The 55,653-nt window shown below is 46.6% G+C and carries 62 protein-coding genes, 4 tRNA genes and 1 riboswitch (1 of these 67 only partly in view); of the genes, 38 read left to right on the top strand and 28 right to left on the bottom strand.

Annotated elements, in window-relative coordinates:
• The 3 genes from efp to rraA all read left to right on the top strand — a co-directional run.
• Positions 1–467 carry the 3' portion of an elongation factor P gene (efp, locus tag BLS03_RS12070; protein ID WP_093274081.1) on the top strand. The gene continues 100 nt to the left of window position 1, outside the view, so only the last 467 of its 567 coding nucleotides appear in the window; its start codon lies off the left edge, out of view; its stop codon occupies positions 465–467.
• Between the two features lie 108 nt (positions 468–575).
• The gene (locus BLS03_RS12065; RefSeq protein ID WP_093274079.1) at positions 576–1,493 is read left to right on the top strand and encodes a 1,4-dihydroxy-2-naphthoate polyprenyltransferase; all 918 of its coding nucleotides are present in this window, start codon (positions 576–578) and stop codon (positions 1,491–1,493) included.
• A gap of 78 nt (positions 1,494–1,571) precedes the next feature.
• Positions 1,572–2,108 (top strand): ribonuclease E activity regulator RraA, encoded by a 537-nt coding sequence (gene rraA / locus BLS03_RS12060; RefSeq protein ID WP_093274077.1) that lies wholly within the window; start codon positions 1,572–1,574, stop codon positions 2,106–2,108.
• Between the two features lie 51 nt (positions 2,109–2,159).
• On the opposite strand, the gene BLS03_RS12055 is transcribed toward rraA, so the two are convergent.
• Positions 2,160–3,515 (bottom strand): MATE family efflux transporter, encoded by a 1,356-nt coding sequence (locus BLS03_RS12055; RefSeq protein WP_093274075.1) that lies wholly within the window; start codon positions 3,513–3,515, stop codon positions 2,160–2,162.
• A gap of 117 nt (positions 3,516–3,632) precedes the next feature.
• Positions 3,633–4,403 carry a triose-phosphate isomerase gene (gene tpiA, locus BLS03_RS12050; protein WP_093274072.1) on the bottom strand — a complete coding sequence of 257 codons (771 nt, stop codon included), beginning with the start codon at positions 4,401–4,403 and terminating at the stop codon, positions 3,633–3,635.
• 232 nt (positions 4,404–4,635) lie between these two features.
• On the opposite strand from tpiA, the gene BLS03_RS12045 reads away from it, so the two are divergent.
• Both BLS03_RS12045 and BLS03_RS12040 read left to right on the top strand, forming a co-directional pair.
• Positions 4,636–4,983: a 5-carboxymethyl-2-hydroxymuconate Delta-isomerase gene (locus tag BLS03_RS12045; protein WP_093274070.1), complete on the top strand. Its 348-nt coding sequence runs from the start codon at positions 4,636–4,638 to the stop codon at positions 4,981–4,983.
• A gap of 106 nt (positions 4,984–5,089) precedes the next feature.
• A complete protein-coding gene (locus BLS03_RS12040; protein ID WP_093274068.1) occupies positions 5,090–5,518 on the top strand; it encodes a DUF805 domain-containing protein in 429 nt (142 codons plus the stop codon).
• A 30-nt stretch (positions 5,519–5,548) separates the two neighbouring features.
• Here BLS03_RS12040 and coaA read toward each other — a convergent pair whose 3' ends face one another.
• Complete coding sequence (coaA, locus tag BLS03_RS12035; RefSeq protein ID WP_093274270.1) at positions 5,549–6,472, bottom strand: type I pantothenate kinase; 924 nt, start codon at positions 6,470–6,472, stop codon at positions 5,549–5,551.
• A gap of 208 nt (positions 6,473–6,680) precedes the next feature.
• On the opposite strand from coaA, the gene BLS03_RS12030 reads away from it, so the two are divergent.
• The 11 genes from BLS03_RS12030 (at position 6,681) to rplI (ending at position 11,077) form a co-directional block, all read left to right on the top strand.
• A tRNA-Thr gene (locus BLS03_RS12030) sits at positions 6,681–6,756 on the top strand.
• 49 nt (positions 6,757–6,805) lie between these two features.
• Positions 6,806–6,890 (top strand) — tRNA-Tyr (locus tag BLS03_RS12025).
• 34 nt (positions 6,891–6,924) lie between these two features.
• A tRNA-Gly gene (locus BLS03_RS12020) sits at positions 6,925–6,999 on the top strand.
• A 12-nt stretch (positions 7,000–7,011) separates the two neighbouring features.
• Positions 7,012–7,087, top strand: a tRNA-Thr gene (locus tag BLS03_RS12015).
• A 136-nt stretch (positions 7,088–7,223) separates the two neighbouring features.
• The gene (tuf, locus tag BLS03_RS12010) at positions 7,224–8,408 is read left to right on the top strand and encodes an elongation factor Tu (RefSeq protein WP_093274065.1); all 1,185 of its coding nucleotides are present in this window, start codon (positions 7,224–7,226) and stop codon (positions 8,406–8,408) included.
• A gap of 301 nt (positions 8,409–8,709) precedes the next feature.
• Complete coding sequence (locus BLS03_RS12005) at positions 8,710–8,898, top strand: (2Fe-2S)-binding protein (RefSeq protein WP_093274062.1); 189 nt, start codon at positions 8,710–8,712, stop codon at positions 8,896–8,898.
• 85 nt (positions 8,899–8,983) lie between these two features.
• On the top strand, positions 8,984–9,460 hold the full coding sequence (gene bfr / locus BLS03_RS12000) for a bacterioferritin (RefSeq protein ID WP_093274059.1): 477 nt from the start codon (positions 8,984–8,986) through the stop codon (positions 9,458–9,460).
• 197 nt (positions 9,461–9,657) lie between these two features.
• Positions 9,658–10,038, top strand: coding sequence for a 30S ribosomal protein S6 (gene rpsF, locus BLS03_RS11990; RefSeq protein WP_093274048.1), 381 nt, complete (start codon positions 9,658–9,660; stop codon positions 10,036–10,038).
• 8 nt (positions 10,039–10,046) lie between these two features.
• The gene (gene priB / locus BLS03_RS11985) at positions 10,047–10,349 is read left to right on the top strand and encodes a primosomal replication protein N (protein WP_093274045.1); all 303 of its coding nucleotides are present in this window, start codon (positions 10,047–10,049) and stop codon (positions 10,347–10,349) included.
• Positions 10,350–10,363: 14 nt separating this feature from the next.
• On the top strand, positions 10,364–10,591 hold the full coding sequence (gene rpsR, locus BLS03_RS11980) for a 30S ribosomal protein S18 (RefSeq protein WP_000090472.1): 228 nt from the start codon (positions 10,364–10,366) through the stop codon (positions 10,589–10,591).
• A 33-nt stretch (positions 10,592–10,624) separates the two neighbouring features.
• Entirely contained in the window at positions 10,625–11,077 is a 453-nt protein-coding gene (rplI, locus tag BLS03_RS11975) for a 50S ribosomal protein L9 (protein ID WP_093274042.1), read from the top strand.
• 133 nt (positions 11,078–11,210) lie between these two features.
• On the opposite strand, the gene BLS03_RS11970 is transcribed toward rplI, so the two are convergent.
• Complete coding sequence (locus tag BLS03_RS11970) at positions 11,211–11,975, bottom strand: DUF481 domain-containing protein (protein ID WP_176765586.1); 765 nt, start codon at positions 11,973–11,975, stop codon at positions 11,211–11,213.
• 219 nt (positions 11,976–12,194) lie between these two features.
• Here BLS03_RS11970 and BLS03_RS11965 point away from each other — a divergent pair, with 219 nt between their 5' ends.
• Together BLS03_RS11965 and alr are read left to right on the top strand one after the other, a co-directional pair.
• A complete protein-coding gene (locus tag BLS03_RS11965; RefSeq protein WP_483887705.1) occupies positions 12,195–13,571 on the top strand; it encodes a replicative DNA helicase in 1,377 nt (458 codons plus the stop codon).
• A gap of 28 nt (positions 13,572–13,599) precedes the next feature.
• Positions 13,600–14,673: an alanine racemase gene (gene alr / locus BLS03_RS11960; protein ID WP_093274032.1), complete on the top strand. Its 1,074-nt coding sequence runs from the start codon at positions 13,600–13,602 to the stop codon at positions 14,671–14,673.
• A 79-nt stretch (positions 14,674–14,752) separates the two neighbouring features.
• Here alr and BLS03_RS11955 read toward each other — a convergent pair whose 3' ends face one another.
• Complete coding sequence (locus BLS03_RS11955) at positions 14,753–15,172, bottom strand: secondary thiamine-phosphate synthase enzyme YjbQ (protein ID WP_093274029.1); 420 nt, start codon at positions 15,170–15,172, stop codon at positions 14,753–14,755.
• 292 nt (positions 15,173–15,464) lie between these two features.
• Here BLS03_RS11955 and pgi point away from each other — a divergent pair, with 292 nt between their 5' ends.
• A complete protein-coding gene (gene pgi, locus BLS03_RS11950) occupies positions 15,465–17,117 on the top strand; it encodes a glucose-6-phosphate isomerase (RefSeq protein WP_093274268.1) in 1,653 nt (550 codons plus the stop codon).
• Between the two features lie 109 nt (positions 17,118–17,226).
• On the opposite strand, the gene BLS03_RS11945 is transcribed toward pgi, so the two are convergent.
• The 8 genes from BLS03_RS11945 to msrA form a co-directional block, all read right to left on the bottom strand.
• Positions 17,227–18,120 carry a TIGR03899 family protein gene (locus BLS03_RS11945; RefSeq protein WP_093274025.1) on the bottom strand — a complete coding sequence of 298 codons (894 nt, stop codon included), beginning with the start codon at positions 18,118–18,120 and terminating at the stop codon, positions 17,227–17,229.
• Between the two features lie 293 nt (positions 18,121–18,413).
• Positions 18,414–18,923, bottom strand: coding sequence for a DUF3299 domain-containing protein (locus tag BLS03_RS11940; RefSeq protein WP_093274021.1), 510 nt, complete (start codon positions 18,921–18,923; stop codon positions 18,414–18,416).
• A 5-nt stretch (positions 18,924–18,928) separates the two neighbouring features.
• Positions 18,929–20,188 (bottom strand): ABC transporter permease, encoded by a 1,260-nt coding sequence (locus tag BLS03_RS11935; RefSeq protein WP_093274017.1) that lies wholly within the window; start codon positions 20,186–20,188, stop codon positions 18,929–18,931.
• Entirely contained in the window at positions 20,185–20,898 is a 714-nt protein-coding gene (locus BLS03_RS11930; protein ID WP_093274013.1) for an ABC transporter ATP-binding protein, read from the bottom strand. The genes BLS03_RS11935 and BLS03_RS11930 overlap by 4 nt, the downstream gene beginning before the upstream one ends.
• A 55-nt stretch (positions 20,899–20,953) precedes the next feature.
• Entirely contained in the window at positions 20,954–21,622 is a 669-nt protein-coding gene (gene zrgA / locus BLS03_RS11925) for a zinc uptake protein ZrgA (protein ID WP_093274009.1), read from the bottom strand.
• A gap of 50 nt (positions 21,623–21,672) precedes the next feature.
• Positions 21,673–21,951 carry a DUF2607 family protein gene (locus tag BLS03_RS11920; protein ID WP_093274005.1) on the bottom strand — a complete coding sequence of 93 codons (279 nt, stop codon included), beginning with the start codon at positions 21,949–21,951 and terminating at the stop codon, positions 21,673–21,675.
• Between the two features lie 86 nt (positions 21,952–22,037).
• Positions 22,038–22,583 (bottom strand): YtfJ family protein, encoded by a 546-nt coding sequence (locus BLS03_RS11915; protein WP_093274001.1) that lies wholly within the window; start codon positions 22,581–22,583, stop codon positions 22,038–22,040.
• A 164-nt stretch (positions 22,584–22,747) separates the two neighbouring features.
• Positions 22,748–23,377 carry a peptide-methionine (S)-S-oxide reductase MsrA gene (msrA, locus tag BLS03_RS11910; RefSeq protein ID WP_093273997.1) on the bottom strand — a complete coding sequence of 210 codons (630 nt, stop codon included), beginning with the start codon at positions 23,375–23,377 and terminating at the stop codon, positions 22,748–22,750.
• Positions 23,378–23,496: 119 nt separating this feature from the next.
• Between msrA and tamA the strand changes: the two genes are divergently transcribed.
• From tamA to BLS03_RS11890, 4 genes are all read left to right on the top strand, one after another.
• Positions 23,497–25,212, top strand: a complete 1,716-nt coding sequence (tamA, locus tag BLS03_RS11905) for an autotransporter assembly complex protein TamA (RefSeq protein WP_093273995.1) — start codon at positions 23,497–23,499, stop codon at positions 25,210–25,212.
• Positions 25,209–28,991 (top strand): autotransporter assembly complex protein TamB, encoded by a 3,783-nt coding sequence (tamB, locus tag BLS03_RS11900; protein WP_093273991.1) that lies wholly within the window; start codon positions 25,209–25,211, stop codon positions 28,989–28,991. Before tamA ends, tamB begins: the two co-directional genes overlap by 4 nt.
• Positions 28,992–29,035: 44 nt before the next feature.
• A complete protein-coding gene (locus tag BLS03_RS11895; RefSeq protein WP_093273988.1) occupies positions 29,036–29,383 on the top strand; it encodes a gamma-glutamylcyclotransferase family protein in 348 nt (115 codons plus the stop codon).
• A gap of 110 nt (positions 29,384–29,493) precedes the next feature.
• Positions 29,494–29,838: a DUF2799 domain-containing protein gene (locus tag BLS03_RS11890; protein WP_176765585.1), complete on the top strand. Its 345-nt coding sequence runs from the start codon at positions 29,494–29,496 to the stop codon at positions 29,836–29,838.
• A gap of 87 nt (positions 29,839–29,925) precedes the next feature.
• On the opposite strand, the gene ppa is transcribed toward BLS03_RS11890, so the two are convergent.
• Entirely contained in the window at positions 29,926–30,453 is a 528-nt protein-coding gene (ppa, locus tag BLS03_RS11885; RefSeq protein ID WP_093273981.1) for an inorganic diphosphatase, read from the bottom strand.
• A 191-nt stretch (positions 30,454–30,644) separates the two neighbouring features.
• Positions 30,645–31,664 (bottom strand): class 1 fructose-bisphosphatase, encoded by a 1,020-nt coding sequence (gene fbp, locus BLS03_RS11880; protein ID WP_093273978.1) that lies wholly within the window; start codon positions 31,662–31,664, stop codon positions 30,645–30,647.
• Positions 31,665–31,984: 320 nt separating this feature from the next.
• Between fbp and mpl the strand changes: the two genes are divergently transcribed.
• The 5 genes from mpl to thiQ all read left to right on the top strand — a co-directional run bounded on the left by mpl (position 31,985) and on the right by thiQ (position 37,541).
• Positions 31,985–33,340, top strand: a complete 1,356-nt coding sequence (gene mpl / locus BLS03_RS11875) for a UDP-N-acetylmuramate:L-alanyl-gamma-D-glutamyl-meso-diaminopimelate ligase (protein ID WP_093273974.1) — start codon at positions 31,985–31,987, stop codon at positions 33,338–33,340.
• 17 nt (positions 33,341–33,357) lie between these two features.
• Positions 33,358–33,996 (top strand): flavin prenyltransferase UbiX, encoded by a 639-nt coding sequence (locus tag BLS03_RS11870; RefSeq protein WP_093273971.1) that lies wholly within the window; start codon positions 33,358–33,360, stop codon positions 33,994–33,996.
• Between the two features lie 31 nt (positions 33,997–34,027).
• A riboswitch (TPP riboswitch) is annotated at positions 34,028–34,144 on the top strand.
• A gap of 53 nt (positions 34,145–34,197) precedes the next feature.
• On the top strand, positions 34,198–35,205 hold the full coding sequence (gene thiB / locus BLS03_RS11865) for a thiamine ABC transporter substrate binding subunit (protein WP_245696670.1): 1,008 nt from the start codon (positions 34,198–34,200) through the stop codon (positions 35,203–35,205).
• Positions 35,206–35,214: 9 nt separating this feature from the next.
• Positions 35,215–36,837 (top strand): thiamine/thiamine pyrophosphate ABC transporter permease ThiP, encoded by a 1,623-nt coding sequence (gene thiP, locus BLS03_RS11860; RefSeq protein WP_093273965.1) that lies wholly within the window; start codon positions 35,215–35,217, stop codon positions 36,835–36,837.
• Entirely contained in the window at positions 36,831–37,541 is a 711-nt protein-coding gene (thiQ, locus tag BLS03_RS11855; RefSeq protein WP_093273962.1) for a thiamine ABC transporter ATP-binding protein, read from the top strand. Before thiP ends, thiQ begins: the two co-directional genes overlap by 7 nt.
• Before the next feature lie 54 nt (positions 37,542–37,595).
• Here the strand turns inward: thiQ and yjgA are convergent, their stop codons facing one another.
• The gene (gene yjgA, locus BLS03_RS11850) at positions 37,596–38,123 is read right to left on the bottom strand and encodes a ribosome biogenesis factor YjgA (protein WP_093273959.1); all 528 of its coding nucleotides are present in this window, start codon (positions 38,121–38,123) and stop codon (positions 37,596–37,598) included.
• A gap of 111 nt (positions 38,124–38,234) precedes the next feature.
• Here yjgA and pmbA point away from each other — a divergent pair, with 111 nt between their 5' ends.
• Positions 38,235–39,578, top strand: a complete 1,344-nt coding sequence (gene pmbA, locus BLS03_RS11845; RefSeq protein ID WP_093273957.1) for a metalloprotease PmbA — start codon at positions 38,235–38,237, stop codon at positions 39,576–39,578.
• A 59-nt stretch (positions 39,579–39,637) separates the two neighbouring features.
• On the opposite strand, the gene mgtE is transcribed toward pmbA, so the two are convergent.
• From mgtE to BLS03_RS11785, 12 genes are all read right to left on the bottom strand, one after another.
• Positions 39,638–40,993 (bottom strand): magnesium transporter, encoded by a 1,356-nt coding sequence (mgtE, locus tag BLS03_RS11840; protein WP_093273954.1) that lies wholly within the window; start codon positions 40,991–40,993, stop codon positions 39,638–39,640.
• 112 nt (positions 40,994–41,105) lie between these two features.
• On the bottom strand, positions 41,106–41,387 hold the full coding sequence (locus tag BLS03_RS11835; RefSeq protein ID WP_093273952.1) for an HPr family phosphocarrier protein: 282 nt from the start codon (positions 41,385–41,387) through the stop codon (positions 41,106–41,108).
• 3 nt (positions 41,388–41,390) lie between these two features.
• Entirely contained in the window at positions 41,391–42,254 is an 864-nt protein-coding gene (gene rapZ / locus BLS03_RS11830; RefSeq protein ID WP_093273951.1) for an RNase adapter RapZ, read from the bottom strand.
• 10 nt (positions 42,255–42,264) lie between these two features.
• Positions 42,265–42,711 (bottom strand): PTS IIA-like nitrogen regulatory protein PtsN, encoded by a 447-nt coding sequence (ptsN, locus tag BLS03_RS11825; RefSeq protein ID WP_093273948.1) that lies wholly within the window; start codon positions 42,709–42,711, stop codon positions 42,265–42,267.
• A gap of 2 nt (positions 42,712–42,713) precedes the next feature.
• Positions 42,714–43,001: a ribosome hibernation promoting factor gene (gene hpf / locus BLS03_RS11820; RefSeq protein WP_093273946.1), complete on the bottom strand. Its 288-nt coding sequence runs from the start codon at positions 42,999–43,001 to the stop codon at positions 42,714–42,716.
• 25 nt (positions 43,002–43,026) lie between these two features.
• Positions 43,027–44,505, bottom strand: coding sequence for an RNA polymerase factor sigma-54 (locus BLS03_RS11815; protein ID WP_093273943.1), 1,479 nt, complete (start codon positions 44,503–44,505; stop codon positions 43,027–43,029).
• Between the two features lie 49 nt (positions 44,506–44,554).
• Positions 44,555–45,280 (bottom strand): LPS export ABC transporter ATP-binding protein, encoded by a 726-nt coding sequence (gene lptB, locus BLS03_RS11810; RefSeq protein ID WP_093273940.1) that lies wholly within the window; start codon positions 45,278–45,280, stop codon positions 44,555–44,557.
• 2 nt (positions 45,281–45,282) lie between these two features.
• Positions 45,283–45,780 carry a lipopolysaccharide transport periplasmic protein LptA gene (gene lptA / locus BLS03_RS11805; protein ID WP_093273938.1) on the bottom strand — a complete coding sequence of 166 codons (498 nt, stop codon included), beginning with the start codon at positions 45,778–45,780 and terminating at the stop codon, positions 45,283–45,285.
• Entirely contained in the window at positions 45,761–46,324 is a 564-nt protein-coding gene (lptC, locus tag BLS03_RS11800; protein WP_093273935.1) for an LPS export ABC transporter periplasmic protein LptC, read from the bottom strand. Before lptC ends, lptA begins: the two co-directional genes overlap by 20 nt.
• On the bottom strand, positions 46,321–46,878 hold the full coding sequence (gene kdsC, locus BLS03_RS11795) for a 3-deoxy-manno-octulosonate-8-phosphatase KdsC (RefSeq protein ID WP_093273932.1): 558 nt from the start codon (positions 46,876–46,878) through the stop codon (positions 46,321–46,323). Before kdsC ends, lptC begins: the two co-directional genes overlap by 4 nt.
• Complete coding sequence (locus BLS03_RS11790; RefSeq protein WP_093273929.1) at positions 46,878–47,840, bottom strand: KpsF/GutQ family sugar-phosphate isomerase; 963 nt, start codon at positions 47,838–47,840, stop codon at positions 46,878–46,880. The genes kdsC and BLS03_RS11790 overlap by 1 nt, the downstream gene beginning before the upstream one ends.
• A gap of 26 nt (positions 47,841–47,866) precedes the next feature.
• A complete protein-coding gene (locus BLS03_RS11785; RefSeq protein WP_093273928.1) occupies positions 47,867–48,832 on the bottom strand; it encodes a calcium/sodium antiporter in 966 nt (321 codons plus the stop codon).
• A 245-nt stretch (positions 48,833–49,077) separates the two neighbouring features.
• Between BLS03_RS11785 and mlaF the strand changes: the two genes are divergently transcribed.
• From mlaF to BLS03_RS11740, 9 genes are all read left to right on the top strand, one after another.
• Positions 49,078–49,875 carry a phospholipid ABC transporter ATP-binding protein MlaF gene (gene mlaF / locus BLS03_RS11780; RefSeq protein WP_093273926.1) on the top strand — a complete coding sequence of 266 codons (798 nt, stop codon included), beginning with the start codon at positions 49,078–49,080 and terminating at the stop codon, positions 49,873–49,875.
• Complete coding sequence (gene mlaE / locus BLS03_RS11775; RefSeq protein ID WP_093273925.1) at positions 49,872–50,663, top strand: lipid asymmetry maintenance ABC transporter permease subunit MlaE; 792 nt, start codon at positions 49,872–49,874, stop codon at positions 50,661–50,663. The genes mlaF and mlaE overlap by 4 nt, the downstream gene beginning before the upstream one ends.
• Before the next feature lies 1 nt (position 50,664).
• On the top strand, positions 50,665–51,150 hold the full coding sequence (mlaD, locus tag BLS03_RS11770) for an outer membrane lipid asymmetry maintenance protein MlaD (RefSeq protein WP_093273922.1): 486 nt from the start codon (positions 50,665–50,667) through the stop codon (positions 51,148–51,150).
• A 43-nt stretch (positions 51,151–51,193) separates the two neighbouring features.
• Positions 51,194–51,805, top strand: coding sequence for a phospholipid-binding protein MlaC (mlaC, locus tag BLS03_RS11765; protein WP_425445111.1), 612 nt, complete (start codon positions 51,194–51,196; stop codon positions 51,803–51,805).
• The gene (locus BLS03_RS11760; RefSeq protein ID WP_093273921.1) at positions 51,805–52,110 is read left to right on the top strand and encodes an STAS domain-containing protein; all 306 of its coding nucleotides are present in this window, start codon (positions 51,805–51,807) and stop codon (positions 52,108–52,110) included. Before mlaC ends, BLS03_RS11760 begins: the two co-directional genes overlap by 1 nt.
• 15 nt (positions 52,111–52,125) lie before the next feature.
• On the top strand, positions 52,126–52,380 hold the full coding sequence (gene ibaG, locus BLS03_RS11755) for a BolA family iron metabolism protein IbaG (RefSeq protein ID WP_093273919.1): 255 nt from the start codon (positions 52,126–52,128) through the stop codon (positions 52,378–52,380).
• Positions 52,381–52,389: 9 nt separating this feature from the next.
• Complete coding sequence (gene murA, locus BLS03_RS11750) at positions 52,390–53,655, top strand: UDP-N-acetylglucosamine 1-carboxyvinyltransferase (RefSeq protein WP_093273916.1); 1,266 nt, start codon at positions 52,390–52,392, stop codon at positions 53,653–53,655.
• 97 nt (positions 53,656–53,752) lie between these two features.
• The gene (locus BLS03_RS11745; protein WP_093273914.1) at positions 53,753–54,490 is read left to right on the top strand and encodes a 1-acylglycerol-3-phosphate O-acyltransferase; all 738 of its coding nucleotides are present in this window, start codon (positions 53,753–53,755) and stop codon (positions 54,488–54,490) included.
• Positions 54,491–54,643: 153 nt separating this feature from the next.
• Positions 54,644–55,411, top strand: a complete 768-nt coding sequence (locus tag BLS03_RS11740; RefSeq protein WP_093273911.1) for an SDR family NAD(P)-dependent oxidoreductase — start codon at positions 54,644–54,646, stop codon at positions 55,409–55,411.
• The last annotated feature ends 242 nt before the right edge of the window (positions 55,412–55,653 follow it).

Raw genomic sequence — 55,653 nt, 5'->3', positions numbered from 1 at the left:
AAGGTCAAGCGTTCAACCGTGTAAAAATCCGTAAACTGCTTTCTGGTAAAGTATTAGAGAAGACGTTCAAGTCTGGCGAATCTGTGGAAACGGCTGACGTAATGGACATCGATCTTGACTACTTGTACAACGATGGCGAGTTCTACCACTTCATGAATGCTGAAACGTTCGAGCAAATTGCGGCGGACATGAAAGCGATCGGCGATAACGCCAAATGGTTGGTAGAAAACAACACTTGTATGTTGACACTATGGAACGGCAACCCAATCGCGGTTACCCCACCAAACTTCGTTGAACTGGAAGTGGTTGAAACCGATCCTGGTTTGAAAGGCGATACTCAAGGCACGGGTGGTAAGCCTGCGACATTAAGCACTGGTGCTGTTGTACGTGTTCCGCTATTTATTGCAATTGGCGAGGTTATCAAAGTCGATACTCGCAGCGCGGAATATGTGAGCCGTGTGAAGTAATTGAAAGATAGTTAAAAAAGACCACTTCGGTGGTCTTTTTTATTTTTGTGACACAAAATATGATGTGACACAATTCTCATTTATTTATTAGCCGCTACTATTCAGTCTATGAAACAATCAATCCGTATCTGGCTGGAAGCCGCCAGACCGAAAACGCTTCCACTCGCTTTGATTTCCATCTTGACGGGTAGTGTGCTGGCTTTTGCATCTGGGCATTTTTCATGGCCTGTAGCGGGGTTATCGTTTTTAACCGCAACGCTATTGCAAATACTTTCCAATCTCGCCAATGATTATGGTGATTCTGTGCAGGGGACTGACAACGAGTCCCGCATCGGCCCTCGGCGGGCAATGCAAACCGGCATGGTTTCGGCCAAAGTCATGAAACAAGCGATTGCGATTAATATCGTCATGACCATTATTGCTGGTTTGGCGTTAGTTTTTTACGCTCTGGATTCGATGCAGAGCATTCTGGCCTTTATCGGCCTAGGCGTATTAGCGATTGTTGCGGCGATTGCTTATACCATGGGCAGTAAGCCTTATGGTTACGTTGGGCTGGGTGATGTGTCGGTGTTTATCTTCTTTGGCTTACTGGGCGTTGCGGGCACCTACTTTCTGCACACCGGAATCGTCGATTACGCATTAATATTACCAGCGGTGGGTTGCGGCTTATTGGCTGTGGCTGTGCTGAATATTAATAATCTGCGTGATATTGAAAACGATCAAGTGTGTGGCAAACGGACGGTCGCTGTGCGTCTTGGGCAAAAACGCGCTAAGCAATATCACTTTATATTGCTGGTTGGTGCGCTGTTCGCCTTTTCGGACTACCTGTTGTTACAGCCAAGCCCGATGTGGATTTGCCTGCCTTTCTTGTTGAGCATCGTAGTGTTATTTCGCCACGGTAAAGCGGTGTGGATCGCCACGAAACCTGCGCAAATTGCCCCTATGCTGCCTGTGGTTGTAAAGTGTTCTATAGTCACTAACCTGTTGTTTGCAGGGGTGGTTATAGCTCAAACTCTGGTGAGTTAATTGAGTATTGTCATTGCAATGACTTAATGACTCTATATACTCGAAAGTACGTGACGAACGGTAAGAAGAAGAGACGCTATGGAATATAATACCTCAGCTCTGTGTGATATTTATCTTGAGCAAGTCGATGTTGTTGAACCTATGTTTAGTAATTTCGGTGGGTGTGCCTCGTTTGCGGGTCAAATTACCACGCTCAAATGCTTTGAAGATAATGGCTTAATTCGAGAAGTGTTAGAGCAAGACGGTGAGGGCCGAGTGTTGCTTGTCGATGGTGGTGGTTCTCTTCGTCGCGCGTTAATTGATGCTGAGCTGGCAGCTTTAGCTGAAGAAAACGAATGGGAAGGCATCGTGGTGTATGGCTGCGTTCGCGAAGTGGACGAGCTAGAAGACATGAGCTTAGGCATTCAAGCGTTGGCATCCATTCCTGTTGGCGCGACTTCGCAAAGCATCGGTGAAATAGACGTTGCTGTTAACTTTGGCGGTGTGACTTTCTTACCGGAAGACTATCTCTATGCCGACAACACTGGCTTAATCCTTTCGCAAGAGCCATTAGACGTCGATATGAATATTGATGATGAAGTGGAAGATGACGAAGAACAACAAGAGTTGTTATAGTCTTATTTCAATATCAAAAAGCAGCTGGCAACTCGCCGGCTGTTTTTGTATTTAAAGCTTGGCTATATCGAGTGATTGGCAGCGCTGTTTTCTCAGTCGCAGAGCGTATAAATAGCCAAGTAAGCCGCCAATAATATTGCCTACACCAATGCCGACAAACAATCCTTCAATAGCGTAATATTCCCCTCCCAGCCAAGCGCAAGGCAGAGTAAACATAAATAGGCGCATAAAGCTCCATTGAAAAGCGCGCAGCGGTTCGTGAAGCGCATTAAGCGCCGATACTAACATCATTACCACCCCTTGGAATCCATAGCTGATGGGCACCACAAGCAAATAATGCCACAGTAAATCGCGCACACTTTGCTCTTGGGAAAACAGTGCCGAGAGGGGAATGCTCAGAGGCACCATCATGACAAAAATCATCAGTTGAAAGACGATGGCAAACCGCATGCTCAGAAACAGCCCGGCGAAGCTGCGCTGCGGATTCTCAGCGCCGAGGTTTTGCGCCATAAACGGGGTTAAGGCTGAGGTTAGCGACATCAGCACTAAAATTAGAATCGATTCAATTCGCTGCGCGGCGCCATAAGCGGCGACGGCGGCTTTGCCACTATCGGCGATGATCATCATCAGAATGGCGCCCGATAACGGGTTCATGGCATTAGAAAGCGCAGCCGGAGTGCCGATTTTCAGAACCAAAGACCAATCGGCAATCAGGTGGCGAACTTTTGGTAGCGCGAGCAACTTCTCGCGGTAGATGAGTATGTATGCCGAACCGCACAATGCGCCTAGCCAGCTAAACGCGCTGGCAATCGCTGCGCCTTGAATGCCAAGCTCGGGAAATGGGCCGATACCAAATATCAGTAACGGATCCAGAACGCCATTGATTACGCCAGACAGCATCATCATTTGTGCCGGAGTCTTGGTATCTCCGGTTGCGCGAATTGCGCTATTACCGGCCATAGGTAACACAAGGAGTGGAATGGTGAGATACCAAACCTGCATATATTGGTCGATAAGCGGCAGCAGGTTTTGGTCTGCACCGAGCAAAGTAAATAGCGGCTCAATCGTGACAAAACCGATGAATGAGGCGATGGCAACCAGTACCAGTGCGAGCAATAAACCGTGGCTCGCCAGTCGCGCCGCATTTTGCGCTTGGTTTTGGCCAAGTAGCCGACCTATGCTGGTGGATAAACCCACCCCAATTCCCATCGTGATGCAGTTAACTGCAAAGGTAACCGGAAACGTAAAACTGATAGCGGCAAGGGCATCGGTGCCAAGTAAGGAAATGAAAAAAGTATCGACGAGGTTAAACATTAATACCGCGACTAAGCCAAATGTCATTGGAATGGTCATACGGCGTAATACATTAGGAATTGAGCCGCTCAGCAGGCCGTGTTTATCCTTCATAGAGAATGTTTTACTCATCGCAAAAGCGTAAGCATACTCGATCAAAGAAAGGCGGTATAGAGATAACAAAAAGGCCAGCGAATGCTGACCTTTGTTAATATGTGCGTGGTTGGTTAATTACGCTTTTGCTGCTGCCGCTGCTTTAGCAATCGCTGCGAAGCTTTTCGCATCAAGAGATGCACCACCAACTAGAGCACCGTCGATGTCTGGTTGTGAGAAGTAAGCTTCTGCGTTTTCTGGTTTAACGCTGCCACCGTATTGGATGATGACTTGCTCAGCGACTGCTGCGTCTTTTGCTGCGATAAGAGCACGGATAGAAGCGTGAATGCGCTGTGCATCTTCTGCTGTTGCTGCTTTACCAGTACCGATAGCCCAGATTGGTTCGTAAGCGATGATTGCGCCGTTTAGAGCCTCTACGCCGTAAGCGTCGATCACTGCGTTGATTTGACGAGCACAAACTGCTTCAGTTTCGCCAGCTTCGTTTTGCGCTTCAGATTCACCGATACAGAAAACTGGTTTTAGGCCGTTTTCTTTTAGGAAGGCAAATTTCTTCGCTACAAACTCGTCAGATTCGTTGTGGTAATCACGACGCTCTGAGTGACCGATGATGATGTGAGTCGCACCAAAATCTTTCAACATTTCTGGAGACATATCGCCAGTGAATGCACCGCTGTTGTTTAGGTCAGTGTTTTGTGCACCTAGGATAATTTTGTTACCGCCTTCTGCGATAAGACGCTCTGCTAAATCGAGGTAAAGCGCTGGTGGAGCAACTGCAACATCAACACCTGAAACACCTTCAAGTTCTTTATTTAGACCAGTTAGCAGCTCAGTAACCATGGCTTTGCTACCGTTTAGTTTCCAGTTACCCATCACTACAGGACGACGCATAGGAATTTCTCCGTTTCAATAAATGTAAAACAAAAAATGATTGAGAAAGAATATAACAGATTCAAACTGCTAAATCATGATTCTAATCATGTTGGTTTGGAAAGGTAAGATCTCACCATCAGTGATCTCGCAAACAGAATCATAGCATTAGAGCAGTTTTTGATTGCTGATTAGATGCTTAGCAGTAAGACTTTAGCCAAATTGTTCGCATTATTTGCAAGGAAGACACACGATGCCACATTTAATCATGGAGTACTCTAACTCAGTCGAAGAGCGTTTAAATGTTTCCGGGCTTCTTGAAGACTTACATCAAGTGGTGATTGATAGCGGCTTATTTGAGATTGACTCGGTGAAATCGAGAGCGCAGCGCTACCATCATTGGCTGGTCGGAGACGCGGCCGACAGCGTGGATTTCATTCACTTACGTTTGGAGCTTTTAAGTGGGCGAACCGCTGAGCAAAAACGGGGGTTAGCGAAAAGTTTAATCGCGGTCATGAGACAAAGTGCTGGGCAAATCGAGAGTTTAACCGTCGATATACGCGATATGGATAAAGACGCATTTCAACGCATCAGCAGTTAAAAAAACGCTAAGCCGTTAAAAATTAGAAATTAAAAAATGATAAATAATGTGCTACCAAAGACGGGCAGTGACGATGACAAGAATAATCTTTGCAGGGGGAGTTGCGATGGACATAAAGCAGTTAGTGTTTTCTTTTCAAGGGCGAGTTGGGCGCCAGACCTTTTGGCTGTGGAATCTTGCCTATTACGGGATTATTTTCTTGGCGATTTTTCTCAGTAACAAACTGCTGCCAAGTTATGCCCATCTACTTTTGCCGCTGATATTGTTAGCGATGCTATACCCAGACCTCGCAGTGACCGCGAAACGTTGGCATGATCGTGATAAATCCAGTTGGTGGCTACTGCTCAATATTCCTATGTTTTTAGGTCGCATCATGGTTCCGCTGCAAGACCCGAGTATTGAAAATCAAGTCACGACTTGGCAGACCATCGGCTCGTTTAGCGCGCTGTTTTGTGGATTGTGGATATTCATTGAATGCGGTTTTCTAGCAGGTAGTGAAGAAAGCAACCGTTACGGGCCCGCGACGATAGCGTGATTTGTTGTTATCGCGATTGCGAGTTCTAAGTTATTTTCTCAGCAAAACTTCTTCAACCAGATGATTGACGCCTTTCTTAAGGATCAATTGTGCTCGTTCTCTGGTTGGCAAAATATTATGTTGTAAGTTCACGCCGTTGATGGTGCGCCAAATATGGCGTGCTTTTTCGATAGCATCGGGCTCTGCAAGCTTGGTGTAGTGGCTGAAATAAGAACCAGGGCGTTTAAACGCACCTTTTCTGAATTTTAAGAATCGCTCGATATACCACTGTTCGATAATGTCACTTTGTGCATCCACATACAGAGAAAAGTCGAGAAAATCGGAAACAAACACGCGCAATGGATCGTGAGGGTAGTCCATGCCACTTTGCAGGACGTTGAGTCCTTCAATAATTAACACATCCGGACGGTCGACAACCTTTTCCTGATCTGTAATGTCGTAAGTGACGTGAGAGTATAGCGGTACGCTGAGGTTTGGTTTACCAGCTTTTACATCGGATACAAAGCCGACTAGACGGCGAATGTCATAAGACTCTGGAAACCCTTTGCGCTGCATAATGCCGCGCTCATCCAATACCTTTTTCGGGTATAGAAATCCGTCGGTAGTAACCAATTCGACTTTAGGGTGGTTTTCCCAGCGAGACAGCAGGGCTTGCAATAAACGCGCGGTGGTACTTTTACCTACCGCAACACTACCAGCAATACCGATAATAAAAGGCGGCGCCTTTTCTTCATTATGCAAAAACTGCTGCAATACCGAATTGCGGCTTTGTCTTGCTTCTATATACAGATTAAGTAAACGTGCGAGAGGTAAGTAAATCTCTACGGCTTCACTCATCGTGAGTTTTTCATTAACGCCTTGCAGCTCTTTCAGATCTTCTTCAGACAACGTCATGGGTACAGAGTTACGTAACTCTGCCCATTTTGTGCGGCTAAATGAAAGATACGGCGTCATAAATTGCTCACAGTGGTTAGCAAAACTGGAAGCTGCGAACATACATCAAGCGCACTCGATTGCAAATGACAAAGCCGAGATATTTGCGCTAAAAGCGTAATTTTGCGCGAAAAAACAGCAAATAAGCGCAAAATTTTTAAAATTACATTTTTTTTTAAATTAGCTATTGCAAGGGGCAAAATCATTCAATAGAATGCGCACCACTTATGCCGACTTAGCTCAGTAGGTAGAGCAACTGACTTGTAATCAGTAGGTCACCAGTTCGATTCCGGTAGTCGGCACCATTTTCTCCTTTTGGTCTCAGACCTAGCAGTGAAAATGGCTTGTAAATTTGGAGGGGTTCCCGAGTGGCCAAAGGGAGCAGACTGTAAATCTGCCGGCTCCGCCTTCGATGGTTCGAATCCGTCCCCCTCCACCATATTCTAAAGGAAATAGCTCTCAGAGTTACGTGTGCGGGCATCGTATAATGGCTATTACCTCAGCCTTCCAAGCTGATGATGCGGGTTCGATTCCCGCTGCCCGCTCCACTCATTTAGAGTGCTGATATAGCTCAGGTGGTAGAGCGCATCCTTGGTAAGGATGAGGTCGGCAGTTCGAATCTGCCTATCAGCACCAGCTCTAAGCAAAGTTTTCCTTTTGATACTTTCTTTCGACTAAACTAAGTTTAGTGATTGAGAGCAAGTTTATTACCAATAATTTTTGGTTGCGTGGTCATTCAAGCCACCTAAATCCGTACCTAGAGGGACAACTCATGTCTAAAGAAAAATTTGAACGTACGAAACCGCACGTAAACGTTGGTACTATCGGCCACGTTGACCACGGTAAAACAACTCTAACTGCAGCTATCTGTACTACTCTTGCTAAAGTTTACGGCGGTGCTGCTCGTGACTTCGCATCAATCGATAACGCTCCAGAAGAGCGTGAACGCGGTATCACAATCGCGACTTCACACGTTGAGTACGATACTCCAACTCGTCACTACGCGCACGTAGACTGCCCAGGACACGCTGACTATGTTAAAAACATGATCACCGGTGCTGCGCAAATGGACGGTGGTATCCTAGTTGTAGCAGCAACAGATGGTCCAATGCCACAAACTCGTGAGCACATCCTACTAGGCCGTCAGGTTGGTATCCCTTACATCATCGTATTCATGAACAAATGTGACATGGTAGATGACGAAGAGCTACTAGAACTAGTAGAAATGGAAGTACGTGAACTTCTATCTGAGTACGATTTCCCAGGTGATGACCTACCAGTTATCCAAGGTTCAGCTCTAGGCGCTCTAAACGGCGAAGAGCAATGGGAAGCTAAGATTGTAGAACTAGCAGAAGCGCTAGACAACTACATCCCAGAGCCAGAGCGTGCAGTAGACATGCCGTTCCTAATGCCAATCGAAGACGTATTCTCAATCCAAGGTCGTGGTACAGTAGTAACTGGCCGTATCGAGCGCGGTATCCTATCAGTAGGTGATGAAGTAGCAATCGTTGGTATCCACGACACAACTACTACAACTTGTACAGGTGTAGAGATGTTCCGTAAGCTTCTAGACGAAGGTCGTGCGGGTGAGAACGTTGGTGCACTACTACGTGGTACTAAACGTGATGAAGTAGAACGTGGTCAAGTACTAGCGAAACCAGGTTCAATCACACCACACACTAAATTCGAATCAGAAGTATACGTACTGTCTAAAGATGAAGGTGGTCGTCACACCCCATTCTTCAAAGGCTACCGTCCACAGTTCTACTTCCGTACAACTGACGTAACTGGTGATATCTCACTACCAGAAGGCGTAGAAATGGTAATGCCAGGCGACAACATCCAAATGACTGTAGAGCTAATCGCTCCAATCGCAATGGATGAAGGTCTACGTTTCGCAATCCGCGAAGGTGGCCGTACAGTAGGCGCTGGTGTTGTAGCTAAAATCATCGCTTAATTCGTCAAGAATTAATCTTTGTTAGCTATATAGAGAAGGGAAGCTTAGGCTTCCCTTTTTTTGGTTATAAGAGATAGTATCCCTTAAGTTTTTTTCTTTTTTAAAGTTTCATTAGTAAAACAAAGCCTTATATTAGATCTTTATTCGACAGATAAGATCATTTTCTAAATATTGCCCTTCATAACGATTTTTTTATAACCAAATCTTCTTAAATCTATACAATCATGACTGGTAACAAGAATAATTCTTGTTTATATTCGTGGAAAGATTGTTGAGTAATTTTGGTTCGCAAGGTGTGTGTATGTACGTTTGTCTATGTCATGGTGTCTCAGACAAAAAGATCAAGAAATTGATTCTAAATGAAGGAATCACGGACATTCGTGGGATTAAAAAATGCACCGCGCTAGGTTCACAATGTGGAAAATGCGTACGCCAAACCAAAGAAATCATCAATGAAACGCTTGCGGGCGAGTATCGCCAAGCGAGTTAATTAAGGCGAGCGTTTTTTCGCCAATTTTTGACACCTTCTCATTTATCTCTCATATTAAGGGAGAACCAATGAGGAGGGTTTTGTCATGAAAGGCGATCCAATAATAATTCAACATTTGAATAAAATTTTAGGAAATGAGTTGGTTGCGATAAACCAATATTTTCTTCATGCAAGGATGTATAAAGACTGGGGTCTGAAGCATCTGGCTGACAAAGAGTATCACGAGTCTATCGACGAGATGAAACACGCAGATCATCTGATCGAGCGAATTCTGTTCCTTGAAGGGACTCCAAATCTTCAAGATCTCGGTAAGCTGATGATCGGCGAAGACACCAAAGAGATGCTCGAATGCGATCTTAAATTGGAAATGGCGGCGATTCCGGATTTAAAAGACGCCATTGCTTACGCAGAAGACATTCGCGACTACGTTTCTCGAGACTTGTTTCAAGAGATCCTCGAAGACGAAGAAGATCATGTTGACTGGTTAGAAACTCAACTTGGTTTGATTGAAAAAACCGGTATCGAAAATTATCTCCAAGCGCAGTTTGTCGACGAAGAATAATCGGATTTTTAAGGGGTAAACTGTCCAGTTTTCTTTTTGGCCCCTTTCCTTCTCCAGCGCAATAATTCCCCTTGCTTAATCTGCTCCATTTCTGTACTATTCCGCTTCCTTAATTCTCGGTCTACTTTAATCGTTCCTTGCTTCCTCTGGACGACCGAGCCAACTGTGGAAGCTGAATAATCCGTAAGGAGCAACCCATGCGTCATTACGAAATCGTATTCATGGTGCACCCTGATCAAAGCGAGCAAGTTGCTGGCATGATCGAGCGTTACACTGGTTCTATCACTGAAGCTGGCGGTAAAGTTCACCGTCTAGAAGACTGGGGCCGCCGTCAACTGGCTTACCCAATCAACAAGCTTCACAAAGCTCACTACGTTCTAATGAACGTTGAAGCTGACCAAGCTGTTATCGATGAACTAGAAACTGCTTTCCGTTTCAACGATGCAGTTCTACGTAACATGATCATGCGTACTAAAGCGGCTATCACTGAGCCTTCTATCATGCTTAAGCAGAAAGAAGAGCGCGCTCCTCGTCGCGAAGAGCGTTCTGAAGCTAAGCCAGAAGCAGCTGCTGAGTAATTGATCTGATGGCCAACCGAATGGAGCTCAGTGGTATTGTTGCTAAGCCTCCGATTCGAAGCCAAAGCCCGAGTGGCATAGAGCACTGCAGATTTTGGCTTGAGCATCGCTCAACCGTCATTGAAGCAGAGCTTCCAAGACAAGTTTATTGTCGAATGCCAGTCGTGGTGAGTGGCAAAGGCTCACAGTCATTCACTCAAGAATTAGTGCAAGGCAGTAGCATTAAGGTAAGCGGTTTTGTCGCTTATCAAACCGGCCGAAATGGTGTGGGAAAATTAGTGCTGCATGCTGACAACATTACTCATATTTAATCAGGAGATAGCCCATGGCTCGTTTCTTCCGTCGTCGTAAATTCTGCCGTTTTACTGCAGAAGGCGTACAAGAGATTGATTACAAAGACGTAGCAACTCTTAAAAACTACATCACTGAAGCTGGCAAAATCGTACCTAGCCGTATTACTGGCACAAGTGCTAAATACCAGCGTCAACTAGCTCGCGCGATCAAACGTTCTCGCTACCTAGCTCTACTACCGTACACTGATAAACATCAGTAATCGGTTCGTTTTATTAAGAAAGAGGATTAAACAATGCAAGTTATTCTACTTGATAAAATCGGTAACCTAGGTGGTCTTGGCGATTCTGTAAGCGTTAAATCTGGTTATGCTCGTAACTTCCTTATCCCTCAAGGTAAAGCAGTTATGGCAACTAAAGCTAACGTTGAAATGTTCGAAACTCGTCGTGCTGAACTTGAAGCGAAAGTAGCAGAGCAACTTCAAGCTGCTCAAGCTCGCGCTGAAAAAGTTGAAGCACTAGAAGCAGTTGTTATTGCTTCTAAAGCGGGTGATGAAGGTAAACTATTCGGTTCTATCGGTACTCGTGACATCGCTGATGCAATCACTGCAGCTGGCGTTGAAGTAGCGAAAAGCGAAGTTCGTCTTCCAGAAGGCGCTCTACGTACTACTGGCGAATTCGAAATCAGCGTTCAACTTCACTCTGAAGTATTCGCGACAGTTAACCTACAAGTTGTTGCTGCTGACTAATTTCAGTATCAAGACGAATTCTTCTCTGAAGAAATTAAAAACACCAGCCTCGGCTGGTGTTTTTTTTTTGACTTAAATTTGGGGAGGAACCGGAAGTACACGCAAAGACGGCAACCAGAAAATCAGTGAGCGGTTAAAAGACAAATAATAGATTAGCCGCAAACACAGAGTCTGCGTTGTATAGCCCATCTGGAACTCGGTCATGGGAAGTGCGGGAGTAGGTGAGTTTTAGCGCAATATCATCAGTGATATTGTTAATCGTACTTAAATCGATATCGGTTCGAGTGTTGCTTTTACCGGTTACTATGGTCACATTGCTGGTCAGGGTCAGCACTTTGAGTGGTTTCCAAGTAGCCGCTATGTTGCCACGAAAAATGCCTTCCTGCACAGTTTCTGGAAAGACGATATCGTCATCATCAATCTCATCGAGGTTTGGCTCTTGGTAGCGAAAACCAGGACCGGCTTCGACTTCGAGCAAGAACTTTTCAGTATTGGTCACCTGATAACCCAAACCGCCTGATAAGGTGTAATCTTTAAAATAAGCACTGTACCTGGAATCAATGCCTTTAAAGCTGGTATAGAAGTAAGTTTTGGCACTTAACTTGTAGTCGCTTTGCAGGGTGTATGTTGACTGGCGTTTATTTTCTTTGCCGTTCTTGTACAGCAAATAAAATTTCCACTCGCCAGTAAAACGGTGTCTACCTTGAACATACTCGCCGTTGAGGCGCGCGTTTAGAGATTCATTGTCCGTGTTACCGCTGTGAGATTGATAGCCGAATTCGACTTCACTTTCCCACGGTGAAGGTACCTCAATGTCTTCTTCGCTTGGTTGAGTTTCTTGTGCATGTGCGAGTGAAACAAACAGAATACTTGCTCCAACTAGCCAAAGTTTCGACACGAAAATTCCCATGGTATTGATAAGATGAATGCGCGAATGATAAATAACCTAGGCGCTGAAACCGTCAACGGACGGTTAATTCTGCATGTAAAAACACAAAGCAACCACGATGTAATTACAAATCCAATATTCTGGTTATAATGGTGGGTTATTAAGAAGTGATTGAGCAACAAGATGGCAGATACCAGATCAGAGTTTAACAAAGACAATCGACAACGAATGATGAGAGATGCGCAAGTCGAAGCGATTAAAGTGCCTCCCCATTCGCTAGAGGCTGAACAGTCGGTGATCGGGGGGCTGCTACTCGACAATGAACGCTGGGATACCGTTGCTGAACGCGTCAGAGCCAGTGACTTTTACAGTCGCCCGCACCGCTTGGTGTTTGAGGCGGTTCAATCGATTCTGGAAGACAGTAAACCTCTCGATCTGATCACTCTGTCTGAATATCTCGAGCAGCGTGAGCAGCTTGAAGATGTTGGTGGCTTTGCCTATTTGGCGGATTTAGTTAAGAACACGCCAAGTGCGGCGAACATCAATGCATACGCTGATATTGTGGCTGAACGTGCACTGGTACGTCAGTTGATCGGGGTCGCCAATGAAATTGCCGATGCAGGTTATGACCCTCAAGGTCGAGACTCAGAAGATCTACTCGACCTTGCCGAAAGTAAAGTGTTCGCAATTGCGGAATCTCGTACCAATGAGAATGAAGGTCCGCAAAACGTCGACAACATTCTGGAAAAAACCTTAGAACGTATTGAGCTGCTGTATAAGTCGCCACAAGATGGCGTCACGGGTGTGAGCACAGGCTTTACTGACCTCAACAAAAAGACCGCTGGTCTGCAGGGCTCTGACTTAATCATTGTGGCTGCGCGTCCGTCGATGGGTAAAACCACCTTTGCGATGAACTTGTGTGAAAATGCCGCGATGGAGCAAGACAAACCGGTGCTGATTTTCTCACTGGAGATGCCCGCCGAACAGATTATGATGCGTATGTTGGCATCGCTGTCGCGCGTTGACCAAACCAAAATTCGTACCGGTCAGTTGGATGACGAAGATTGGGCACGTATTTCTTCGACCATGGGCATTTTGATGGAGAAGAAGAACATGTACATCGATGATAGCTCAGGTCTTACTCCAACCGAAGTTCGTTCGCGCGCGCGTCGGATCGCACGGGATCATGGCGGATTATCGATGATCATGGTCGACTACCTTCAGCTCATGCGTGTGCCGTCCTTATCTGACAACCGTACATTGGAGATCGCCGAGATCTCTCGCTCGCTCAAAGCTCTGGCGAAAGAGCTTAATGTGCCAGTGGTGGCACTGTCTCAGCTTAACCGTTCTTTGGAGCAACGCGCGGATAAACGTCCTGTCAACTCTGACTTACGTGAATCTGGATCGATAGAGCAGGATGCTGACTTGATCATGTTTATCTATCGCGATGAGGTATACCATCCCGACAGCACCATGAAAGGGACAGCGGAAATCATTCTCGGTAAGCAACGTAACGGTCCTATCGGTTCGGTTCGTCTCACCTTCCAAGGTCAGTATTCAAGATTTGATAATTACGCAGGGCCTGCGTTTGATGACGACGAATAAGGACGAGCAAGTAAGCAGTATGAGTTATATGAAAGCGGCAACAGCGAGTATTGATTTAGATGCCCTTCAATACAATTTGCAGCAAATAAAAAATCAGGCACCAAACAGTAAAATCATCGCCGTGGTTAAAGCCAACGGTTATGGACATGGACTTCGCCATGTCGCCAAGCATGCCAGCGCGGCAGACAGCTTTGGCGTGGCTCGCATCGAAGAAGCGCTGCAATTACGCGCAACAGGAGTGGTAAAGCCAATTCTGCTTCTCGAAGGATTCTATTCACCCAACGATTTACCCGTTTTGGTGACCAACAATATTCAGACCGTTGTGCATTGTGAAGAGCAGCTTGTGGCACTTGAGCAAGCTGAACTTGATGCGCCGGTTGTGGTGTGGGTGAAAATCGACAGTGGTATGCACCGTTTAGGGGTCAGGCCCGAGCAATTTGACCAATTTGTGGCGCGCTTACAAGCTTGTGCCAACGTGGCAAAACCGCTGCGGTTTATGAGCCATTTCGCTTGTGCCGATGAGCTTGAAAGCGATGTGACACCCAAGCAGATTGACCAGTTTCTGGCTTTGACGAAAGGCTGCGTGGGTGAGCGCTCACTGGCCGCTTCTGCAGGCTTGTTAGCTTGGCCAAATAGCCAATTGGAGTGGGTTCGCCCTGGCATCATCATGTACGGTGTATCGCCGTTTAATGATAATACTGCCAGTGACATGGGTTATCGCCCGGTGATGACGTTGAAGTCTCATCTTATCGCGGTTCGTGAGGTGAAAGCGGGTGAAAGCGTTGGTTACGGCGGGATTTGGACCAGTGAGCGCGATACCAAAGTTGGCGTGATTGCGATTGGTTACGGTGATGGCTATCCGAGAACCGCGCCAAACGGTACGCCTGTATTGGTGAATGGCCGCAAGGTACCGATTGCTGGTCGTGTTTCGATGGATATGCTGACGGTTGATTTAGGCCCGAATGCGAGTGATTGCGTTGGCGATGAAGCTATTTTGTGGGGAGCTGAGTTGCCAGTTGAAGAGGTTGCTAAGCATATTGGCACAATAGCTTACGAGTTAGTCACTAAGTTAACGCCGCGTGTTGAGATGCAATATCGTTGATTCAATGCTGGGAAACAAATAAAAAAGAGGCCGGTGGTCTCTTTTTATTTGTGTGTATCTATCTTCAGTTACCTAGGTGTTACTCACCTTGAATCGTGGCGATAATGCGCCTGTTACCGCCGTGGTCACGATGTTCACCCAAATAGATGCCTTGCCAAGTTCCGAGCGCTAAACGGCCATTTTGAATCGGAATTGACACGCTAGTGCCAAGTGTTGAAGCTTTGATGTGTGCGGGCATGTCATCATCACCTTCATAGGTATGCTGGTAATAGGGCGCTCGCTCTGGCACAAAATGATTAAAATGTTTTTCCATATCGGCGCGCACCGTCGGATCTGCATTTTCATTGATGGTTAAACTGGCGGAAGTATGTTGAATAAATAGGTGTAATATTCCCACAGAATAGCTTGAAATCTCGACTAATTGTTGTTCAATTTCATCAGTTACTAAGTGAAAACCGCGAGAACGCGCCCTAAGTTGAATACTTTTCTGCTTCCACATGTTGAATCCTTGATAATCTATTTGGCAAATGAATCGTTACAGGCTATGTTTGGCGTTTTTGCTAACCTTGCTTAGCAAAGCCTATCTAAGTTATCGTGATATATCTCAATGATGGTGCAACACAGCTGAGCCATAATTGCACATTGAAAATTAATTACAAAGTTTTTGCTCGCGCTTGAAAAAAGCAAAAACGAACCAGCTTTTTTATTCTTAAAATCGGGGATTCTACCACCCATAATTATCGGTTATGGTTTGCTTGGAATCAGTCCACTGTAATCTCGGGATGCATATTATGTTGAAAAATATCAATCCAACACAGACACAAGCTTGGAAAGCACTTACTGCCCACTTTGAAACTGCTCAGGACATGGAATTAAAAGACCTGTTCGCACAAAACCCGCAGCGTTTTGACCAATACTCTGCACGTTTTGGCGCTGATATTCTGGTCGACTACTCAAAAAACTTAGTCAATGAAGAAACGCTAAAGCACCTCTTTGCTCTTGCTAAAGAGACTGAGCTGAAATCGGCGATTGAAGCCATGTTTAGCGGTGAAGCGATCAACCAGACTGAAGGTCGCTCAGTTCTGCATACTGCACTGCGTAACCGTAGCAATACGCCAGTGAAAGTGGATGGCGAAGATGTTATGCCGGCAGTTAATGCCGTTCTCGACAAAATTAAATCTTTTACTGACCGTGTGATTGGCGGTGAGTGGAAAGGTTACACAGGCAAAGCGATTACCGATGTGGTTAACATTGGTATCGGTGGTTCAGACCTTGGTCCTTACATGGTGACTGAAGCGCTAGCACCATACACAAACCACCTTAACATGCATTTCGTTTCTAACGTCGACGGTACTCATATCGTTGAAACGTTGAAACCGCTGAATCCTGAAACCACGCTATTCTTGATTGCTTCTAAAACGTTTACCACTCAAGAAACCATGACTAACGCGCATACGGCTCGTGATTGGTTCTTGGCTGAAGCAAGCGACACTGCGCACGTTGCTAAGCACTTTGCGGCGCTTTCAACCAACGCAGCGGCCGTTTCTGAATTCGGTATTGATACTGACAACATGTTTGAATTCTGGGATTGGGTTGGCGGTCGTTACTCATTGTGGTCAGCGATTGGTCTGTCTATCGCTCTTGCCGTTGGTTTTGACAACTTTGTTGAGCTGCTCGACGGTGCTCATGAGATGGATAAGCACTTCTCAACGACAGAGCTTGAAAGCAACATCCCAGTGATTTTGGCGTTGATTGGTCTTTGGTACAACAACTTCCATGGCGCGGAGTCAGAAGCTATTTTGCCGTACGATCAGTACATGCATCGTTTCGCAGCTTACTTCCAACAAGGCAATATGGAATCAAACGGTAAGTATGTTGACCGTAATGGCAACCCAGTAACTTACCAAACCGGTCCAATTATCTGGGGTGAACCAGGGACGAATGGTCAGCACGCGTTTTATCAGTTAATCCACCAAGGAACCAAACTGATTCCGTGTGATTTCATTGCTCCAGCACTCAGCCATAATCCAACCGGCGATCATCATCAAAAACTGATGTCTAACTTCTTTGCTCAAACGGAAGCATTGGCATTTGGTAAATCGGCTGAAACAGTGAAAGCTGAGCTAGAAAAAGCGGGTAAATCGGCTGAAGAAGTCGCAGCGTTAGTACCATTTAAAGTGTTTGAGGGTAACCGCCCAACCAACTCGATTTTGGTTAAGCAAATTACACCACGCACCTTGGGTAACTTGATTGCGATGTATGAACACAAAATCTTTGTTCAAGGCGTTATCTGGAACATCTTCACTTTTGACCAGTGGGGTGTGGAATTGGGTAAACAACTTGCCAACCAAATCCTTCCAGAGCTTGCTGATGACAGCGCGATCAGCAGTCATGACAGCTCAACCAACGGTTTGATTAACGCGTTTAAAGCATTTAAAGCGTAATTGACATCAAATCGAAAATAAAAAAGAGCGCTGCGGCGCTCTTTTTTATTGTCTATGGCTAACTGCTAGCGCCTATTCATTATCAGCGGCTACGGCTCATTATCAACAACTACACGGTGTGATGCATGGTGGATTGCACGTCGGTCTGGACGGCAAATTTCTGATTGAGTAGCGCCACCAATTCGTCGTAATACTGCATGTTGGGCTTATTACCGAGCAATTTACACAGCTCATTACCTGTTGGTGTAAAACGATAATAGAGTAAGTGTACGCCTTTGGCTTGGGCTTGAAGAGACAGATGTTTGCCTTGATAACCCAGTGACAGAGGTGTTTCCATACCAATCTCTCCGGACTCGAGCTCTGTGGCATGCATGATGCCAAGTTCAAACAGAATCAGCAGGCTGGAGTAGTTGAGGTGAAAATGGCCGATATTGAGATTATTGGTCAGCACTCGGCGACTAAAGCTGAAAATGCCGCCCTGCGTTTTCAGGCCAAGCAATAGTTTGCGACTGTTATCCGCGCCAAAGTAACAAGATAAACTGGCGGCACGCTGCAGAATTTGCGCTTCTTTGGGCGTCATATCTTTGAGGATTTTGAGTGCTTTCATTGAAGTGGACCCCGGATTGGTCACTTCACGTTTGAGCACTTGCGCCCACAGCTTTTGCATTGAGGTGTTGTGAATATCTTTGGCTAAATCGAAAAAGCGCTGCAGCCAGTCTTGGTCAGGATCGCCAGCGGTCTCTTTCTTACATGAGGCGTACGCAACTTTGATGATTTGTTCGAGGTTTTTCTGCTGTAATTCTTTGCGTTGGCGCTCACGTACTAAGGCGCGCTCTAGCAATGTTTTCTCAGGAGTTTCGTTTAACAGCAGCGCATTGAGGCCGTAAGTATTCGCGATACTTTGAATTCGGTCACCGCTGTCTTTGATATAACTGGACTTTCTCTCCTGGCGCGGCGCGTCCGATTGCTGATCAATGATCACTGGCTGTTGTTGTTCTGTCATTCCACTTCACTCAACCCTATCTGCGTTATGGTTTTTACTCTAACGCGATAATGACTTACTCGCTACCTAAACCCTGTGACGTGCTTTCGAAAATTAGGCTACCACGAATGATAATAACTTGTTAAAATTGTTATCGTTATTTTAGTGATCGATAAAGTACTCTATGAGCAAAATAAAAAAACACCTGTCGATTGCCTTGTTATTCTTCATGTATGTCGCGGTGCTTATCTACCTTTCTGACTACATTCGATAACGCAGGCCCTCAACAGGCGCTTGTTTGATGAGCCGCTCGGCTACATCGCTTCTCCATCATCGTATTCTTCTATGCGCTCGCCTTCCACCACATATGCAGTGGTGGCAAGGTCAGTGCTGATTGATTCTGTTTTCAGCGTACCAACCACATAGATGACATCCCATAATTCTTGCACCGGGGCGCCTTTAGGGAATTTGACGTAGATGATTTGATTTGGTGGTGGTGGCGGTACGTGAATACAGGCACCGAAATAAGGCACCAATAAAAACTCCGTGACGGTATTTTCATCGCCTTCCAATGGAATGACAAAGCCAGGAATCTTGATTTGGCTTCCGTTCAGTTCACTGCGAGTGCCACCAATGCTGGATTGTTTGGCCGCGCCACCAGAGTGATCGGTCATCGGCATGCCGCTTTCATCAAATTGATTACGTTCATTCTCTGGAATTAAATCAATCCAATTTAAGTTGAGAGTCTCATCTTGCGCGTAGCTTGGTAGCGCGCTGAATAGGCTCAGTAGCATCACGCTCAGCAGCGCGAATCGTTTCAACATAACAGTTAAATCCTAATGGTCATGCCATCGCTAAGCGATTGGCGATAAGCTCTAAAAGCAGGAATAAAGCCGATTAATATTCCAGCGAGTTGGACGAATCCGATCAACATCCATTCGTGTGAGGTAATGCCTGTCATCGCGACTTTGATGCCGTAGTGGTGTTGAATCAACGGATGAACCGCGCCGAGCAGAGCATAAAGCCCAATCACGCCCACCAAAATGCCGACACTGGTAAGTGCGCTGGCTTCAAGCACCAATAGGCTAAATACGTGTTTCGGCCTTGCTCCCATGGCGCGCAAAATTGCCATTTCACGGCGGCGCTCTTGTAAGCTGGTTAATAAGCTGCTGAGCATGCCCAGTAGACCTGAAATCACCACAAACACCGATACTGCCATTAAAGCTTGCTCTGCAACCGACATCATTCCCCACAACTCTTGCAGCGCAACGCCGGGAATAATCGCACTTAGTGGCTCTTTTGGATAGGTGTTGATCTGCCTTTGCAGGGCAAAAGTTTGAATTTTAGACTTCAAGCCGATCAGCATCGCCGTAATCTGGTTAGGCGTGAAATCACGCTTGAGCAGTTGGTCGGCGGAAGGCGTATTGCCTAAGTGGGCGCCCGATTCCCAACCAACGTGAATGGCTTCAATTGCCTCAAGAGATACGTGGACCGTTTTATCCACCGGAGTACCGGTTGGAGCCAAAATACCGACCACTTCAAATGGCAATTTGTCATGGCGACTAAATGCGACATCACTGATGCCATGGGCAATAATGATTTTACTACCGACGTGATAGCCCAGTGATTTTGCGACATCGGAACCGATAACGGTCTGGAACAATCCTTTAAATTCATGGCCTTGGCTAAAGCTTAACGGCTGTTTTTGACCATAGCGAAAATGCTCGAAATAGTTATGGTTGGTACCCATAACGCGAAAGCCTTTGTGTGAGTCACCAAGTGAGATCGGGATCGTCCATTTGACCGCGGGATTATGGGCAAATTCTTGGTAGCTTTTCCAATCGATATTATTAGTGGCATTACCGATGCGAAAGACCGAATAAAGCAGTAAGTTCACTTGGCCAGAGCGTCCGCCGACAATCAGATCGGTGCTGGAAATGGTATTGGCAAAGCTGCTCTTCGCCTGAGTTCGAATACGCTCAACGCCCATCAGCAAAATCACTGAAATCGCGACGGTGAGTATGGTGAGAATTGCGGTGGCTTTGCGGTTGCGAACACTTTTCCACGCCAAATTTAAGATGGTGTTCATTGGCTGCCTCGCGCTTGATTTAACTGAGTTAAGTCGATGCTTTTGTCAAACAGCGGCTCAAGAGTTGGATCATGGCTGACAAACAGCAATGTCGCGTTGGCGTTGTCGATTTGCTCTTGAAGCAGTTCGATAAAAGCACTGCGATTATCGTAATCCAGTGACGAAGTGGGTTCGTCGGCAATAATCAATGCGGGTGCGCCAATTAAAGCACGCGCTGCCGCAACCCGCTGTTGTTGGCCAATGCTGAGGTTGACCACTGGTTTATCAATGCACGACTTAGGCAAATGTAAACGCTCGAGAAGCTGTTTGGCATTTTGCTCCAAACTGCCTTTGACTCGGTGCTTACGCTGTGCGGAAAACTGGCACGGCAGCGTGACGTTTTCCAGCACGTTAAGGTAAGGCAATAAATTAAATTGTTGAAAAATATAGCCGATGTGGTCAGCGCGAAAACGGTCGCGTTGCCGGCTTGAAAGATCACTTAATTGGGTGTCGAGGACCGTGACTTGGCCTTGGTTAGCTTGATTAATCCCGGTCAATAAGCTGAGCAACGTGGATTTTCCACAGCCACTCGGGCCTTTGATAAAGGCGTGTTCGCCTTGATTGATCGTCAGGGAATCGATAACCAGAGTCGGCTCGCTGGAGGATGGCCAGCTAAAGTGCACATTGTTGAGCTCAATGACCGCACGGCTTTGAGTTTGATGACTGCTCATAACTGTCTCTAGATTTGAAGTAACGCCGACCACGCTAAGGTGGTCGGCATACAAGTTATAGCTTGATAACGGCGTTGTCTTTTGACAGTTCCAATGCGGTTTGCACTTTATCGGTCAGCAAGTTGACACCGATGTGCTCAGTATTAGGGAAGTGTAAGAACCACGAAGTATCGATTTGTTCTAATTCTGCAAATGACTGACATTGATAGTGGTATTCAACCGTAAATGAGCCGTGACCTGAGTGATGGTGTTCGTCATGGTCGTGGTCGTCATGGCCTTGGTGATCATGATCATCATGGCTATGTTCTTCATGCTCATGCTCATGCTCATGCTCATGCTCATGCTCATGCTCATGCTCATGCTCGGCTGCATCATGGTCATGATGCTCTTCATCTTCTTCACTTGCCAGGTTTGCCTGCACATCAATATGTTCGATGCTACAGTTGGCGCTTGCGCTGAGTTGAATCACTTTATCAGGTTGGTTTAGCACTTCCAGCGCTTTGGCGAGCACCGCTTTTTGCTGCTCATTTTCCGGCTGGTGTTCAAAGCCCACCACGTCGGCACCAGGTGCGGTGATTTCCATTAATAGTTCATTGCCATCTTGAGCAATATTTAATTCCACGTGTCCGTGAACATGGGCTTCGTGTTGGCGAAATTCTTCTGCCATTGCAGAAGTCGAAAAAGCGAGACCAACGCACAGCGCTAGTTTGGTGTACTGAGACATAAAATTCCCTTATTTGTTTATTTTTAATGCAGTTTTAGCGTATCAATATGTCAAACAAATAACGGTGGGGAGCGCGCACGATAGGTATGTGATTCAGAGCATGGGATCAGCTGCGTGACGGGCTTTTCAATGACATCGGGCAATGAATCATCAAACCAGATGAGTGGTGCGCTGGTCGCGCCATGATGAACCGAAGAGAATAGGTGGCAATCATGATGGGCATGATGCTCGGTGACCACATCTAAACTGTGGTGAACATAAGCAAGGTTGAGCCAAATTGTCATCACTACCGCAAACAGTGCGAGCAGTTTAAGGCGATGAGGGTTCACGAGCCGATATCCACAGCAGAAAAACAAAAGACCAGAAATGTTATACTATAACACGCTGGTCTTAACGACAAAGTTTTTATAAACCGCTATAGGTTTTGCTTCACCAAGGAGATGACTTGACTGATTTCGTTGTGGTTCAGGGCGCCTTCTTTTACAAACAGCACTTTGCCATGTTTGTCTTGGACAATGATCGCCGACGATTCCGGCTGCAGCTGCCAGCGTTTGGCGACGTTGCCGTTTTCATCCAAGACGATTGATGACCAAGCAAACTCTTTTTTGCTGTCTTGCGCTGAAGATTTCACAAACGACCCGGTGCCCCAGATAGCATCATCTTGATTAATGATGGTGGTGGTTTGGTAACTGTCTTTTGGAAAATCTGCTGCGGTAATGGCTTCCATCAGTGGCGCATTCATTTCTTTGGCGCTGCTGCGTCCTGCTATCGCTTGAATGATGCGAACCTTGCCAATCATATTCTGGCTTTGCCAATTTTGATAAGCGGTGTCGTCACCGTTTAGCACCACTTCCCCATATTCGGAGACGGTTGCCGCAGGGACGGTTTGACCTAATTGAATGTTATGCGCCATTGCAGGAGAGCAGGCTGCGAGCAGTGAGACGAATGTGATTATTTTCATTATTAAATTCCTTGTTACTCGGCAAATGCGTTGTTGAGCGAGCAAAGTATAAAGGCTATTGCCAGTGCTGGGGGAATGTCGCGAAGTTATTGTCGGAAGATTGCCAAGCAGCTCAAAAAAAAGAAGCCTTATAAGGCTTCTTTAGGAACCAAAACACTGGGTAATTAAGCCAAGCTTGGCGGGAAGCACACTCCGGTACCGCCTAGGCCGCAGTATCCTTCAGGGTTCTTTGCCAGATATTGCTGGTGGTAGGTTTCTGCGTAGTAGTAATCACCAGCGGGAAGAATCTCGGTGGTGATGATTTTGCCCGCGCCTAGCAAGTTTTGATATTGCTGCTTGGAGGTTAACGCTTGCTGGTATTGCTCATCGCTGTAGACATAAATTACCGAGCGATACTGAGTGCCCAAATCGTTGCCTTGTTGCATGCCTTGGGTTGGGTCATGACGCTCCCAGAAGTGATGCAGTAGTGCTTCTAATGAGATAACTTGCGGGTCAAATACCACGCGTACCACTTCAGCATGAGCCGTTTGACCTGTGCACACTTCTTCGTAAGTCGGGTTTAAGGTAAATCCACCGGCGTATCCAACCGAGGTGCTGACCACGCCATCAAGCTGCCAAAATAGGCGTTCTGCGCCCCAAAAGCAGCCCATACCAAGCAAAATTTCTTGCTGGCCTGCCAGAGGTTTAGCTGTCAAGCTGGATTGATTAACGAAATGGGTATCTTCCACAACTAAAGGCGTAACGCGGCCAGGTAGAGCCTCGGCTGCGGTAATCATGGTTTGTTTTTTGAGCATGTGACTGTCCTTACCTTCTATTCTTAAAACTACAACTTTAATTGACTGTTTTCGTACAGACTTATCATTGGACTAGAGTTATCATTTCATAACGTTCTATGGATAGCCGTTAATTAAGCATGTTCCGAAAGTCATTACCAGTTTTTATCGCCATCTCCTGTCTATCGAATTTGGCTCATGCTAAGGATATTGATCTTATCGTTAATGGCTTAGACGGCAAGCTAAAAGATAACGTTGACGTCTATCTCTCCTCGATTCCTGAAAAAGACTACTCTGCTGACCTGCGTTTTCAGTCCCGCCTTGAAGATAGCATCAATGAAGCTCTCAATGCGCTGGGTTATTACAATGCCGAAATCAGCTTTGATTATGAGAAAGAGTCTCAAGAGTTGAAGGTAAATGTGGTGCCGGGCGAACCTGTCACTGTTGCCGAAGTGGATGTTGAGCTTACCGGCGAAGCCAAATCTGACCCAGACTTTATCAAAGCGGTGCAGAACAGTCGCCTTGAAGTCGGCTCGGTGCTTCATCATAGCGACTATGAAGCGCTTAAATCCAAGCTAAGGAATCTAGCGTTAAAGAAGGGCTATTTTAACGCCAAATATGATGTTAGCCGGCTCGAAGTCTCTCCTGTGCGCAATCAAGCATTTATTCGTCTGCATTATGACAGCGGTCAGCGCTACCACTTTGGTGAAACCACCATCACTGGTAGCCAAATAGAGCTTGATCGGGTGCAGTCGTTACAACCGTACAAGCAAGGGGAACCCTACTTAGTTTCTGAGGTCGGAAAGTTTAATAGCAATCTTTCCAATACCGATTGGTTCTCTTCAGTGGTGGTCGCGCCGGACTTAAGCAAACTCGATAGCCAACGCGAACTGCCGATGAATGTGAGTTTGGCGCCGCAATCGCGTAACCAGCTTGAAACCGGTATTGGCTATTCCACCGACGTTGGTGTGCGCGGCTCGCTGAAATGGAACAAGCCTTGGGTTAACTCGCGCGGTCATAGCTTTGATAGCAGTTTCTCGCTTTCAAAACCTGAGCAGACCATTACTGCGGGTTATCGCATTCCTTTGGACGATGTATTGCATCAGTACTACCGCATTCAATATGGGATGAAAAAAGTCGACAACCGCGATACCAATAGCCTTGAGTCCAATTTGCAGTTTGAGCGCCATTGGCTAGCCGATAAAGGTTGGCATAAAACGGTGTATTTACGCTATCTGATTGAAAACTACGAGCAAGGTTTGCAAGACGATATTGGCCAGTTTGTGATGCCGGGGATTTCATTTAGTCGCACTCGCACTCGCGGCGGTTCGATGCCGTCGTGGGGAGATAAGCAGAGCATCACCTTTGAATACGGTGACAAAAACGTCTTTTCTGAAACCAGCGTGCTGCGCATTATCGGCAGCAGTTCGTGGATTCGTAGCCTTGGCGATAATCATCGTGGTTTGTGGAAGGTCAATGGTGGTGTCAACCTGACCGATGAATTTGACCGTTTGTCGCCGTCGCTGCGTTTCTTTGCCGGTGGTGATAACAGCATTCGCGGTTACGGTTATGAGTCGATTTCGCCAGTCGATTCCAGTAACTCACTTACTGGTGCGAAGTACTTACTGACCAATACGCTCGAATATCAATATCGCTTGACCGGTGATTGGTGGGGCGCACTGTTTTACGATACCGGTGATGCGTTTAATGACACGCCGGATCTCAAAGATGGCGTTGGTTTTGGCGTGCGCTGGGCATCGCCGGTGGGGCCAATCGCATTAGATTTCGCTTGGGGACTTGACTCCGACCCAGGCGATCGTTTCCAGATTCATTTCTCCTTGGGGCCTGAACTATGACCAAACGTTTGTTGAAATGGTCAAAATGGTTTTCCGTTGGCCTGATTTCTGTGTGTGTGGTGTTGGTGTCACTGCTGGGGATTGTGCTGTTTACCAATCCGGGTTTGAAACTGGCACTGTGGGGCGCGCAAAAAGCGCTGCCTGAGCTGCACGTTGGCGAAGTTAAAGGTGCGCTGCTGCCAAGATTTACCCTCAACGATGTCGAATATAAAAGCCAGCCACTCAACTTAGATGCCAAAGTGCAGCACCTTTCTCTGGCGTTGAATTTAAGCTGCTTTACTGAACCATCGGTGTGTGTGGATGATCTCACCGTCCGCGGTTTAGATCTTAAGCTACCGACCTTGCCGCCAAGTTCTGATGCGGATCAAGAGCCGCCAAGCGACGAGCCATTAGCGGCGATCACCGCGCCAGTGCCAATCAGTATTGGCCGCGTTGAACTGTCTGATATTCATGCCAATGTGCTTGGTAACGATGTTCGCTGGCAGCGTTTTACCACCGGCGCTGAGTTTGCTGGTAACCAGCTGCGCTTAAAACCAACGCTGTGGAAAAACATTCAAGTGGCATTAGCGCCAAGCAGCGATGATACGCAAAACACCACTGCCAACCGTCAGGCTAAGCCAAGCATCCATTCCCCTCGCCAAGCGTTAGTCTTGCCTGAGGTGACTTTGCCGCTGCAATTGGAAATTCCAAGTTTTGTGGTCGAATCTTTTACGCTCGACCAAAAGCCGCAAGCGCTTAAAGTCGAGCGCCTGAAATTGGCCGCCAGCGCCAAACGTCATTCCGTCACGGTCAAAACGCTTGAGTTGGCGATGCCGCAAGGCGAGGCCAAGCTCGATGCCAAAGCCACTCTCAAAGGGGATTACCCACTGGCGCTGAATTTGAGCGCCGAAGCCAAAGACCCGATCGCCAAAGGCCAGAAGTTAGCGCTTACTGCCAGAGGTAGTGTGGCTGATTTAGCCTTAAAAGCGAATTTATCTGGGCCCGCAAGCGCCAAATTGAATGCGCACGTACAAGCGCTCAAAGCCGAATTACCGTTTGAGTTAACCCTTAATGATGTGAATGCTCAGTGGCCGCTGGTGGGCGCCAGTGAGTATCAAATCAAGCAAACACACGCCAATATTCAAGGTGATTTAAATGGCTATCAGCTGAGTTTAAATAGTGAGGTCAACGGTCAAGCGATTCCAGAGCTTAAAGCCAAGCTAAGTGGCCAAGGTGACGACAAACACATTGATTTGTCGCAGCTTAGTATTGATACCTTAGGCGGAAACCTGGCTGGTAGCGTGGGTGCCAATTGGGCTGATTTAGCCAGTTGGCAGGCTAATTTGCAGCTCGATAACATTCAGCCGGGGCTGCAATGGCCGCAGGCCGAAGGCAGTATTAGCGGCCATCTTAAAACCACCGGACAACTGACGGCGCAAAACGGTTGGCAAGTGGCGCTGCCTGAGCTCGATATTCAAGGGGTACTGCGTGACTATCCGTTAAATATTAATGGTCAACTCAGCGCGCAAGATTTAACTGGCCAAGGTGATATTGAAGTAAAAACACCGAAGTTAGTGCTTGCCCACGGCCCCAATCAATTAACCGCTCAAGGTGAATTGGACAAACAGTGGCGTATGCAAGTGGCGGTCGATTTTCCCGATTTGGCGAAAACCGTGCCGGATCTTAGTGGTCAAGTGCAGGGCGATATTAAGCTGACCGGCGCGCTTGAGCAGCCCAAAGTCGATGTAAAACTCGATGCCGATACACTCAACTGGCAAAATCAGGCCAAAGTTGCGGCGGTGCATTTAGCCGGGCAAATTCAGCCCTTACCACAGCCACAAGGCAAACTCTCTTTAGCGGTCGATGATGCGCACTACCAAGACGTTGATGTGAGCAGTGTTAAGCTGCGTTTTGATGGTGACCAAAGCCAGCATAAGTTGAGCTTAGATTTGTTGTCGAATTTGGTTTCCACCAGTTTGGCAGTAAAAGGTAAGCTGGCACTGGAGCCCGATTTAGTTTGGTCTGGTGAGCTTTCTCGCGCCAATATTAAATCCGAGCAAGGTGAATGGGTGTTAAATCACGCCACTCCAATCAAATATACCGGTAGCACTCAGAAGGCGTTTGTCGGCCACCATTGCTGGCGTCAGAATGGCTCGTCAGTCTGTCTTGACAAAGATCTTTCCGCTGGCAAATCCGGCGAAGCACACCTCAAAGTGGATCACTTTGACTTTGACCAAATCGCGATGTTCTTACCTCCGGAAACCTCAGTCAAAGGCAGCGTCGATGCCAATATCTGGGCGAAATGGCAAGCACAGGGCGCGCCACAGCTGAAAGCGAAAGTGACGTTACCAGCTGGCAAAGTTACTCAAAAAATGGATAAGCCAGTCACACTTGGTTGGGATGCCATGGAGTTCAACGCCAATCTGCTCAATGACAAACTTAATGCCGATTGGAATATTCAAATCACTGATAACGGTGATTTAAGCGGGCGCTTGGCGATTCCGAATGTCAAAGTGGAAAACAAGCAGCTTGATGGTCACGTTGAGCTTTCGAGCTTTAGTGTGAAGTTCTTAAGCCCGTTACTGGGTCCTTACAGCAAGCTTAATTCGGTGCTCAGCGCCAACGTTGATGTCAACGGTCCGATCATGCAGCCTAAAGTCTCCGGCCAAGTGAAAGTTGATGACATGCTGTTCCAAGGCGATATTGCGCCAGTGGAAGTAACATCAGGTAATGTGCTGTTGGATTTAAAAGGTTATCAAGCCAATCTTAATGCCAAAATTCAAACACCAGATGGCGAACTGAATGTTAATGGTGATGCAGATTGGCGAGACTTGGCGGCGTGGAACACCAAAGTGCATGTGTTTGCTGACGATCTGAAAGTCGACCTGCCGCCGATGGTCAAAGTGCAAGTTCAGCCTGATATGACCATTGCCGTAACCCCGCATCAAGCCAAAATTGATGGTGATATTACTCTGCCGTGGGGGCGAATTACGGTTGAGGAGTTACCACCGAGCGCGGTGAGTGTCTCAAAAGATCAGGTACTGCTTGATGAGCAACTTAAGCCAATCGATGATAGCGACAAGTTACCATTTGATATCGAGACTAACATCGGCATCCATATAGGCGATGACTTTAAGTTGTCGGCGTTTGGACTCAAAGGCGGCCTGAAAGGTGGTTTAAAAGTCGCGCAGAAAGATCGCGGTCCATTTGTGACGGGCGAAGTCAATATCGTCAACGGTACTTATACCTCATTTGGTCAAGACTTGGTGATTAAAGAAGGTAAAGTGTTGATGAATGGCCCAGTCGATCAGCCATATGTGGCGATCACTGCGATTCGTAACCCAGATACCACTCAAGACGATGTTGTGGCTGGGGTGAAGGTCACCGGCCCTGCCGATGAGCCACAAATGACGATTTTCTCTGAGCCATCCATGCCGCAGGCGAATGCGCTATCTTATTTATTACGTGGGCAAGATATTGATGGTGAAGCTGGCGGCAATACCATGACGACCGCACTGATTGGCCTTAGTTTGGCGCAAAGTGGTAAAGTCGTTGGGGAAATTGGCGAAGCATTTGGTGTACAAGATTTGCAATTGGATACCGAAGGCGCTGGCGATGATTCGCAAGTCACCGTCAGTGGGTATATTCTGCCAGGACTGCAAGTGAAATACGGCGTGGGTATCTTTGACTCTGTGGGTGAGTTTACCGTTCGTTATCGCTTGATGCAGGATCTGTACGTGGAAGCCGTATCAGGGCTCGACAGTGCGGTTGACCTGTTGTATCAATTTGAATTCGACTGAGAGGTTGAGCGACGAGAAAGCCGAGTCGGCTCTTAAGGATAGCTATGCAACATTTGGTTTTTGTCTATGGAACATTGCGTCAGGGAGAGAGCAATCACCATCTAATGGCGCGCAGCGAGTTACTGGGAACTCACGAGACGCCACCTGAATATGCCTTGTACGACTTGGGCGCTTATCCCGCTGTCGTGCCCGGTCATCAAACGATTCGTGGTGAGGTGTATCTTATCGATAACGACACCTTGAGCGAGCTGGATATATTAGAAGATGTGCCAGTTGAATATCGGCGCGAGCAGATTGCTACACCCTTTGGTCTAGCTTGGATCTACCTTTATCAAAATGCGAATAATCTCGAAATGCTAATAGATTCAGGTGATTGGTCGCAAAAAGTGTGATTCATTTAAATGATAGGTTGTGTAATTTGCATAGATTTACATAATTTGTGCGGCTCTTTACAGTATCCAACCCTATACTCATTATGGTCTTAATGAGAGAGGGCTCTAAGATGAAAGGACTAATTCTAACCGCCGCAGTATTGGTACTCGCAGGTTGTAGTGCGCAGCAGCACAGCATGCCAATGGCAAATCAAAACTGGCAAGACTTCGGTTATGAACAAGCGATGGATGGCCAAGCAAAACAAATGATGTCTTCGTTATCTATTTCTGATCAAATGTATGCTCAGTATAGCGATGGCTATGAAATGGGGCGTACTAAGTTCTGTGGACAAGATGCGTTTCGAGTTGGTTTCCTAGGTAAAAGCTACCAAGGTATTTGCGACAATATTGACGCCTCTTTTCACGATGAATACCAAGAAGGACTGTGGTGGGATGACGGTGCGAGCCTAGAATAACCGTTGAGTGCCTGTCACCATTTAGCTTGATAGCGAATAATAAAAAAGCCAGTGTAAACACTGGCTTTTATTCTTTTTAAGCAACGCTTATTTTTGCGCGCGCTCGTAAGAAGTAAGAATCTCTTGGCGAGCTGACTCTGCGTTTTCCCAACCGTCAACTTTTACCCACTTACCAGACTCAAGTTCTTTGTAACGCTCAAAGAAGTGAGTGATTTGCGCTTTTAGCAATTCTGGTAGATCGTCAACATCGTTGATGTGATCGTATTCTTTTGACAGTTTAGTGTGTGGTACAGCAACAACTTTTGCATCTTCACCAGATTCATCAGTCATTTTCAGTACGCCAACTGGGCGGCAACGGATAACTGAACCTGGCATTAGAGGGTGCGGAGTTGGAACAAGTACGTCTACTGGGTCACCGTCTAGAGATAGAGTGTGGTTTACGTAACCGTAGTTACATGGGTAGAACATAGGAGCAGACATGAAACGGTCTACGAATACCGCACCAGAGTCTTTGTCGACTTCGTATTTGATAGGATCAGCGTTGGCTGGGATCTCGATTACAACGTAGATATCATCTGGCAGTGACTTACCCGCAGGTACGTTATTTAAGCTCATCGAAGGTTTCCTTTTTAGAAAAATTATATTGGGCTGAAATTACAACCGCACACTTTAGCGGTAAACAGTAGGATGTGTAAATAAAGGATGGCGAGATTTATCTTAACAACTCGACAAAAAGCGCCTAGCCAGGCTAAGCGCAATCAGGGATAAGTTAAAGACCATCCAGCATTTTTTCTAAAGCGGCGCGCTTATTCGCTATCGCTATAGCGCTCTAGGAAATCTTCTACTTTATTTACCATGTTTTTCGAACCGACAAAGAATGGCACACGTTGATGCAGTTCTGTTGGTTCGATATCCATAATTCGCTGTCTGCCATCGGATGCGATACCGCCGGCTTGTTCCATCAAGAACGCCATCGGGTTGCATTCATACAGTAGGCGAAGTTTACCTTGCGGATGGCTTTCAGTACTTGGGTATAAGTAGATGCCACCTTTAAGGAGGTTACGGTGGAAATCAGAAACAAGTGAGCCGATATAGCGTGACGTATATGGGCGACCTTCACTTGGTTGACTTTCCTGACAGTACTTAATGTACTTTTTCACCCCTTGAGGGAAACGAATATAGTTACCTTCGTTGATCGAGTAGATAAAGCCATCTTCAGGGATCATCATGTTTTCATGCGACAAACAGAAGGTGCCAAGGGATGGGTCGTAAGTAAATCCGTTTACGCCATTACCCGTGGTGTACACCAGCATGGTCGAAGAACCGTAAATCACATAGCCTGCGGCGACTTGTTTATTACCTGGCTGGAGGAAGTCTTCTTCAGTTGGCGGAGTACCGATTGGCGAAACACGGCGGTAAATGGAGAAAATTGTACCGACGGAGACGTTAACATCAATATTGGAAGAGCCGTCTAGTGGGTCCATTAGCACCACATATTTGGCATTCTTATTTAACTGCTTATTGAAGGTAACGGCTTCATCTTCTTCTTCACTGGCGACACCACAAACCTGATCTCGAGCTTCAAGTGCAGATTTGAATTTGTCGTTGGCGTATACATCAAGCTTTTGTTGAGCTTCACCTTGGACATTTTCGGTGCCGACGGCGCCAGTAATATCATCAACAAGACCGGCTTTATTAATTTCGCGGTTAACGATCTTTGCTGCGAGACGAATGGACGCTAAAAGGGACGAGAGGTCACCGGTTGCGTGGGGGAAGTCCGCTTGCTTTTCAACAATGAACTCACCAAGGGTGCGCAATCCTGACATGTTTTTTCCTTTCATTAACAATAGTGGGGGTTAGTGAGGAGTAATCTCATCTCTTTATGGATGTTGTGCTGTCCTCTTTAACGATTTTACGGGCGGAATCTTTTTATTGGTAATGAAGTAACCGACTGAGATCTCAGTTTTTATGTTTTATTGAAAAGTTGTTTCATAAAAATTGATTCTAAGCTCAGGCCTGTTATGCCAATGTTGAAGAAGTGTGCAACTTATCTACGAATTACTTATCCGGTGACAAAGCGACTCGCTTTTCTGTTACGTATGAGGATAATGAGCAAGTTATTTAGACATTTCACAGGGTTAAATCTATGCATATTCATATCTTGGGTATTTGTGGCACTTTTATGGGGGGAGCCGCAGTATTGGCACGTCAACTCGGCCATAAAGTGACCGGTTCTGATGCCAACGTTTACCCACCAATGAGTACATTGCTTGAATCTCAAGGTATTGAAATTATAGAGGGTTTTGACCCGTCTCAGCTCGACCCACAGCCAGATTTGGTGGTGATTGGTAATGCGATGACACGTGGTAATCCATGTGTTGAGCATGTACTCAATACCAATATGCGCTACACCTCAGGGCCGCAATGGTTGCAGGAATTTCTGCTCCATGATCGCTGGGTATTGGCTGTGTCGGGTACTCATGGCAAAACCACCACATCCAGTATGCTGGCTTGGATTCTTGAAGCGTGTGATTACCAACCTGGCTTTTTAGTCGGCGGCGTATTGGGGAATTTTGGCGTTTCAGCGCGTTTGGGCGAAAGCATGTTCTTTGTGGTTGAAGCCGATGAATACGACAGTGCTTTTTTTGATAAGCGATCTAAGTTTGTACACTATCATCCTCGCACTCTTGTGACAAATAACCTTGAATTTGATCATGCAGATATCTTCGACGATCTTGAAGCGATCAAGCGACAATTTCACCACTTGGTGCGCACTGTGCCGGGCAACGGACGCATTTTAACGCCGAAAAATGATGCTGCGTTACAAGATGTATTGGCACGTGGTTGCTGGAGTGAAACCGAAACCACTGGCGCAAACGGCGATTGGCGCGCGGAAAAACTCACCAAAGACGGCTCACAGTTTGAGGTTTACTTGCACGATGAGCGAGTTGGTCAGGTCTGCTGGGATTTAGTGGGTGATCATAACGTAGACAACGCTTTGATGGCGATTGCGGCGGCGCGCCATGTCGGCGTAACGCCGGATTTAGCGTGTGAAGCACTCGGACGTTTTATTAATACCAAGCGCCGACTAGAGTTAAAAGGCCAAGTCAATGGCGTGACGGTTTATGACGATTTTGCTCATCATCCGACTGCGATTGAACTGACGCTCGATGGCCTGCGTAACAAAGTGGGTGATAAAAAAATTATCGCTGTACTTGAACCACGCTCAGCCACCATGAAGCGCGGTGTGCACAAAGAGACGTTGGCGGCGTCATTGGCAAAAGCCGACAGTGTGTTTTTGTTCCAACCTAGTAACATTGACTGGTCGGTAAAAGATGTCGCTCAGCAATGTTTGCAACCGGCGTATGTTGGCAGTGATATTGATGCGTTTGTGGCGGATATCGTCAAACATGCCAATCCGGGCGATCAGATTTTGGTCATGAGTAATGGCGGTTTTGAAGGTATTCACGGCAAACTGCTTAAGCAACTAGAAACCAAGTAATTACAGTAAGGTTAACCATGAATCAAACTGCGCAGTCGCCTGATAAAACCATTACGCTCGCTTTTACAGGCGCTTCCGGTGCGCCATATGGCTTGCGCTTATTGGAGTGTTTACTGGCTGCCGATTACACGGTGTATTTACTGATTTCGTCAGCGGCCAGGGTGGTGCTGGCAACCGAACATGGTTTAAAGCTGCCAAGTGGTCCGCAAGCAGCGCATAGCGCACTGGTGGAACACCTTGGTTGCTCGGCGGACAAATTGGTGGTGTGCGGCAAAGAAGATTGGTTTTCTCCAGTGGCGTCGGGCTCTGCTGCGCCAAAACAGATGGTGATTTGCCCGTGTTCGGCGGGCAGTGTCGCCGCGATTGCTCATGGCATGTCTGACAATCTGATTGAACGCGCCGCCGATGTGGTGATCAAAGAGCGCGGTCAATTGCTGCTGGTGGTGCGTGAAACGCCGTTTTCGACCATTCATCTGGAAAACATGCTCAAGCTGTCACAACTTGGAGCGACGATTATGCCTGCCGCGCCCGGTTTTTATCACCAGCCGAGCAGCATCGATGATCTGATTGATTTTATCGTCGCTCGCGTACTTGATCATCTGGGCATCCATCAAGGTTTGATCCCTCGCTGGGGATATGATTCACGTTCGATGTAGCCATGGGCTGAATTTACCACTACAATGCTCGTCACACTCATCGGGGGGCTACTCATTCGTTAAGAATGACGCTGAGATCAAAGCTTGCTTTGGGACCCGTAAACCTGAACCAGATAATGCTGGCGTAGGAATTGGGTCTGGATTACTGCCAAATAACGCATGCCACCTCAAGCCTGTGCCGCTCAACTAAGAGAGCGAGCCGTGAAACACGCAAACCGACTATTTTTATCATCTACCTTTGCCCTTGCCGCAATCATTTCTAGCTCTGCATTTGCCGCAGACAATACTCTCACCGTTTACACTTATGACTCTTTTGCTGCCGATTGGGGCCCTGGGCCTAAAATTAAGCAAGCATTTGAAGCTAAGTGTGGTTGTGATTTGCAGTTCGTTGCGCTTGATGACGGTGTGTCGATTTTAAATCGTCTACGTCTTGAAGGTGACAGTACTAAAGCCGATGTGGTTCTTGGGTTGGATAACAACCTCATTACTGAAGCGAAAGCGACTGGGCTTTTAGCTACGCATAATGTCGATACCCAAGCCGTTACGCTGCCTAATGGCTGGCATGATGATGTGTTTGTGCCCTACGACTACGGTTACTTTGCGTTTGTGTACAACAAAGACAAACTAAAAAATCCGCCCAAGAGTTTGAAAGAATTGGTTGAGCAGCGTGATGATTTAAAAGTGATTTACCAAGATCCGCGCACCTCAACGCCAGGCCAAGGCTTGCTGCTGTGGATGAAAGCGGTCTATGGCGATAAGGCTTCTCAAGCGTGGAAGCAGTTGGCCACTAAAACCGTCACTGTGACCAAAGGTTGGTCTGAGTCTTACTCGATGTTTTTAAACGGCGAGGCGGATATGGTGCTCTCTTACACCACTTCGCCAGCTTATCATTTGATCGCGGAAAATGATGCTCACTACGCGGCTGCCGATTTTAGTGAAGGTCATTACACTCAAGTGGAAGTCGCGGCTAAAGTAAAAACCACCGCACACGGCAAATTAGCCGATGAGTTTATGGCGTTTATCCTAAGTGATGAGTTCCAATCGGTGATGCCAACCGGCAACTGGATGTACCCGGTGACGGATGTCGAGTTACCCAAAGGGTTTGATACGTTAACGATACCAAGTAAAGCGTTAAGTTATAGCCCCGAACAGGTAGCGAATAAGCGCAGTGGCTGGATTCGAGAGTGGCGCAGCGCGTTAACTCAGTAAGGCGTTGTTTTGAATTCTATACCTAAACTCGGTATTGGGGTCGCGATGGCTATCGCGGCCTTAGTTATTGCTGCGTTAGTTGCGCTCCTTAATCATGCGCAGCTGGGCGATGTTTCTTTTTTATGGCAAGACAGCTATTACCGCCACGTTACCCAATTTAGTTTTTACCAAGCATTTTTGTCGATGCTGCTAAGTGTCGTTGGCGCAATCCCGGTTGCTCTGGCACTGTCACGGCGGGATTTTTTTGCCAAAAGTGCGCTGATCAAAATATTTGCGACCACCTTAGTGATGCCGGTGTTGGTTGGCGTGTTTGGTCTGCTCGCTATATATGGCAATAGCGGTCTACTTAGTAGACTGCTTACGACGCTTGGAATCTCGCAACCTTTCTCTATCTATGGCCTTGGCGGCATTTTACTCGCGCATGTGTTTTTCAATTTGCCCTACGCCAGTCGCTTGCTCTATCAGGCATTAGAATCCATTCCTGCTGAGCAGCATAAATTGTGTGCTCACCTTGGCTTGTCGGCATGGGACAAATTCCGTTGGGTCGAATGGCCTAGATTGCGTCAACAATTGCCCGCCGTGTGCGGCTTAGTGTTTATGCTGTGTTTTACCAGTTTTGCTACTGTGATGGCACTTGGTGGCGGGCCGAAATCAACCACCATCGAACTGGCTATCTACCAAGCGATAAAATTCGATTTTGATTTACAAAGTGGCGCGCTACTGGCGATTTGGCAGATGTTACTGTGCGGCAGCTTAGCGCTCACCATTCAAAAGCTTGCCAAACCCTTAGCGACCAGCAGTGGACAAGTCAGTTACGAACGTATTTCTAGCCGCGATTCAAAACTGGCTAAATACAGTGATAGCATGGCGATTATTTTCGCGGCTGTGTTTGTGCTTAGCCCTTTATTAATGGTGCTGCTAAGTGGAATCAATAGTTCGGCGTTGGATGTATTAAGCGATGCACGTTTTTGGTCAGCATTGAAACACTCACTGCTGGTGGCATCATTAGCAAGCATAGTTGCGCTTGGTGCTGGGATTGCGATTCTTCACACCAGTCGCCGATTGCGGGTGCTGGCGATGGGCCGCCGAGCCAATCATATTGAGCTGCTCGGTACCATTATTTTGATTACGCCAGGTTTGGTACTCAGTACCGGGCTATTTTTGCTACTACGCCAATTTAGCGATGTGTTTAGCCTAGCTTGGTTGATCGTGATTATCGTCAATGCGCTGATGGGGTTGCCTTATGTGGTAAAAACGCTGGCGCAGCCGATGCTGCATATTGAGCAACAATATCAATATTTGTGCGCCTCACTTGGCCTGCGTGGCTGGCAACGGTTTCGAATTGTCGAATGGCGCGCGCTGCATAAACCGCTGGCGCAGGCGTTTTCGATTTGCTTTATGTTTGCGATGGGGGATTTGAGCGCGATTGCTCTATTTGGCAGCCAAGACTTTCGTACTCTGCCGCTGTATTTGTATCAACTGCTGGGCAGCTATCAAATGGATGCGGCGGCGGTTGTGTCAGTGACTATGCTGCTGCTGAGCGTGGGTTTATTTTCATTGGTGGAGTGGGCGTTTAAAACGCGTAGTCATCGCTCTGGTTCAAATGCGAAAGCTAAGGAAACCGTATGTTAGCGCTCGAAAATGTGGTGTATGAATATCAAAATGAGACCTTTCGTTTTGATCTCAATGTTGAATCTGGCGCGATGATGGCATTAATTGGCCCAAGTGGTGCGGGTAAGTCGACGTTACTGGCGTTGGTGGCCGGGTTTATTGAACCGATTTCTGGGAGCATTAGTGCCAATCAGCAAAATGTTGTTGGCAAAGCGCCATATCAGCGCCCATTTGCCATGTTGTTTCAGGAGCATAACTTGTTTGCTCACCTGAGTGTGCATGACAACATCGCACTTGGCCTTAACACCAGCTTAAAGCTTTCTTCGCAGCAACAGCAGCAGGTACAGCAAGCCGCCAATCAAGTCGGAGTTGATGGTCTACTCGACCGCCTACCGGAGCATCTGTCTGGTGGTCAAAAGCAACGCGTCGCGTTGGCACGTTGCTTTGTGCAATCTCATCCTATCTGGTTGTTTGATGAACCCTTTTCGGCACTCGATCCATTATTACGTGAAGAGATGTTGGCTTTAGTGCAACGGCTGGTGAAAGAGCGTGGTATCACTTTGTTGATGGTGACGCACCATCTCACTGATGTTAAAGCGCTGGCGAGCGATTTTGCGTTTATCGATCAAGGACGTGTCGCGGTTGTCGATAAAGTGGATAAGCTGGATATTCAGCACTCTCATCCACGGTTGCAAGCCTTTGTTCGCGCAGGATTCAACGCATAAAAAAGCTGGCTAATGCCAGCTTTTTGCTCAATAGAGAGTTCAAATTCAGTCGAATCAAAATTCTTCGTTATTGAGGTTTTTGAGAATTTGAAAAATTTCGCGATACGCTTTCGCCGGTTTACCGGCTTGCTTTTCTTTACTCGCTTGGCGAGCAAGTTGACGCAGACGCTGGCGATCCGCTTGCGGATATAGCTCCATCACTTCGGCAATCGCTTCATCTCCGGTTTCAACCACGCGGTCACGCAGTGTTTCCAGTTTATGTAATACCGCAGTCTGTTGTGAGTGCTTGTTACGTACTTTATCCAATGCCGCTTGAATTGGCTCTGGATCGATATTACGCATTAATTTCCCGATGAACTGCAGCTGACGACGACGCGCTTCGTTTTTAAAACTCTGCGCCTTTTTGATCGCGTCAAACAGATCTTCATCCAGTGGGAATTTTTCCAAGATAGCTGGTTTCAGTTCAACCAGCTCTTCGCCAAGCTTTTGCAGCGCGTCCATGTCGCGCTTCATTTCCGATTTGCTGACCCAGATGATCTCTTCTTCTGGTTCCCATGGCGCTTTTTGATTCTTACGTGCCATTTTTTTGCCTGTGTTGTTTCGAAATAATATTTCCTATTTTAACAAGAATCGTGGGGAGAAAGCGAAATTCTTGTTATTCTATCTGTTCAACACAAAATGAATGAAAGAGATATGGACGTAAAACAGCAAGTCGCTCAGCAACGTGTTGAGCTTGAAGCCGCCGTTTCTAGAGCGTTAGAAATCGCCGCCGAGAAGTCTGATGCCGCAGAAGTGGCCATTACCAAGAGCACCGGGTTGAGTGTGTCTACCCGCATGCGTGAAGTTGAAAACGTGGAATTCAATAGTGATGGCGCGCTGGGAATTACCGTTTATCGCGGCCAGTGCAAGGGCAGCGCCTCAACATCAGACTTGAGCGAAAAAGCCATTCAACAAACGGTATTGGCCGCGTTGGATATTGCTAAATACACCTCTGAAGATCCGTTCGCAGGCCCAGCACCTGCGGAGATGATGGTTAAAGAGATTCCTGATCTGGACCTATTTCACCCAGATACGCCCGATCCTGATTATGCGGCGCAGCAGGCAATTGAAGCCGAGCAGCACGCACTCTCTTTCAGCAGCAAAATTAAACAGAGCGATGGTGCCAGCTACGACAGCCATTACGGCATTAAAGTTTACGGTAACAGTCATGGTTTGATTGCGAGCTACCCATCGAGCCGCCACAGCATTAGCTGCTGCGTGATTGGTCAAGGAGCCAATGGCGAGATGGAACGCGATTACAGCTACAGTGTGGCGCGTCATCGTGATGACCTGTTCAAACCGGAAACGGTTGGTCTACAAGCGGCGGAGAAAACCGTTAATCGTTTGGATGCCAAGCGTTTGGCGACGGGCAAATATCCGGTGATGTTTGCTGCTGATGTGGCGACAGGTTTGATGGGCCACTTAGTGATGGCGATAAGCGGTGGCAATCTTTACCGTAAATCTTCGTTTTTACTCGATAAGCTTGGTGAGCAAATTCTACCGAGCTGGTTTAACGTTTCTGAGCGTCCTCATGTGCTGCGCGGTTTAGCTTCAAGTCCATTTGATAACGAAGGTTTGGCGACTCAAGACCTGGAAATTATTACTGATGGCGCCTTGGCAACTTACCTGTTAACCAGCTATGCGGCGCGTAAAATGAACATGACGCCAACCGGCCATGCAGGCGGTATTCATAACTGGTATGTGAAATCCACAGGCCAAGATTTCAAACAGATGCTCAAAGCTCTGGATACTGGCCTGCTTGTTACTGAAGTCATGGGGCAAGGCGTTAATATCGTTACTGGTGACTACTCACGCGGCGCGGCCGGTTTCTGGGTCGAAAATGGTGAAATTCAATATCCGGTCTCAGAAATTACCATCGCAGGTAGTTTGCCGAATATGTTCAAGCAAATTGTGGCGGTTGGCAGTGATGTTGAAACTCGCTCGCAAATTCAAACCGGTTCAATTTTGCTTGAGTCAATGAAAGTGGCCGGCGAGTAATATTGCGTTGCAACGAAAAAGCCCAGCATCTGCTGGGCTTTTTTATGCATGAATGGACGCTACATTAAAATCGTTGCAAGGCCAAGGAAGACTGACAGACCGATCACGTCGGTGACTGTGGTCAGAGCCATACCGCCAGCGAGCGCTGGGTCGATATTCATCTTCTTTAGCAGTACCGGTATGGTTACTCCGGCAACACCTGCGACAAACAAGTTTGTTAACATTGCGGCTGAAATAATGCCTCCCAGCATCCAGCTGCCTTTCCACAGCATAACAATGCCACCGATAATCACCGCCCATAACACGCCGTTGAGCAAGCCAACCAGCGCTTCTTTCATCAGCAGTTCGCGGCGGTTGGAATCACCGATGTGGCCAAGTGCTAGGCCGCGAATGACCAAGGCGACGGTTTGGTTACCAGCAACCCCGCCCATTGATGGCACTATGGTCATCAGCACGGCAATCGACGCCATTTGCGCCAGAGTATCTTCAAACATGTTTGATACTGATGCAGCGGCGAGAGCGGCAAGAACGTTGGCACCTAACCAGATGCTACGTTTACGCGCCGATTTAACCACTGGGGCAAAGGTATCTTCGTCATCGTCCATACCCGCCATACTCATCATTGAGTGTTCGACGTCTTCACGAATAACGTCGACCACGTCATCGATAGTGATACGACCAACGAGTTGCTGATTTTCATCAATGACCGGAGCTGAAACCCAGTTACGACGTTCAAACAAACTGGCGACGTCGGAGTCACTCATGGTGACTTCAATTGCGTCGCTGCTGCTTTCCATCACTTCATGCACTTTAACGTCTGGCTGAGTGGTGATAAGCGTGGTTAAAGACAGATAACCGATCAGTTTGTTTTCGCTATCAATCACGTAAATCGCATCGGTCGCTTCTGGCAGTTCACCTAAAATTCTTAGATAACGTAAAACCACATCGACGTCGACATCACCACGAATGGTGATGACGTCAGTGTTCATTAAGCTACCTGCAGAATCTTCAGGGTAGGCAAGTGCAGTTTCAACTCGAATACGGTCAGCACTGTCCATTTGTGACAGTACTTCTTGTGACAGATCATCTGGCAAGCTACGCAGAACGTAGGCCATATCATCGGTATCCATCCCTTCTGTGGCTTCAACCAACATTTCGGGATCCATTTTGGATACCAGATCGTCTTTGACGTCCTCGTTTAGTTCATCGAGGATTTCACCATAATCTTCAGGATCGGCAAGTTGCCATAGCACTTCACGACTTTTACGTGGCGATGCTTCCAACAAATGGGCGATATCTTCCGGCTCCATGTCCTGCAACTGACGACGGACATGGACGAAGCGACCATTTTCAAGAGCCTCACTGACTTCTTGGAGGGCTTGGTGAGCTTGATCGAATTCTATTTGCTCGGCCATTGGTTCCCCCTGACTCTCTCTGTTTACAATGCTCTGAATAGTAACTTAATTTTAGAGCTTGTTTAACAAGTTAATATAAAGGGGAACAAATATTTTTTGTGGTAGGAGGTGGTTATTCGCCTTCGTCGAATTTATCTTCGATAAGATGGCAGACGGCTTCAAGGGCTTGCGGTGCATCCTCGCCATGGGCATGAATAGTGACTTTTTCACCTTGAGCCGATTCCAGCATCAATAAGCCCATTACACCATCAGCAGTCGCTTGTTTTCCTTCTCGATTCTCAATGGTTAATACCGATTGGAACGACTGCGCCAATTCAACCAATTTGATGGCGGCACGAGCGTGAAGACCAAGGCGATTTTGAATCAGAACGGTACGGCTTTGCTGCTGGGACATGAATTATTCCTTGGGCTGCTTTTCAAGACCAGTATGGCGAATTTGTACTTGGTGACCAAGCTGAGCAAAGTATTCGCCGATTTGCTGCGCCATATAGACTGAGCGATGTTTACCGCCAGTACAGCCAATGGCAACGGTTAAGTAGCTGCGGTTACTTTTTTGCAGTAGACCCAGCCAGTTTTCGATAAAGGCTTGAATTTGATGCTTTAATTCCAGTACTTCGCTGTAGTTCTCAAGAAAGGCTTTAATCGGAGTATCTAAGCCGGTCATTGGACGCAAGCTTGGATCCCAATGTGGATTGGGAAGAAAGCGCACATCAAACACATAATCGGCATCATTCGGCAGACCATATTTAAAACCAAACGATTCAAATACCATGATCAGCTGTTTTTGCTCGCGGCCTTCAATGCGAACACGTACCGCTTCACTTAACTCATGTAGCGACGTGTTACTGCTGTCGAAGAATAGATCGGCGTGCTCTTTAAGTGGCAAAAGGATCTGTTTTTCTTCTTCGATGGCTTGCTCTAAAGACGGTTTATCTTGGCTTAGAGAAAGAGGATGAACGCGGCGGGTCTCGCTGTAGCGCTTAAGCAGCGTCTCTTTGCTAGCATCAAGGAACAGCACACTCACTTCGGTGTCTTTTTTGAGCTGATCGAGTGTATCGGAAACTAAGTTGGGGTCTTTAGGAAGATTGCGAATATCGATACTAACGGCGACGTTTTGCTTACTTTCTTCAACCGAGTCGATAAATGGGACAAGCAAATTGACGGGAAGGTTATCAACACAGTAGTAACCAAGGTCTTCTAATACTCGCAGTGCGACACTTTTGCCGGCGCCAGATTGCCCACTGACTATGATAAGACGCATGGCTGCGACCTTACTGGCTAACCATAATGTCGTAAAGCTCTTGATCGCTTTTCGCATTACGGAGTTGTTTTAGAACCTGCTTATTGCTCAAACGCTCGGCCATACTTGATAGTGTTTTGAGGTGTTCTTTGCACTGCTCATCAGGAACGAGTAAAGCGAACAACAGATCGACCGGGCGATTATCAACTGAGCCAAATTCGATTGGCTCATCACATTGGAGCAATACCGCAATGGCTTTGGGGCTAGATTGCATACGTGCATGGGGAATGGCGATTCCATTTCCTATGCCAGTACTGCCCATTTTTTCACGGCTCAGCATGCACTCAAACAATTCTGTTGAGCTTAGGCCTGTTTGCTCTGCGACGATTTCACTGATCATTTCTAGAGCGCGTTTTTTGCTCGTGCAATGGACCGCACTCTTGGTGCAGTCCACTGTCAATATTTCATTTAGTTGCATGATTAATGATTGATTAGCTTTTCTTTGTGCTTATTAAGTTGACGAGTCAGCTTATCGACCAGGGAGTCAATGGCTGCATACATATTTTCATCGTCAGCGGAGGCGTGAATTTCGCCCTGACTTACATGAAGGGTAGCTTCGGCGATTTGAGTGACTTTTTCAACACGTAAAACAACATGAACGTTGGTGATGTGATCAAAGAATCGTTCGAGCTTCTGAAACTTATCGTTTACGTAGTCTTGCATTGAATCGGTAAGATCAATGTGATGCCCATTAATGTTGATTTGCATAGACTTTCCTTCTCGGTTGTAGGCCTTAAAGTAGGCGTTTACGCTGACTTGAAGGGGCAATACCTAGTGATTCACGATATTTAGCGATAGTTCGCCTAGCTACCTGAATCCCTTGGTCAGCTAGTAGTGCTGCAATTTTACTGTCACTCAATGGTTTTACGCTGTTTTCAGCGGCCACCAATTTTTTGATCAGTGCGCGAATTGCAGTTGATGAACATTCTCCGCCGTTGTCGGTGCTGACATGGCTTGAGAAAAAGTATTTCAACTCAAAGATACCCCTTGGAGTATGCATATATTTCTGTGTCGTAACACGAGAAATTGTGGATTCATGCATGTCGACCGCTAGGGCAACATCATTGAGCACCATTGGTTTCATGGCTTCTTCGCCATACTCAAAGAAATCACGTTGATGTTCAACGATACACTTCGCAACTTTGAGTAAAGTTTCATTACGGCTTTCTAGGCTCTTAATGAGCCATTTAGCTTCTTGCAAATTAGTTCTTATGTATTGGCTATCCGCACTATTGCCTTTACCTAAACTGGCATACTGCTGATTGACCTTCAATCTTGGTACGCTATCTGGGTTGATAGTCACCACCCATTTACCATGATCTTTAAACACCGATACATCGGGAATCACGTACTCAGCGTGATCAGAGGCGATGCGACTACCTGGTCTCGGGTCGAGTTGCTGAATCAGACGCAGCACTTCTTTGAGATCGGTTTCTTTGAGTTTAGTGTCTTTAATGATTTGGCGGTAGTCGCGGTTGCCAAGATGATCGATATAATTGATTAACACTTCTTTGGCTTCACTTAACCACGGAGTGTCTTCAGGAAAAGTACCGAGTTGAAGCAGTAAGCAATCTTGCAGGTTTAGTGAGGCAACGCCGAGTGGATCAAACTGTTGAACGCGTTTACGAACCGCTTCAATTTCATCAAGTTCAATCTCTTCGGTGTCGAAGCTGTCAAGAATATCTTCTAATGGAATGGTCAAGTAACCGTAATCATCAATGGCGTCAATCAGCGCCATGGCAATAGTACGGTCAGTGTCACTAAAGGGAGTAAGGTCGAGCTGCCAAATCAGGTAATCTTGCAGTGACTCGGTGGTTTCACCTTGATAAACAGGTGCGTCATCATCGACGGCAAGCCCGGTACTACCAGAGTTCGCGCTGTAGACGTCATCCCAAGTAGTATCGATTTCTAATTCTGAACTGATTTCGGATTTTTCAATCAGTTCCAAACTGTCTTGAGGTTCGCTCTCGGCAACATCGACAGTCGGTTCTTTTTCCTCATTATTTTCACTGCTGCTTGGCGTATTCAGTTCATCATTTTGACTACTGTCTTCCGCGCCATCTTCGACTTCGAGCAATGGGTTGGAGTCCAACGCTTCTTGAATCTCCTGTTGAAGATCCAATGTTGACAACTGCAACAAACGTATTGCTTGTTGCAGTTGTGGTGTCATTGCTAACTGTTGGCCCAGTTTTAGTTGTAATGAGGGTTTCATTCAGTATTACTTGCCTTAATCCTATAGAATCTTGCCGTTCTTCGTATAATCATAGACGGAACTGCTCACCTAGATAGACTTGCTTAACTTGCTCATTACTGAGCACTTGCTCTGGTGTGCCTTCCGCAATTAAATGTCCTTGGCTTACGATATAAGCTTTTTCACATACATCTAGAGTCTCTCGCACATTGTGGTCAGTAATCAAGACTCCAAGGCCACGATCTCGCAAATGCTCGATGATCTTCTTAATATCGATAACTGAAATCGGGTCAACACCAGCAAACGGTTCATCCAAAAGGATAAATTTTGGGTTAGCGGCGAGGGCACGTGCGATTTCTACACGGCGTCTTTCCCCCCCTGATAGTGCCATACCTGCGCTATCACGAATGTGTTGGATGTGGAATTCTTCTAATAAGTCTTCCAGTTTATCTTGGCGTTGCTCGCGAGTCATCTCTTCGCGAGTTTCCAATACTGCCATGATATTGTCTCTTACCGATAGTTTACGGAAGATCGACGCCTCTTGCGGCAAATAACCAATCCCCATACGCGAACGGCTATGCATCGGCAGGATACTGATATCGGTTTCATCGATAGTGATTTTGCCTTCGTCGCGTGCGACCAAGCCAACAATCATATAAAACGAGGTGGTTTTACCCGCCCCGTTAGGCCCTAGTAGGCCGACTATCTGTCCGGATTCAACCTGCAGGCTAACATCCGATACCACTTTACGATTTTTATAGCTCTTAGCTAAGTGCTCTGCTTTCAATGTTGCCATAGTTACTCTTCAGCGGTTTGAGGCTGTAATACCGTGGTGACGCGATCGCCAGACTGTTTGCCGTCGGCAATCAGGGTTTGTGAAGAGATCTTATAGCGAATCTTCGGCCCTTTAATCACGCTATCGTCTTGGGATAACTTAGCTTGTTTTACCATGGTTAATTGATCATCAGCCATGCTGTAGTACAACTCTTTTGCTTCACCATACAGGGTTTTACCATCGTCGGTAAGCTGAGAAAATGTCGCTAAGTTACCAAAGCCTTCAATATTTTTAATTGCACCGTCTTTCGGGTTACGCGTTACGATGATTTTGTCAGCATTGATATTGATGCTACCTTGTTTCAGTTTTACATCGCCACTAAAAGTAACTTTATTACTTTGCATATCAAGTTGTTGGCTATCTGAATCGATATAGACAGGTTGATCTTTATCGGTTGATAATGCCATGGCACTTGACGATACCATTAAGCAAGCCATAAGGCTAAGGTGTAAGAGTTTCATATCTACCTTGTACGTGCTTGTAAAGAACCGCATTGTTATCGGCAAAGTTACCTTTCATTGCCTGCCCTACGGTTTCAAACTGTGGCCCAACCAAATTGACCTGATTGTCAGCCCAAAAATCTCTATTGTCTAATTGGATACTCAGCGTTTGCGTGGTGAGGGTGTCAAAGCCCGAATCGGGTAATAAATTCTTCGCTTTAACATGACCTTGCAGAATCAGGACGTGTTTTTTATTCAAAGTGCCTTGATCTGCAGTGACTTCCCATTCCTGAGTTTGTCCTTCTTTGTACACTTTTAGTATCGGTTGTGCAAAAACCGTATCGCCGCTTTTGGCAAAGTGATCAAGATGATTTGAGGTGATCACATAGCTGCGCACCCCAGATTCGTTGTATGAAGTATTGATTAAGTTCTGACCGCTGAACATCGGAAGTTCACTGTTGGGCTCAACTTGCACGTCATAATCGTCTTGTCTGTCGATGAGGTAATAGCCACACCAACACACCACAAACAGCAGTAGAACATAACCGATACGAGATAAACTCATATACTCAGCCCTTTATGAACATCTAATTCGTCGCGCGCCTGTAAAATCAGGTCACACACTTCGCGAACAGCGCCATGGCCACCGCGAATCGTGGTCACATAGTTGGCCCGCTTAGCAAGTAACGGATGACCATCAGCGACGCAAACTCGCAGCGCAACTTGTTCCATCACCGGCCAGTCAATTAAATCGTCGCCGATATAACCGGTTTGCTGCGGTGAAATATTCAGTTTGCTGCAAATATCTTGGTAGGCTTTGACTTTGTCATCTTGGCCTTGATAAACCAAAGAAATGCCTAACGCTTTCATGCGGTTTTCGACAATTTTAGATTGTCTTCCAGTAATGATGGCGACTTCAATTCCCGCATTCATTAGCGATTTAACGCCATAACCGTCACGGGTATGAAAGGTTTTTAACTCTTCACCATCATTACCCATATAAACAAGGCCATCAGAAAAGACACCGTCAACATCGCAAATCAACAGCTTAATCTGCTTTGCGGTGTCGAGGATACTGGCATCGACTAAGCCATATAGAGTTTCTACTTTTTGAGTCATTACATCACTCCAGCGCGTAATAGATCGTGCATATTAAGGGCGCCAACCACGCGGCCTTGCTCGCACAAAACCAAACCATTAATGCGTTTGGATTGCATTAAGTTTAGTCCTTCTGCCGCGAGCATTTCGGGATGAGCGATGGTTGGATTAGTGGTCATGACATCTTTGATAACCGCGCTGTGGATATCAACGCGTTTATCAAGAATTCGACGTAGGTCACCATCGGTAAAAATGCCCACTAAGTTCTGCGCTTCATCAACTACTGTGGTCATGCCAAGACCTTTTTGACTGATAACCAGTAGTGCTTCACGAACCACAGTGTTCGGGCTAACCATAGGTAAGTCATCACCGGTATGCATGATGTCAGAGAGTTTGAGCAATAATTTACGGCCAAGTGCGCCGCCTGGGTGAGAAAGGGCAAAGTCTTCTGCGGTAAAACCGCGCGCTTGAAGTAGAGAAACCGCTAATGCATCGCCCATTACTAAAGTTGCTGTGGTACTGGATGTCGGCGCTAATCCTAGTGGGCAAGCCTCTTTTGCTACTGTGATGCTTAGATGAATATCAGACAACTTACCCATATTGGATTCTGGGTTGCCTGTCATGCTAATGATTTTGATATTCAGACGTTTTAGAACCGGAAAAAGCGATAGGATCTCGTGAGATTCACCAGAGTTGGAGATCGCCAGAACGATATCGCCTGGCGCGATCATTCCCAAGTCGCCATGAGCGGCTTCACCTGGGTGAACAAAGAAAGCGGATGTACCAGTACTGGCCAGCGTGGCGGCAATCTTATTGCCGATGTGCCCAGACTTACCAATACCCATCACCACGACTTTGCCCTGATTAGCCAAAATCATTTCACAAGCGTTAATAAATTGCTGATCGATGTATTGATCGAGTTGTTGTAGAGCAGCAATTTCTGTATTTAGTACTTCTAACGCGGCAGCGCGATAGTCAAACATTCAAGTTCTCCGACAGCCGGAATAGCTTAAGCAGCCATGTTCATAAATAAGTAGCCTTGGTAAACCACAAAGCTTAAAAATAAAATCAGACCTTCAATACGATTGATACTGCGTGATTTTCCAAGTGCCATAATCACCAGCAAAATCGACACGCCAAGCATGACCCAGAAATCGCGCCCCATCGCATACTCACTTAGAACCGATGGGTTCAAAATACCCGGGATCCCCATGACGGCGAGGATATTAAATACGTTGGAGCCAATAATATTGCCCACTGCCATATCATCTTCGCCTTTTAGAACGCCGGCGAGTGAAGCGGCTAATTCTGGTAAGCTGGTTCCAATTGCAATGATTGTAAGGCCGATGACCAGATCGCTCATACCAAAGTATTTGGCGATAACGACCGCGTTCTTAACTAATAGATCCGCAGCGATAGGCAGTAAAATCAGCCCAACAACAACCCACAAAACCGCACGACCGTTGCTGACGCCTTTTGGAATTTCAGACTCTTGTTCAGACAGCAGCAGATCATTTTTGTTCTGCTCTTTACGGCTGATACGAATCATAGCAATGATAAAAGCGGCAAACAGAACGAACAGCAATACACCTTCGTAAAAACCGAGGTGATCATTCCAAAGAATGGCTCCGGCGACTAACGTTACGCCGATCATCAATGGTAATTCGCGGCGTAACACTTCAGAACTTATCGATAGCGGTTTGATTAGCGCGGTAATACCGAGAATTAACGCAATATTGGCGATGTTTGACCCCAGAACGTTACCGACGGCAGTATCGGTTTTGCCTTCTAGTGCGGCGGTGGCGGATACCATCATTTCTGGAGCGGAAGATCCCATTGCGAGAATGGTCATGCCGATGACTAACGGAGATATGCCGAAGTTTCGAGCAAGGGCAGCAGATCCGTAAACCAATTTATCTGCACTCCAAACGAGTAAAACTAAACCAACGATGAGGAACGCAACGGCTATTAACATGACTATCCTTAAGTTATTCCCGACAAATTAAATGAACCGCCAATTTTGACGGTTTGGATGTGAAAAGGGAAGTTGAACATCACATTTATTGTATGCTTTTTTTAAATCGGTTAAGGAATTTTCCTAGTTGATGTTGTCTACGTAAGTCAATGTAAATCGGTAGCAAATAATCGAACAGTGCTTTTAATTCAAATACTTTGTGCTTATGATGCCATCAATAAAACGCGCCCAAATAAGAGTTAACTATGTCATCGGAAGATCTGGTACAGATTAAAAATCTAACCTTTTCAAGGGGTTCAAGAAAGATATTTGACGATATTAGCCTTAATGTCCCTAAAGGCAAAGTCACCGCCATTATGGGGCCGTCAGGTATTGGTAAAACCACATTACTACGCTTGATTGGTGGCCAGATTGCGCCAGAGCAAGGAGAGATATGGTTTGATAAGCATAATATCCCCGCACTGAGTCGTAAGCAGCTCTATGCCGAACGTAAAAAGATGAGCATGCTGTTTCAGTCTGGCGCTCTATTTACCGATTTAACCGTGTTTGACAATGTGGCTTTTCCGCTGCGAGAGCATACCGATTTAGACGAGAGCCTGATTCGTACTCTGGTGTTACTCAAACTTGAAGCGGTTGGGCTACGTGGCGCGGCGCAATTGATGCCAAGTGAATTATCGGGTGGGATGGCGCGGCGCGCGGCATTGGCTCGAGCGATAGCCTTGGATCCACAACTGATCATGTACGATGAACCTTTTGTTGGTCAGGACCCAATTACAATGGGTGTATTAGTGGAGTTGATCAGTAAGCTCAACCAAGCGCTGAACTTAACATCGATCGTGGTTTCTCACGATGTGCCTGAAGTGATGAGTATCGCTGATTGGGTTTATCTTTTGGCCGATGGCAAAGTGATTGCCAGCGGTACACCTGAGCAGTTACGCCAGCAAAGTGATCCGCGCGTAACACAATTCCTCACCGGGGAAGCGGACGGCCCGGTGCCATTTCGTTATCCAGCCGAGCCGCTGGCTAAGGATTTATTTGAATGATAGCAACACTGACTCAGTGGATTGCCACCACAGGACGGCGTTCACTCTCAATTTGTGCCTCGTTTGGCAGAGCCAGTTTGATGTTCTGGGGCGCGATTTGGTCTAAGCCTCAACCATTAAAAAACTTACCTCTGCTGGTACAGCAGCTTTATAGTGTCGGCGTTCAATCGCTGCTGATTATTGTGCTGTCTGGCTTGTTTATCGGCATGGTTCTTAGCCTGCAAGGCTATGTTATTCTTGTTGATTTTGGCGCGGAAGGTGCGCTTGGCCAGATGGTAGCGTTATCGCTATTACGCGAGCTTGGTCCGGTGGTTACTGCACTTCTGTTTGCAGGTCGAGCTGGCTCTGCATTAACGGCAGAAATTGGCCTGATGAAAGCCACCGAACAAATTTCTAGCCTAGAGATGATGGCGGTTGATCCGCTAAAACGGATCATCGCACCGCGTTTGTGGGCCGGCGTTATCTCCATGCCGTTACTGACTATGATCTTTATTGCCATTGGTATTTGGGGGGGTCAGCTGGTTGGTGTCGACTGGAAAGGCATTGATAACGGCAGCTTTTGGTCTGCGATGCAGTCATCAGTTGAGTTGGGGCAAGACATTGGCAACAGCTTAATAAAAAGTGCGGTATTTGCGATTACCGTAACTTGGATCGCTTTATTTAATGGGTATGACGCGATTCCTACTTCAGAGGGAATCAGTCGAGCCACGACTAGAACAGTGGTTCATTCTTCACTTGCGGTTTTAGGGCTAGATTTCGTGCTCACCGCTTTGATGTTTGGAAATTAATATGCAACAAACTCGAAAAACAGAATTATGGGTCGGCAGCTTTGTACTGGCTGGAATTTGCGCAATTCTAGTGATGATTTTTCAAGTTGCTGACGTTAAAAGCCTCGGTTCAGGGGATACTTATAGCCTGAAAGCGAAGTTCGATAACATCGGTAGTCTAAAAGTTCGGTCTCCCGTCAAAGTCGGTGGTGTTGTAGTTGGGCGTGTAACTGGAATTGATCTGGACAAAGAGCGTTTAGTGCCAGTCGTCACGATCGCAATCGATCGTCAGTACAATCAATTCCCAGACACTTCTAGCTTGCAAATTTTAACTTCAGGTTTGATTGGTGAACAATATTTAGGACTCACGCCGGGTTTTGTCTTTGATGATGACGAAGAAATGTTAAAAGACGGCGATTACATTGAAGATACCAAATCAGCGATGGTGCTGGAGGACTTGATTGGTCAATTCCTTTACAGCAGCGGTGATAAAGGTGCAGATAAGTAAGGAACAACTCATGTTAAAGAATTGGATGGTGGCGTTAGTCACGATGTTAGGGCTTTGCTTCGCGCTGAACACCCAAGCGGTTGAGATTGATAAAACTCAGCCATACACCATGATGAAACAGGTGTCAGAACAGACGTTTGCGCGCTTAAAAGCGGAGCAGACCAAAATTCACCAGGATCCGAATTATCTAAAACAGATTGTTGAAGAAGAGCTGATGCCTTACGTCAACAGTAAATACGCGGCGCTTAAGTTGCTTGGTACCAATCTTAAAGGGGCTAAGCGCGAAGAGGTCAGCGAATTTATCGATGCGTTTCATCAGTATTTGATCAGTTCTTACGCACAAGTGCTGACGCAATACTCTGATCAATCAGTGAAATTTGGTCCTGAGCCCAAAATTGACGATCAAGAGCGCATCACCAGCATCAAAGTGGATATCATCGATACGCCACGACCAAATATCAAACTCGAGTTCAAACTACGCAAAGATAAAAGCGGAGATTGGGAAGCGTTTGATATGATCGCTGAAGGGGTAAGTTTACTATCGAGCAAACAGTCAGAATGGAGCAGCAAACTGCGCCAAGACGGTATTTTGTCAGTGGCTAAAGAGTTAGAAAGCCTTGCCGCACAACCGATTCGTTTTGAGAGTAAGAGCTGATGACGCATCCCCAATGGCACATTGCTGCGGATGATCGAATCACTTTGTCTGGTGCTCTGGATAGGTTAACTGTCCCGGATTTATGGTCGTATATACAACAGTGGGCACCTCAATCAGGTGGTATGGAGCTCTCTTTGGAGCGAGTCGACCGAATCGACTCCGCAGGCATGGTATTATTGATTCACTTAATAGAGCATGCAAAAAAGCAAAACTGTCATATAATGCTCAGTTTTGTGCCGCAGCAACTCACGATGCTCTTTAAACTGAGCAACGCCGAATCGCTGCTGGCCGACCATATCAAATGAATTTAGAGGTGAAGTGTGGATAGCGCACAAGTACAGCAAATACTCGCAGCGGCATTACAGTTAGAAGAACTTCACGTAAAAGGCGAAGGCAGTCACTATGAAGTGATTGCTGTTGACGCTTGTTTTGATGGCATGAGCCGCGTGAAGAAACAACAGATGATTTATGCGCCGCTGATGGAATACATTCAAAGAAACGACATTCACGCTGTATCCATTAAAGCTTACACGCCAGACGAGTGGGCTCGTGATAAGAAGTTGATGTCACTGTAAGGTTGATTAATGGAAAAGTTTCGAGTTATAGGGTCAGACAAACCGCTTAGCGGTGAAGTGACAATTTCAGGTGCAAAAAATGCGGCCCTGCCAATTTTGTTTGCCTCTATTTTGGCTGAAGAGCCAGTGCAAGTGAGCAACGTTCCGCACTTGCGTGACATCGACACCACCATGGAGCTGCTTAAGCGTCTTGGTGCTAAAGTCGAACGCAACGGTTCGGTTCACGTTGATGCTAGCCAAATTAACGAATACTGCGCGCCATATGACTTGGTGAAAACCATGCGCGCTTCGATCTGGGCTTTAGGCCCGTTGGTTGCACGCTTTGGTCAAGGTCAAGTTTCATTACCAGGTGGCTGCGCCATTGGGGCGCGTCCTGTTGATCTGCATATTCACGGTCTTGAGCAGCTTGGCGCAACTATCGTTCTTGAAGATGGTTATGTTAAAGCTAGTGTCGACGGTCGCCTTAAAGGTGCCCATATCGTGATGGATAAAGTCAGCGTTGGCGCGACCATTACCATCATGTGCGCGGCAACACTCGCCGAAGGCAAAACCGTGCTTGATAACGCGGCTCGTGAGCCAGAAATCGTCGATACAGCGAATTTCTTAAATACCTTAGGTGCGAAAATCTCCGGCGCAGGTACCGATACCATTACCATTGAAGGTGTTGAGCGTTTAGGTGGTGGTCAACACGCTGTGGTTGCCGATCGCATTGAAACCGGAACTTTCCTTGTTGCTGCTGCTGTTTCAGGCGGTAAGATCGTTTGCCGTAACACCAACGCACATCTTCTTGAAGCTGTGATTGCCAAGCTTGAGGAAGCGGGCGCTAAAGTTGAGTGTGGCGATGATTGGATTAGCCTCGATATGGTTGGACGCGAGCTTAAAGCGGTAACCATTCGCACCGCGCCACATCCAGGTTTCCCAACTGATATGCAAGCCCAATTCACGCTATTAAACATGATGGCGAAAGGCGGCGGTGTGATCACCGAAAACATCTTTGAAAACCGCTTTATGCATGTGCCAGAGCTGATGCGCATGGGCGCGAAAGCAGAAATCGAAGGCAATACTGTTATTTGTGGTGATGTTGACCGTTTAAGCGGTGCACAAGTGATGGCAACCGATTTACGCGCTTCTGCGAGTCTGGTTATCGCGGGTTGCATCGCGAAAGGCGAGACGATTGTCGATCGTATCTATCATATTGACCGTGGATACGAAAAAATTGAGGACAAGCTCTCTGCTTTAGGCGCAAATATTGAGCGCGTGACTGAGACAGGTTAAACTCATCACCATTGAGACGTAAAGCCGAAACTCAAGTTTCGGCTTTTTTAATGAATAAAAATAAAGCGTTAAGCTTATTCTATTTCGGAGACCCAGGATGATTGCACTGTTACGTGTATTGGCTGTCACTGTTTGGGCAATTGTGATGTTTGTGTTTGGTTGCGGCTATTGCTTATTAAGCCCACGTAATCCTAAACACGTATTTCGCTTTGGTCGTTATTTCGCATCGTTATCGCGTTTATTTGGTATCAAGTTAGAGCTGCGCTTACCTGAAGATGCCTACACCCGCGGTCAGCATATCTATATCGCGAACCACCAAAGTAACTGGGATATGTTTACTGTCTCTGCTGCGGTGACACCAAACGTGGTGACGGTTGGCAAAAAGAGCCTTGCTTGGCTGCCACTGTTTGGCCAACTTTACTGGCTAACTGGTAACATTCTGATTGACCGTGCGAACCGTTCAAAAGCCGTTGGAACGATTGATCAGGTTGTTGATAGTATTAAAAAATCCAATCTTTCAGTGTGGATGTTCCCAGAAGGAACTCGTTCACGTGGGCGTGGGTTGTTGCCATTTAAAACCGGCGCTTTTCACGCTGCAATCGGTGCTGAGGTACCCATCATTCCGATCGTCTGCAGTTCGACCGATGGCTTAAAGCTCAATCGTTGGAACAATGGCCACGTGATTGTTGAAATGATGCCTGTGGTAGCAACGCAAGGCTATAGCAAGCAAAATGTGCGTGAGTTGGCTAACTTGTGTCATCAACAAATGAAAGACAAATTAGCTGAGCTCGATGCCGAAGTTGCCAAACGCAACCAAGCTGAAGGCGTAAAATAATAACGCCGACCTATTAAGAAGCCAGTGCATTGTCACTGGCTTTTTTGTCTCTGCAATTCTTATTTTTCAGTCTTATTCAGGGCTTACTTGAGTGCTACTCTTGAGCGGTGCACAAGCTTAGTGTGGTTAAGATAAAATCAAAAGAGAGTCGTTATGGATTACCAACAACAAGTCAGTTATCACTCACTGCGAGATAAAGTGGTCGTGGTAACTGGCGGCGCAGCAGGAATTGGCGAAGAGCTGGTTAAAAGCTTTGTTAATCAAGGTGCGACAGTGGCATTTCTTGATATTGATAGTCAGGCAGGGGAGGCGTTAGCCAATCAGCTTGATTGCCTGTTTCTTGCTTGCGATGTAAAAAACATTGCCCAGCTACAAAGTTGCTTTGACGACATTAACAAACGTTATGGTGCGGTCGATGTGCTGATTAACAACGCCGGTTCAGATGATCATCATGCGCTGCAAGATCTGACCCAAGCCTATTTTGATGACCGCATTCAAACCAACTTGCGCCATTATTTATTCGCGATCCAAAGCGTGATGGCGGGAATGGCAGCAAAAGGTGGCGGTTCGATCATCAATTTAGGCTCGATTAACTGGATGCGCGGTAAACCTGGGCGGGTATGTTATTCGCTGTCTAAAGCGGCGATACACGGTTTAACACGAACTTTGGCACAAGAACTTGGTGACAAGGGGATTCGCGTTAATAGCTTAGTGCCTGGTGCGATTCGGACTGCCAAGCAGGAGGCAATGTGGGCAAAGCTTAATCCGCAAGCGGTTGACGAGTTTCTAAACCAACAAGCGCTAAAAATTCGTCTCGATCCGACGCATTGCGCAAGACTTGCGCTGTTTCTTGCCTCAGACGAATCGTGCGGCTGTACAGGGCAGGACTTTATCGTCGATGCAGGCCTCAGCCTTAATTAATCTAGAAGCGCGTAACGCTCGCTGCCAGCTCGATATAGCGATGAGGTAAAGACAAATTGCGATACATCCAAGGCCCCGCTTTTTAGTTGGGCTTTTTATATGACGGAATATTAAAAGTCTAGATAAAAGAAAAGCCGAGTTGTGAGCCAGAGTTTTCTAAAATGACTCACATTGCGGGACTTGAATGGGCCAGCCTACTGGTTGTGACATATTCATCGTTCGCAAAGAGCTGAATTCAACAG

Source organism: Vibrio xiamenensis (assembly GCF_900100015.1).
Classification (GTDB): domain Bacteria; phylum Pseudomonadota; class Gammaproteobacteria; order Enterobacterales; family Vibrionaceae; genus Vibrio; species Vibrio xiamenensis.
This window is presented reverse-complemented; position numbering and strand designations above follow the sequence as displayed.

Coding starts and splice junctions, on each gene's coding strand:
- BLS03_RS12065 (WP_093274079.1), top strand. CDS start 576: ATGAAACAATCAATCCGTATCTGGCTGGAAGCCGCCAGACCGAAAACG.
- rraA (WP_093274077.1), top strand. CDS start 1,572: ATGGAATATAATACCTCAGCTCTGTGTGATATTTATCTTGAGCAAGTC.
- BLS03_RS12055 (WP_093274075.1), bottom strand. CDS start 3,515: ATGAAGGATAAACACGGCCTGCTGAGCGGCTCAATTCCTAATGTATTA.
- tpiA (WP_093274072.1), bottom strand. CDS start 4,403: ATGCGTCGTCCTGTAGTGATGGGTAACTGGAAACTAAACGGTAGCAAA.
- BLS03_RS12045 (WP_093274070.1), top strand. CDS start 4,636: ATGCCACATTTAATCATGGAGTACTCTAACTCAGTCGAAGAGCGTTTA.
- BLS03_RS12040 (WP_093274068.1), top strand. CDS start 5,090: ATGGACATAAAGCAGTTAGTGTTTTCTTTTCAAGGGCGAGTTGGGCGC.
- coaA (WP_093274270.1), bottom strand. CDS start 6,472: ATGACGCCGTATCTTTCATTTAGCCGCACAAAATGGGCAGAGTTACGT.
- tuf (WP_093274065.1), top strand. CDS start 7,224: ATGTCTAAAGAAAAATTTGAACGTACGAAACCGCACGTAAACGTTGGT.
- BLS03_RS12005 (WP_093274062.1), top strand. CDS start 8,710: ATGTACGTTTGTCTATGTCATGGTGTCTCAGACAAAAAGATCAAGAAA.
- bfr (WP_093274059.1), top strand. CDS start 8,984: ATGAAAGGCGATCCAATAATAATTCAACATTTGAATAAAATTTTAGGA.
- rpsF (WP_093274048.1), top strand. CDS start 9,658: ATGCGTCATTACGAAATCGTATTCATGGTGCACCCTGATCAAAGCGAG.
- priB (WP_093274045.1), top strand. CDS start 10,047: ATGGCCAACCGAATGGAGCTCAGTGGTATTGTTGCTAAGCCTCCGATT.
- rpsR (WP_000090472.1), top strand. CDS start 10,364: ATGGCTCGTTTCTTCCGTCGTCGTAAATTCTGCCGTTTTACTGCAGAA.
- rplI (WP_093274042.1), top strand. CDS start 10,625: ATGCAAGTTATTCTACTTGATAAAATCGGTAACCTAGGTGGTCTTGGC.
- BLS03_RS11965 (WP_483887705.1), top strand. CDS start 12,195: ATGATGAGAGATGCGCAAGTCGAAGCGATTAAAGTGCCTCCCCATTCG.
- alr (WP_093274032.1), top strand. CDS start 13,600: ATGAAAGCGGCAACAGCGAGTATTGATTTAGATGCCCTTCAATACAAT.
- BLS03_RS11955 (WP_093274029.1), bottom strand. CDS start 15,172: ATGTGGAAGCAGAAAAGTATTCAACTTAGGGCGCGTTCTCGCGGTTTT.
- pgi (WP_093274268.1), top strand. CDS start 15,465: ATGTTGAAAAATATCAATCCAACACAGACACAAGCTTGGAAAGCACTT.
- BLS03_RS11945 (WP_093274025.1), bottom strand. CDS start 18,120: ATGACAGAACAACAACAGCCAGTGATCATTGATCAGCAATCGGACGCG.
- BLS03_RS11940 (WP_093274021.1), bottom strand. CDS start 18,923: ATGTTGAAACGATTCGCGCTGCTGAGCGTGATGCTACTGAGCCTATTC.
- BLS03_RS11935 (WP_093274017.1), bottom strand. CDS start 20,188: ATGAACACCATCTTAAATTTGGCGTGGAAAAGTGTTCGCAACCGCAAA.
- BLS03_RS11930 (WP_093274013.1), bottom strand. CDS start 20,898: ATGAGCAGTCATCAAACTCAAAGCCGTGCGGTCATTGAGCTCAACAAT.
- zrgA (WP_093274009.1), bottom strand. CDS start 21,622: ATGTCTCAGTACACCAAACTAGCGCTGTGCGTTGGTCTCGCTTTTTCG.
- BLS03_RS11915 (WP_093274001.1), bottom strand. CDS start 22,583: ATGAAAATAATCACATTCGTCTCACTGCTCGCAGCCTGCTCTCCTGCA.
- msrA (WP_093273997.1), bottom strand. CDS start 23,377: ATGCTCAAAAAACAAACCATGATTACCGCAGCCGAGGCTCTACCTGGC.
- tamA (WP_093273995.1), top strand. CDS start 23,497: ATGTTCCGAAAGTCATTACCAGTTTTTATCGCCATCTCCTGTCTATCG.
- tamB (WP_093273991.1), top strand. CDS start 25,209: ATGACCAAACGTTTGTTGAAATGGTCAAAATGGTTTTCCGTTGGCCTG.
- BLS03_RS11895 (WP_093273988.1), top strand. CDS start 29,036: ATGCAACATTTGGTTTTTGTCTATGGAACATTGCGTCAGGGAGAGAGC.
- BLS03_RS11890 (WP_176765585.1), top strand. CDS start 29,494: ATGAAAGGACTAATTCTAACCGCCGCAGTATTGGTACTCGCAGGTTGT.
- ppa (WP_093273981.1), bottom strand. CDS start 30,453: ATGAGCTTAAATAACGTACCTGCGGGTAAGTCACTGCCAGATGATATC.
- fbp (WP_093273978.1), bottom strand. CDS start 31,664: ATGTCAGGATTGCGCACCCTTGGTGAGTTCATTGTTGAAAAGCAAGCG.
- mpl (WP_093273974.1), top strand. CDS start 31,985: ATGCATATTCATATCTTGGGTATTTGTGGCACTTTTATGGGGGGAGCC.
- BLS03_RS11870 (WP_093273971.1), top strand. CDS start 33,358: ATGAATCAAACTGCGCAGTCGCCTGATAAAACCATTACGCTCGCTTTT.
- thiQ (WP_093273962.1), top strand. CDS start 36,831: ATGTTAGCGCTCGAAAATGTGGTGTATGAATATCAAAATGAGACCTTT.
- yjgA (WP_093273959.1), bottom strand. CDS start 38,123: ATGGCACGTAAGAATCAAAAAGCGCCATGGGAACCAGAAGAAGAGATC.
- pmbA (WP_093273957.1), top strand. CDS start 38,235: ATGGACGTAAAACAGCAAGTCGCTCAGCAACGTGTTGAGCTTGAAGCC.
- mgtE (WP_093273954.1), bottom strand. CDS start 40,993: ATGGCCGAGCAAATAGAATTCGATCAAGCTCACCAAGCCCTCCAAGAA.
- BLS03_RS11835 (WP_093273952.1), bottom strand. CDS start 41,387: ATGTCCCAGCAGCAAAGCCGTACCGTTCTGATTCAAAATCGCCTTGGT.
- rapZ (WP_093273951.1), bottom strand. CDS start 42,254: ATGCGTCTTATCATAGTCAGTGGGCAATCTGGCGCCGGCAAAAGTGTC.
- ptsN (WP_093273948.1), bottom strand. CDS start 42,711: ATGCAACTAAATGAAATATTGACAGTGGACTGCACCAAGAGTGCGGTC.
- hpf (WP_093273946.1), bottom strand. CDS start 43,001: ATGCAAATCAACATTAATGGGCATCACATTGATCTTACCGATTCAATG.
- BLS03_RS11815 (WP_093273943.1), bottom strand. CDS start 44,505: ATGAAACCCTCATTACAACTAAAACTGGGCCAACAGTTAGCAATGACA.
- lptB (WP_093273940.1), bottom strand. CDS start 45,280: ATGGCAACATTGAAAGCAGAGCACTTAGCTAAGAGCTATAAAAATCGT.
- lptA (WP_093273938.1), bottom strand. CDS start 45,780: ATGAAACTCTTACACCTTAGCCTTATGGCTTGCTTAATGGTATCGTCA.
- lptC (WP_093273935.1), bottom strand. CDS start 46,324: ATGAGTTTATCTCGTATCGGTTATGTTCTACTGCTGTTTGTGGTGTGT.
- kdsC (WP_093273932.1), bottom strand. CDS start 46,878: ATGACTCAAAAAGTAGAAACTCTATATGGCTTAGTCGATGCCAGTATC.
- BLS03_RS11790 (WP_093273929.1), bottom strand. CDS start 47,840: ATGTTTGACTATCGCGCTGCCGCGTTAGAAGTACTAAATACAGAAATT.
- BLS03_RS11785 (WP_093273928.1), bottom strand. CDS start 48,832: ATGTTAATAGCCGTTGCGTTCCTCATCGTTGGTTTAGTTTTACTCGTT.
- mlaF (WP_093273926.1), top strand. CDS start 49,078: ATGTCATCGGAAGATCTGGTACAGATTAAAAATCTAACCTTTTCAAGG.
- mlaE (WP_093273925.1), top strand. CDS start 49,872: ATGATAGCAACACTGACTCAGTGGATTGCCACCACAGGACGGCGTTCA.
- mlaD (WP_093273922.1), top strand. CDS start 50,665: ATGCAACAAACTCGAAAAACAGAATTATGGGTCGGCAGCTTTGTACTG.
- mlaC (WP_425445111.1), top strand. CDS start 51,194: ATGTTAGGGCTTTGCTTCGCGCTGAACACCCAAGCGGTTGAGATTGAT.
- BLS03_RS11760 (WP_093273921.1), top strand. CDS start 51,805: ATGACGCATCCCCAATGGCACATTGCTGCGGATGATCGAATCACTTTG.
- murA (WP_093273916.1), top strand. CDS start 52,390: ATGGAAAAGTTTCGAGTTATAGGGTCAGACAAACCGCTTAGCGGTGAA.
- BLS03_RS11745 (WP_093273914.1), top strand. CDS start 53,753: ATGATTGCACTGTTACGTGTATTGGCTGTCACTGTTTGGGCAATTGTG.
- BLS03_RS11740 (WP_093273911.1), top strand. CDS start 54,644: ATGGATTACCAACAACAAGTCAGTTATCACTCACTGCGAGATAAAGTG.